At 45.7% G+C, this 55,762-nt stretch carries 46 protein-coding genes, 2 pseudogenes and 1 riboswitch (1 of these 49 running past the window's edge); of the genes and pseudogenes, 18 read left to right on the forward strand and 30 right to left on the reverse strand.

What is annotated here, in order from left to right; genetic code table 11:
• The 7 genes from QUA62_RS09290 to QUA62_RS09320 form a co-directional block, all read right to left on the reverse strand.
• On the reverse strand, positions 1–485 hold the 5' portion of the coding sequence (locus QUA62_RS09290) for a M48 family metalloprotease (RefSeq protein ID WP_333403534.1). 361 nt of this gene lie to the left of the window's left edge; only the first 485 of its 846 coding nucleotides appear in the window; its start codon is at positions 483–485; its stop codon lies beyond the left edge, outside the window.
• Between the two features lie 502 nt (positions 486–987).
• On the reverse strand, positions 988–3,201 hold the full coding sequence (locus tag QUA62_RS09295; RefSeq protein ID WP_333403535.1) for an SPFH domain-containing protein: 2,214 nt from the start codon (positions 3,199–3,201) through the stop codon (positions 988–990).
• 607 nt (positions 3,202–3,808) lie between these two features.
• The gene (locus QUA62_RS09300) at positions 3,809–5,203 is read right to left on the reverse strand and encodes an ABC transporter substrate-binding protein (protein ID WP_333403536.1); all 1,395 of its coding nucleotides are present in this window, start codon (positions 5,201–5,203) and stop codon (positions 3,809–3,811) included.
• A gap of 554 nt (positions 5,204–5,757) precedes the next feature.
• Positions 5,758–6,828: a DUF2207 domain-containing protein gene (locus QUA62_RS09305; protein ID WP_333403537.1), complete on the reverse strand. Its 1,071-nt coding sequence runs from the start codon at positions 6,826–6,828 to the stop codon at positions 5,758–5,760.
• 431 nt (positions 6,829–7,259) lie between these two features.
• A complete protein-coding gene (gene cbiQ, locus QUA62_RS09310) occupies positions 7,260–8,060 on the reverse strand; it encodes a cobalt ECF transporter T component CbiQ (protein WP_333403538.1) in 801 nt (266 codons plus the stop codon).
• On the reverse strand, positions 8,057–8,389 hold the full coding sequence (locus tag QUA62_RS09315) for an energy-coupling factor ABC transporter substrate-binding protein (protein ID WP_333403539.1): 333 nt from the start codon (positions 8,387–8,389) through the stop codon (positions 8,057–8,059). Before QUA62_RS09315 ends, cbiQ begins: the two co-directional genes overlap by 4 nt.
• A 3-nt stretch (positions 8,390–8,392) precedes the next feature.
• Complete coding sequence (locus QUA62_RS09320) at positions 8,393–9,112, reverse strand: energy-coupling factor ABC transporter permease (RefSeq protein WP_333403575.1); 720 nt, start codon at positions 9,110–9,112, stop codon at positions 8,393–8,395.
• 61 nt (positions 9,113–9,173) lie between these two features.
• Positions 9,174–9,320: riboswitch (cobalamin riboswitch) on the reverse strand.
• A gap of 174 nt (positions 9,321–9,494) precedes the next feature.
• Between QUA62_RS09320 and QUA62_RS09325 the strand changes: the two genes are divergently transcribed.
• The 3 genes from QUA62_RS09325 to QUA62_RS09335 are packed head-to-tail and all read left to right on the forward strand — an operon-like array spanning position 9,495 to position 12,082.
• Positions 9,495–10,256, forward strand: a complete 762-nt coding sequence (locus QUA62_RS09325; protein ID WP_333403540.1) for a Uma2 family endonuclease — start codon at positions 9,495–9,497, stop codon at positions 10,254–10,256.
• Entirely contained in the window at positions 10,256–10,465 is a 210-nt protein-coding gene (locus QUA62_RS09330) for a hypothetical protein (RefSeq protein ID WP_333403541.1), read from the forward strand. The genes QUA62_RS09325 and QUA62_RS09330 overlap by 1 nt, the downstream gene beginning before the upstream one ends.
• 42 nt (positions 10,466–10,507) lie before the next feature.
• Entirely contained in the window at positions 10,508–12,082 is a 1,575-nt protein-coding gene (locus QUA62_RS09335) for an FAD-dependent oxidoreductase (RefSeq protein WP_333403542.1), read from the forward strand.
• Between the two features lie 428 nt (positions 12,083–12,510).
• On the opposite strand, the gene QUA62_RS09340 is transcribed toward QUA62_RS09335, so the two are convergent.
• The 3 genes from QUA62_RS09340 to QUA62_RS09350 are packed head-to-tail and all read right to left on the reverse strand — an operon-like array spanning position 12,511 to position 15,374.
• A complete protein-coding gene (locus QUA62_RS09340) occupies positions 12,511–12,843 on the reverse strand; it encodes a DUF2834 domain-containing protein (protein WP_333403543.1) in 333 nt (110 codons plus the stop codon).
• Between the two features lie 56 nt (positions 12,844–12,899).
• The gene (locus tag QUA62_RS09345) at positions 12,900–15,032 is read right to left on the reverse strand and encodes a pentapeptide repeat-containing protein (protein WP_333403544.1); all 2,133 of its coding nucleotides are present in this window, start codon (positions 15,030–15,032) and stop codon (positions 12,900–12,902) included.
• Between the two features lie 15 nt (positions 15,033–15,047).
• Complete coding sequence (locus QUA62_RS09350) at positions 15,048–15,374, reverse strand: hypothetical protein (protein ID WP_333403545.1); 327 nt, start codon at positions 15,372–15,374, stop codon at positions 15,048–15,050.
• A gap of 97 nt (positions 15,375–15,471) precedes the next feature.
• Here QUA62_RS09350 and QUA62_RS09355 point away from each other — a divergent pair, with 97 nt between their 5' ends.
• Positions 15,472–15,921, forward strand: a complete 450-nt coding sequence (locus tag QUA62_RS09355) for a hypothetical protein (protein ID WP_333037845.1) — start codon at positions 15,472–15,474, stop codon at positions 15,919–15,921.
• Positions 15,922–16,325: 404 nt separating this feature from the next.
• Here the strand turns inward: QUA62_RS09355 and QUA62_RS09360 are convergent, their stop codons facing one another.
• From QUA62_RS09360 to folK, 3 genes are all read right to left on the reverse strand, one after another.
• Positions 16,326–17,840, reverse strand: a complete 1,515-nt coding sequence (locus QUA62_RS09360; protein ID WP_333403546.1) for an FAD-binding domain-containing protein — start codon at positions 17,838–17,840, stop codon at positions 16,326–16,328.
• A 134-nt stretch (positions 17,841–17,974) separates the two neighbouring features.
• Complete coding sequence (locus QUA62_RS09365; protein WP_006635393.1) at positions 17,975–18,523, reverse strand: NUDIX hydrolase; 549 nt, start codon at positions 18,521–18,523, stop codon at positions 17,975–17,977.
• 178 nt (positions 18,524–18,701) lie between these two features.
• Positions 18,702–19,190 (reverse strand): 2-amino-4-hydroxy-6-hydroxymethyldihydropteridine diphosphokinase, encoded by a 489-nt coding sequence (gene folK, locus QUA62_RS09370; RefSeq protein ID WP_333403547.1) that lies wholly within the window; start codon positions 19,188–19,190, stop codon positions 18,702–18,704.
• A 285-nt stretch (positions 19,191–19,475) separates the two neighbouring features.
• On the opposite strand from folK, the gene QUA62_RS09375 reads away from it, so the two are divergent.
• Together QUA62_RS09375 and QUA62_RS09380 are read left to right on the forward strand one after the other, a co-directional pair.
• Entirely contained in the window at positions 19,476–19,943 is a 468-nt protein-coding gene (locus QUA62_RS09375; protein ID WP_333403548.1) for a hypothetical protein, read from the forward strand.
• Between the two features lie 410 nt (positions 19,944–20,353).
• Positions 20,354–22,702, forward strand: coding sequence for a PhoX family phosphatase (locus QUA62_RS09380; RefSeq protein WP_333403549.1), 2,349 nt, complete (start codon positions 20,354–20,356; stop codon positions 22,700–22,702).
• 336 nt (positions 22,703–23,038) lie between these two features.
• On the opposite strand, the gene QUA62_RS09385 is transcribed toward QUA62_RS09380, so the two are convergent.
• Positions 23,039–23,602 carry a Uma2 family endonuclease gene (locus QUA62_RS09385; RefSeq protein WP_333403550.1) on the reverse strand — a complete coding sequence of 188 codons (564 nt, stop codon included), beginning with the start codon at positions 23,600–23,602 and terminating at the stop codon, positions 23,039–23,041.
• Between the two features lie 13 nt (positions 23,603–23,615).
• Between QUA62_RS09385 and QUA62_RS09390 the strand changes: the two genes are divergently transcribed.
• Entirely contained in the window at positions 23,616–23,762 is a 147-nt protein-coding gene (locus QUA62_RS09390; protein ID WP_333403551.1) for a hypothetical protein, read from the forward strand.
• A 21-nt stretch (positions 23,763–23,783) separates the two neighbouring features.
• Here the strand turns inward: QUA62_RS09390 and QUA62_RS09395 are convergent, their stop codons facing one another.
• From QUA62_RS09395 to larC, 3 genes are all read right to left on the reverse strand, one after another.
• The gene (locus tag QUA62_RS09395) at positions 23,784–25,205 is read right to left on the reverse strand and encodes a serine/threonine-protein kinase (RefSeq protein ID WP_333283346.1); all 1,422 of its coding nucleotides are present in this window, start codon (positions 25,203–25,205) and stop codon (positions 23,784–23,786) included.
• A 34-nt stretch (positions 25,206–25,239) separates the two neighbouring features.
• Positions 25,240–26,655 (reverse strand): serine/threonine-protein kinase, encoded by a 1,416-nt coding sequence (locus tag QUA62_RS09400; RefSeq protein WP_333283348.1) that lies wholly within the window; start codon positions 26,653–26,655, stop codon positions 25,240–25,242.
• Between the two features lie 925 nt (positions 26,656–27,580).
• Positions 27,581–29,017 (reverse strand): nickel pincer cofactor biosynthesis protein LarC, encoded by a 1,437-nt coding sequence (gene larC, locus QUA62_RS09405; protein WP_333403552.1) that lies wholly within the window; start codon positions 29,015–29,017, stop codon positions 27,581–27,583.
• A 75-nt stretch (positions 29,018–29,092) separates the two neighbouring features.
• Here larC and QUA62_RS09410 point away from each other — a divergent pair, with 75 nt between their 5' ends.
• On the forward strand, positions 29,093–29,758 hold the full coding sequence (locus QUA62_RS09410; protein WP_333403553.1) for an L-threonylcarbamoyladenylate synthase: 666 nt from the start codon (positions 29,093–29,095) through the stop codon (positions 29,756–29,758).
• Positions 29,759–29,827: 69 nt separating this feature from the next.
• Here the strand turns inward: QUA62_RS09410 and QUA62_RS09415 are convergent, their stop codons facing one another.
• A complete protein-coding gene (locus QUA62_RS09415; protein WP_190738299.1) occupies positions 29,828–30,112 on the reverse strand; it encodes a DUF427 domain-containing protein in 285 nt (94 codons plus the stop codon).
• Between the two features lie 97 nt (positions 30,113–30,209).
• Between QUA62_RS09415 and recQ the strand changes: the two genes are divergently transcribed.
• From recQ to QUA62_RS09435, 4 genes are read left to right on the forward strand one after another with little or no spacing between them, the layout of a single operon-like run.
• On the forward strand, positions 30,210–32,405 hold the full coding sequence (gene recQ, locus QUA62_RS09420) for a DNA helicase RecQ (protein ID WP_333403554.1): 2,196 nt from the start codon (positions 30,210–30,212) through the stop codon (positions 32,403–32,405).
• A 60-nt stretch (positions 32,406–32,465) separates the two neighbouring features.
• Complete coding sequence (locus QUA62_RS09425; RefSeq protein WP_333403555.1) at positions 32,466–33,611, forward strand: ATP-binding protein; 1,146 nt, start codon at positions 32,466–32,468, stop codon at positions 33,609–33,611.
• Positions 33,608–33,898: a hypothetical protein gene (locus QUA62_RS09430; protein ID WP_333403556.1), complete on the forward strand. Its 291-nt coding sequence runs from the start codon at positions 33,608–33,610 to the stop codon at positions 33,896–33,898. The genes QUA62_RS09425 and QUA62_RS09430 overlap by 4 nt, the downstream gene beginning before the upstream one ends.
• Before the next feature lie 30 nt (positions 33,899–33,928).
• The gene (locus QUA62_RS09435) at positions 33,929–34,312 is read left to right on the forward strand and encodes a hypothetical protein (RefSeq protein ID WP_333403557.1); all 384 of its coding nucleotides are present in this window, start codon (positions 33,929–33,931) and stop codon (positions 34,310–34,312) included.
• A gap of 119 nt (positions 34,313–34,431) precedes the next feature.
• Here the strand turns inward: QUA62_RS09435 and QUA62_RS09440 are convergent, their stop codons facing one another.
• The 9 genes and pseudogenes from QUA62_RS09440 to QUA62_RS09480 all read right to left on the reverse strand — a co-directional run.
• Complete coding sequence (locus tag QUA62_RS09440; protein WP_333403558.1) at positions 34,432–35,172, reverse strand: peptidylprolyl isomerase; 741 nt, start codon at positions 35,170–35,172, stop codon at positions 34,432–34,434.
• 85 nt (positions 35,173–35,257) lie between these two features.
• Positions 35,258–36,985 carry a hypothetical protein gene (locus QUA62_RS09445; protein ID WP_333403559.1) on the reverse strand — a complete coding sequence of 576 codons (1,728 nt, stop codon included), beginning with the start codon at positions 36,983–36,985 and terminating at the stop codon, positions 35,258–35,260.
• A gap of 140 nt (positions 36,986–37,125) precedes the next feature.
• Entirely contained in the window at positions 37,126–37,374 is a 249-nt protein-coding gene (locus QUA62_RS09450; RefSeq protein ID WP_333403560.1) for a hypothetical protein, read from the reverse strand.
• 129 nt (positions 37,375–37,503) lie between these two features.
• A complete protein-coding gene (locus tag QUA62_RS09455; RefSeq protein ID WP_333403561.1) occupies positions 37,504–37,764 on the reverse strand; it encodes a hypothetical protein in 261 nt (86 codons plus the stop codon).
• Positions 37,765–37,873: 109 nt separating this feature from the next.
• Entirely contained in the window at positions 37,874–38,134 is a 261-nt protein-coding gene (locus tag QUA62_RS09460) for a hypothetical protein (protein WP_333403562.1), read from the reverse strand.
• A gap of 545 nt (positions 38,135–38,679) precedes the next feature.
• Positions 38,680–39,144 (reverse strand): HetP family heterocyst commitment protein, encoded by a 465-nt coding sequence (locus QUA62_RS09465; protein WP_333403563.1) that lies wholly within the window; start codon positions 39,142–39,144, stop codon positions 38,680–38,682.
• Positions 39,145–39,203: 59 nt separating this feature from the next.
• Positions 39,204–41,006, reverse strand: a complete 1,803-nt coding sequence (locus tag QUA62_RS09470; protein ID WP_333403564.1) for an HlyD family efflux transporter periplasmic adaptor subunit — start codon at positions 41,004–41,006, stop codon at positions 39,204–39,206.
• A 229-nt stretch (positions 41,007–41,235) separates the two neighbouring features.
• Complete coding sequence (locus tag QUA62_RS09475; RefSeq protein WP_445301649.1) at positions 41,236–44,328, reverse strand: ABC transporter transmembrane domain-containing protein; 3,093 nt, start codon at positions 44,326–44,328, stop codon at positions 41,236–41,238.
• A 637-nt stretch (positions 44,329–44,965) separates the two neighbouring features.
• A pseudogene (locus QUA62_RS09480) lies at positions 44,966–46,195 on the reverse strand (ISAs1 family transposase); the annotation flags it as partial.
• A gap of 386 nt (positions 46,196–46,581) precedes the next feature.
• On the opposite strand from QUA62_RS09480, the pseudogene QUA62_RS09485 reads away from it, so the two are divergent.
• The 3 genes and pseudogenes from QUA62_RS09485 to QUA62_RS09490 all read left to right on the forward strand — a co-directional run.
• A pseudogene (locus tag QUA62_RS09485) lies at positions 46,582–46,842 on the forward strand (DEAD/DEAH box helicase); the annotation flags it as partial.
• Positions 46,843–47,138: 296 nt separating this feature from the next.
• Complete coding sequence (locus tag QUA62_RS29340; protein ID WP_445301650.1) at positions 47,139–47,225, forward strand: RQC domain-containing protein; 87 nt, start codon at positions 47,139–47,141, stop codon at positions 47,223–47,225.
• A 59-nt stretch (positions 47,226–47,284) separates the two neighbouring features.
• On the forward strand, positions 47,285–48,397 hold the full coding sequence (locus QUA62_RS09490) for a hypothetical protein (RefSeq protein ID WP_333403566.1): 1,113 nt from the start codon (positions 47,285–47,287) through the stop codon (positions 48,395–48,397).
• A 312-nt stretch (positions 48,398–48,709) separates the two neighbouring features.
• Here the strand turns inward: QUA62_RS09490 and QUA62_RS09495 are convergent, their stop codons facing one another.
• Positions 48,710–49,789 carry a leucine-rich repeat domain-containing protein gene (locus tag QUA62_RS09495; RefSeq protein ID WP_190656118.1) on the reverse strand — a complete coding sequence of 360 codons (1,080 nt, stop codon included), beginning with the start codon at positions 49,787–49,789 and terminating at the stop codon, positions 48,710–48,712.
• Between the two features lie 135 nt (positions 49,790–49,924).
• On the opposite strand from QUA62_RS09495, the gene QUA62_RS09500 reads away from it, so the two are divergent.
• The 3 genes from QUA62_RS09500 to QUA62_RS09510 all read left to right on the forward strand — a co-directional run bounded on the left by QUA62_RS09500 (position 49,925) and on the right by QUA62_RS09510 (position 53,937).
• Entirely contained in the window at positions 49,925–51,874 is a 1,950-nt protein-coding gene (locus QUA62_RS09500; protein ID WP_333403567.1) for a long-chain fatty acid--CoA ligase, read from the forward strand.
• Between the two features lie 144 nt (positions 51,875–52,018).
• Positions 52,019–52,459, forward strand: coding sequence for a YlqD family protein (locus QUA62_RS09505; protein ID WP_006631983.1), 441 nt, complete (start codon positions 52,019–52,021; stop codon positions 52,457–52,459).
• Between the two features lie 173 nt (positions 52,460–52,632).
• A complete protein-coding gene (locus tag QUA62_RS09510; protein ID WP_333403568.1) occupies positions 52,633–53,937 on the forward strand; it encodes a dihydrolipoamide acetyltransferase family protein in 1,305 nt (434 codons plus the stop codon).
• Between the two features lie 337 nt (positions 53,938–54,274).
• Here QUA62_RS09510 and QUA62_RS09515 read toward each other — a convergent pair whose 3' ends face one another.
• Both QUA62_RS09515 and QUA62_RS09520 read right to left on the reverse strand, forming a co-directional pair.
• The gene (locus QUA62_RS09515) at positions 54,275–54,901 is read right to left on the reverse strand and encodes a hypothetical protein (RefSeq protein WP_333403569.1); all 627 of its coding nucleotides are present in this window, start codon (positions 54,899–54,901) and stop codon (positions 54,275–54,277) included.
• The gene (locus QUA62_RS09520; protein ID WP_333403570.1) at positions 54,861–55,580 is read right to left on the reverse strand and encodes a transposase; all 720 of its coding nucleotides are present in this window, start codon (positions 55,578–55,580) and stop codon (positions 54,861–54,863) included. The genes QUA62_RS09515 and QUA62_RS09520 overlap by 41 nt, the downstream gene beginning before the upstream one ends.
• Between the last annotated feature and the right edge of the window lie 182 nt (positions 55,581–55,762).

Consider the following 55,762-nt stretch of genomic DNA (forward strand, 5'->3'; position numbering starts at 1 on the left):
GCCATCTGCGCTAACAGCGAAATCGCACCTGCAACCGTAGCTGCTACCGCTTGCGTCAGGGTGTCGCGGTTCTGGATGTGGCTGAGTTCGTGCGCGATCACCCCTTCGAGTTCGTCGTCTGACAGCAGATTCAGAAGGCCATCAGTAAAAGCGATCGCTGCGTGTTCCGGGTCGCGACCAGTCGCAAAAGCATTGGCAGCCGGAGTCGAGATCGCGTACACTGCTGGAACGGGCAAACCCGCGCGTTGGCAGAGTCTTTCCACCATGCTGTAAATTTTCGGCGATCGGCTAGCAGTTACAGGTCGAGCACCGTAAGCCGCTAGCGCAATTTTATCTGAGTAATACCAAGCACTGAAATTCATCGCAGCGGTCAAGACAATACCTATAATCGCACCACCTGTACCGCCGATTACTCCATAGCTAATGGTAGTTAACAGAGCGCTCAGCAGACCTAACAAAGCAACTGTTTTAATTTGATTCAGCATCTCCGATAGCTCCTATTTTTTCTACGTTTCTAACTCCCTAAATACCGGATTTATCGCAGGAAGAGGTTGTTTCATGTCTATTTCATGATTTGATATTTAATCCTTTTCAAGTGAATAGTGTTAACATAACCAAACCCTCGGTGGAAGTCAATTCATATAATTCATTAAGTTATTTCATAAAAGTCATTAGGTTCGAGTTCATAAAAGTCATATTTTGAAGAATTATTGAAATATCTAGAAAAGCAAATATAGGACTTGCTCCGTCAACTGTCATGCTGAGTCCCGATGCAACGCATAGCTCAGGAGAGCGTTGCGATCGTGAAGCATCTGGGCCCTCTTTGAGCTCCGGAGTTTACGTGGCACGACGCAGTGAAGGGCTGTCGCTCAGGATGACCTAATTGCGTTACAGTGCGTAAGTTCTATTAGTAAGGACAAAGAGTCCTTATTGAATAAAAGCTTTAAGAGAGGACTTAAGCCCTCTCTACAAACTGCACAACTTAACTCAAATCTCGTCAAATTGTAATTCACCAAATACCGAATCAATATCAATCTCAACAACATCCTCAAACTTACCCACTGGTGAATGATTAGGATATTCGGGCCGCAATTTATCAAATACCGAAGCAATATCAGTCTCAGCAACAGGCTCAGACTTAGCAACTGGTGAATGAGTAGGAGAATCCGGCGACTTCGGCGACTTCGGCGACTTCATCGGCTTCACGGAATTCACCTTTGCTACTGGTAACTGGGCTGCATCTTCCACAAGAGCAGGCTCTGATTTCTGTAAATTAAGTACAGGTAATATTCCTCCCTTTTCTCCATTTTTGCTAGTTTGATTCCACATCATCATGCCCATCAAACCGTCCAGCAAACCCCCACTAGCGCCATTACCATTCACTGCGACATCGGGAACAACACGAACGCTGCCATCTGAGATCGCCTGCATCAGTTGCAGCAGCGTGTAACTCTGCGTACCGAGGGCGTTGACACCAACTTGATAAGCATCCGCTTTTGCTTGTCCCATCAGCCGAATCCCTTCTGCTTCACCGCTTGCGTGTTCGATCGCAGCAGTTGCACTCAGTTGGGCAATTTTCACCCCTTGTTCTGCTGCCACCACCTGATTTTGAATGTCCGCGATCGCAGTTGCGCGCACCAATTCTTGACGCTGCGACTCGGAAATCCGCTGCACTTCGTAAGTTTTTTCTTGTTCCTGAGCAATTTTGCGATCGGTCAGCGTTTGCATTAACTCTGGTGGCGGCGAAATCAAACCGATCAGCGTGTCCACAGCCTGCACATCGTAGGCCCGCAGGGCTTGACGCACGTGTTCTGCCGCCTCTGCTTGGCGCTCGCTGCGCGCGATTAGAAAATCGAGTATCGTATATTCTTGAGCGGAATTGCGGAAATAATTGCCCACAATTGGACGCAGCACTTGGTCGATGAGATTCTGCATCGAACCTTGCCGCGAAATCACTCTCGGTGCATCCAAAGTACCGACATGAATGATCTGAAAAACTTCTAACTCAAAGGTAAATCCGTCAAAAGAAAGCAATTTTAAAGCACTTAACTTGGAGTCGTAGCCGTGTTCTCCGCTGAACCGCGATGTGAAGTTTAAAACTACATCCGTAGTGGGGACAAGTTCTACTTTCATCACTTTTGTATTGATGGGATGTTTGCCGGGATAAAGCGGTTCGACCCACACACCTTTATCGCCTTTGTTGACGAGATTGCCGTGGGTAAAAGCGGCGCCGCTTACATCTTGGTGCGATTTTCCCACATAGGAAATTACGACGCCTACATAGCCGATCGGCACTTCCGTCATTTTTACTTGTTCAACTTGCACAAACCAGGGATTGAGGTTCCAAGAACCCGATAGAATCACCTGTTCTTGCAGCCCTCTGCGCCCGCCACCCTTGATAAAAGATTGCGCTTTTTGGAAATTGTCGTGACCGGGAATTATTGGGCCAGCAATTTCACCTTCATCAATCGGAGTTCCGTCTAGCACGTTCGCAATTCCCACGCGATCGGGAGCAAGTTTGTATACTTTCAAGTCCGACGGCTGCATACCGTTTTTAGTGGCATTGGCAGAAGTAATGACCTCAAACAAAGCCGTATTGATCCGATAAGTACCTGTTGTGATGATGGCTAGCTGCCGCCCTTTTTCTCCACCGCTGGTAAGAAACTTGCGGGCATTTTGAAAATTATCGCAATCGACGACTTTACCTAAAATACGATCGGCAGGAATGCTGGCTCCGTCATTAGCAACAATTAAACCAATTTCATCTTGAGGAACGACAACAACAGGTTCTTTGCGAATGCTATATTGCCAGGGAAAATAACCAAAATGCCAGCCGGGAGGAAGGGTATCTGCTTGCAAACCTGCTTCGCCATCGAGAGCAATCAATCTACTGGATGGCAAATTTTTGCGAGAAAATTTCTTGGTAACAATTCCCACTTCTCGTTCGCCGATCGCGATCAGTCCCAAAATCCAGCCAATCTTAGGTAGGAAGATGAAAATTAGTACAATTCCTCCTACGGGATAGATCCACATCGGGATGCTAATTCCTTCTTCTTGGGCTGGTTGAACTTCTTGGGATTGGGGTGGCGGCGGATTGGTTTGAGCAGAAGTTGGTGGCGCGATCGCTCCTGCTGCTGCGATCGTAGTTGCTACAGATACTGCTAGGGGTAGAAGTTTGCGAAGCCAACGTAATTTACTCATAGTTTTCAACCTGTTTTAAGCTCAAATGTACTGAAAACTTGTTAACTACAATCAGTATTCAATAGATTTATTTGAAGGTCAATTCATTTAATTCATTAATTAAGTTCATAAAAGTCATATTTGGAATATAATTTTGTAGGAAGTGCGATCCACAGATTCAGTAAAAACCCGGTTTATGAAGGTTGGGATGCGTAACTCTCGTTGATATTTTCTGATTAGCCACATCGCATTCAGTAGTCCCTGCTTTTTCCAAAAGGGCTTCCACAGTATGTCTAGCTTCTGGATTCAAAGAAGCATACTCGCGACACCAATCACCAAATGTTTTGTTGGTGGGTTGGGTTTCTGCTGCTAAAACTGAAAGTCCATTTCCCGATAATGCTACAGCGATGAGTGCACTACAAGTAATTGCTCAACTTGGGTAAATTCATGTATTTTTCTCCCCCTATAAGTGTCATCATCTTGTACATCCCATTGTCTAGAATGTCAAATCTTAGCATTAACGAAAAGCTTTAAGAGAGAACGATCGTCCTCTCTATAAATTGCACAGATTAACTCAAACATTGTCAGATGGTAATTCACCAAATGTCGAATCAATATCAGTGAGAAACTAGGGAATCGGGGTGAAATCATAGCCGTAGGTGGAACGACTACCTTCGACCACTTTTACCAACTGCACAGGAGCATTACGATCGCCCGATGGCAGAAATGAGATCGTGCCAGAAGCTCCCGATGCAGTAAACAATGGACTGTGCAAGGTTGCCGAAACACCTTCACGAGTGGGATTTGGTTGCAAAGCTGTGCCGAGAGCTTGAGTCGCATCATAGGCAGTTGCGGTGCGCCAGTTAACATCGCCGCCCCAGAGTTTGCGCGATCGTTTTGCGAAGTTCTCCGACCCCGCAGCCAGAATGTGCCAAGGCACTGCTATGACCATGCCGCGTCCTTGCTCGCGGGTCACATCTAGGGTTTTGGGGCTGTAAACATCATCCCCACCGAGCACAGGTAAGCGATTATTATTGGCCTGGACAACCTGGAAAGCGCGATCGAGCGAATCCGTATTGCTGGCTAGCATAATCACTTCTGCTCCGAGCTGTTTAGCTTCTTCTAAACTTTTTTTGAGGCTGAGGCTCGAATCGGACAGATCGTATTCGCCCACAACTTGGCCGCCTTGGAGGGCGATCGCAGTGCTAAATTCCCCCTTAAGAGATTTACTGTATTCACTTTGGGAATTGAAATAAACAACCGCTTTTTTCAGCTTCAATGTTTGCAGCATATAGTCAGTCAGCGCCCTAGCTGAAACATAGTCGCTTGGTACTGTCCGCAACACATAGGGGCTTTTATTTGACAGTTGAACCGCTGTACTAATTGGAGAAATTGCGACCAGCTTGCCCTGGTTATAGATATCGGCAGTGGCTAGCGTCACACTACTGGCATAGTGTCCAACAACACCAAGAATACTTGACTCATTGACTAATGATTCAGCAATTTTTTGTGCGGTTTTATTATCGTTGTTGTCATTGGCAATTTCAACCATGAGTAACCGACCCTTGATACCGCCAGCCGCATTAATTTCCTGTTGAGCTTGAGCCACGCCTCTCAGAATTTCACGGGAGCCATTGATATCGGTACTCCCTGGAATAGAAACCGCAATTTTAAGTGGGTTGCGCGAGAATGCTTTGGCATTGTTGCTGTAAATCAAAGCTTCGGGATCGTTAGGCTTTTGTTGCAGCGATAGATCGAATAATGCTTGTGCACTTGCATAGTTGCCACTTGTAAACGCTTCTGCCGCTTGGAGTTTAGTAGGAGTGCCGTCTTTTGGAAAGAATAGAGTCTCCCCTTGGCTCATGGAATCTTTAACAGCATCAGTATTGATTTTGATCGAGTTGCTAGGCAATGAATTAAGGATTTTACCGCCCAAGCTAACTCCTCCAATTAAGAGTAGTGCTGCAATTATGTAGAAGATCGGGGGCGGGGAAAATTTTCCCTTGGTGGAATCAGATGTCATGAGTTGTTTCTCCTAGGGTTGAATAACAGCATATTTCATGTGTTTGGCACACACACAATCGCGTGATATATATAGTTGAATTAGCAATACTTCCTACGGTATTTAATAAACTTAGTATATGCTGTAGATTTCAATCTACTCTTGCAATATACAGAAAATTCGTTTACTACAACAAGTATTCAACAGATTTCTGTTAAAGTCAATTCATAAAAGTCATTCATTATGTTCATAAAAGTCATATTGATGATATGATTTTGCAGGAAGTGCGATCGGTTGTCCCCCAAAATGAGGGACTCAAAGTTTTACCAAATGTTGAAAAGAGGACACGGCAATGCCGTTTCCCTACCCTAAAATAATCATGAGCACTTCATGAAAAATGTAACCACCACCCGATTATTTGTAGGGAAACGGCACTGCCGTGTCCTGAATTTGGGTAAGATCAATATATCAACGCGTGCTCAGAAACCGGGTTTTTTGCGACAATACTTCTTTACAGCCCACAGATTCGGTAAAAACCCGGTTTCTTTGGTTGTGATGCGTAAGTCGCGTTGATATTAACCACCGCCACCGCCACCACCGCCACCACCGCCACCACCACCGCCACCACCGCCACCACCGCCACCGCCACCACCGCCACCACCGCCACCACCGCCACCACCGCCACCACCGCCACCACCGCCACCACGGCCACTACGGCCACCACGGCCACTGTTATTGCTAATGACTGGAATTACTTCTTCGTACTCGCGATGGTAAGAGCAGCTTCCGCAGTAATGGGTAACTTGCTGCTTTCCTGAACGGCTAGTAGTTGCAGGAATCAAAACTTTATAAGTTCGTTTGAGATTGAACTTTGTACACTCAGGGCAGCATCGATTTGCAATGGATGTGATAATTCCTAAAGCTGGAAAAACTCCGAACAACATTAGAAAAAAAATGGGTTTGGGGTCTATGGAAAAGCCTTCTTCTCCCGCAGAAGATTGAGATTGGTTGCCAGTTTGTTGCCAACCAGGTTGAGGTATATTCAGAATTGCCTGGGGAAATGCGATTTGCACTTCTAATTCTTGTTCGGGTGGAATAGGCTGACTTGCCACAAACTCAAATGTTTTAGGATCTACTTGACGCGGAACTGCGGCTGTACCAAAATTCGTAAACGAGAGAACTTTCCCTGACAAAGCTTCTGGTAATTGCACCGTAACTTTTCCCGTATTAATCGGAGCTTTGCGACCCGCTGCAATGGCTTTCCAATAAACTAGAGTATTCTCACCATCTACCTGCAATCCGCCTACCACACGATATTTGATGACAAAAGTATGTGATTCTGGCGCTTTTAATTGATGTTGCCAACGAATCCAAAGTTCATTGTTTTCAATCCCCGTGCTACTCGGAATTATTTGATTATTTTCTTGAACGGTGACATCTTTAATTTCATCTACCTTACCTAAAGGAATATAGCGATATCGTTCAGTGTTGTAGTCGGCTGTGAACACATATTTTTGCTTTTCCGTAACTAACATATCTCCGTTGGTCTGAACGTCGATTGTGACGTTGATGTTATCCCAGTAAAACGGTAGTTGTTGGGCCCCGGTCTGAGTGACTGTGACCAGAAAGACGGTTAAGGAGGTCATTAAGAAATAAAGTATTTTCGTGAGTAGTCGTTGATTTATCATATAATTTGTACGGGACAACTGTTGATTACAATTATTCAACAGGTTTCTTTTAAGGTCAATTCATTAAATTCATTAATTAAGTTCATAAAAGTCATAGGTTTAGTCCAGTATTCGGACAATCGAGTAGTTCCATAGTCCGACAGGGAATGAATTCCCTGTCTCAAAGCTAAAGTCCTCTGAAGAGGACTGAAGAAAGTAGGACTTACGCAAAAAAAACCGGTTTCTTCCAAAAATCGTCACTTTTTCGATAAGTATTGACGCAGAAACCTGGTTTTTCGCTCCCCGTAAGTTCTGGACAGAACTCATTAGTCCTCTTCAGAGGACTTTAGCTTTGAGCCAGGGGTTGAAACCCCTGGCGGACTAATAGGCAGAGCCGGGGAACGAGTAATTTAATGTTGAAATACCGCGCTTAACAAAGTTAAAACCGTGCAACCAAACACGGCCTCAAATGTATATCTTCGCGAAGGTTTGTAAGGATAAGAATTCCAAACGCGCAGTTCTCCATTAAAGCCGCGAGATGCTAAACTCAGCGAAACTTGACGGTAGTTTTCCAAAGTTCGCTGAAGCAATTGCCCGATTAAAATGCTTAAACTGTGCATTCCCCGCTTCCAAGTGCGGTAGCCACAGCGCGAGTTTTGGGCGATCCAAAGTTCATCGGCGATCGCCAATAAGCTAAAAATAAACCGATACATTAGTAATAGCAGTTCTGTGACTAACTCTGGACAGCGTAATTGTCTGAGAATTTGCAAGATTTCGGTAAATGGAACCGTTAAGAGGATGAAATACATACAGCTTGTCGATGCGAAGGCGCGGGCAAATAGCAAGCTCACTTGGCATATTCCGGTGCGGCTCACATACAGATAAAAAGTGCCGATGCTAATGCCCCAACCTTGCCAAATATCCCACTGAATTGCAGGGATACGATCGCCCGCAACCGCACCCAGCGCCAAAGCAGGCAAACTTGTCAGCAAAAACATCAACGGTAGCGACAGCAACCGCAAATACAGTTTCCCCGGAATACCCGCATAGACGACAATCCAGACTGCTAACCAAAAGGCGATCGACAATTGGACGATCGCCCCAGAAACTAGAGACAGAATTAAAAGGGCGATCGCAAAGGATAACTTGTGAGATGGCGGCAACCCCCGCAAGCGATTTGTATAAGCCAGACTATCAATCTGATGGTTCATTCCGACGATTTATTATCAGACTGCTGCCGAGATTGCGATCGGCCTTTATACAACCCAATGACGTATCCAACTACGCCAGCCCCCATCGCCGCTTGAGACGCAAACAATAGACTGGCAATTTCTCCGCTAGCCGGCTCAAACAAGTGATTGAACCAAGGTTTATAACCCGGTTGAATTTCGGTAATTGCTTTCTTAGCTTGGTCATCGGAACCGCCATATTCACCCCGCACAAAAACGAGAGGAAACGCTGCCATAACAATCACAGCACCAGCCAAAAGCAAATTTTGCCGCGAAGTAGATTGGTAATTTTTTGTAGGTTTTTGATTCACGGCTTATGACTCCTGTCTCAATAATTTCAAAGTTTCCAGCTCCGGCTTCCCGTAAGAATGCAGCCAATTCCAGACCAATAGAGTCAGTAATCCCTCACTGATAGCCAGGGGTACTTGAGTGATAGCAAAGATGCCCGCAAACTTGAGAAACGAAGCTATAAAACCGCCACTTGCTGCCGGAAAAGCTAAGGCTAATTGAATCGAAGTCGCCACATAAGTCAGTAAATCTGCCAAAGCTGCCGCACAAAAAATTGCCGCCCGCTGGCTACCAGTTCGCAACAGCAATTGATAGATAAAATAGGCAGCGAAAGGGCCGACAATCGCCATCGAAAACATATTCGCTCCCAGCGTTGTCAAGCCACCATGCGCTAACAGTAACGTTTGAAAAAGCAGAACTAAAGCCCCCAGTACCGCCATCACCGAAGGGCCGAACAAAATTGCACCCAAACCCGTACCCGTCGGGTGAGAACAACTGCCCGTTACCGAGGGAATTTTTAAAGCAGAAAGCACAAAAGTAAACGCACCCGCCAAAGCAAGCAATAGTTTAAGTTCCGGATGTTCTTTTGTAATGCGAGTAATTGAACGCAAACCTACTGCAAAAAAAGGCAACGCGACCATCCACCAAAATGCAGCCCATTGCACCGGCAAAAAACCTTCCGAAATGTGCATAGCTGCGGCGGGCGTTGCCGAACCCAGGACAATATAACAACTCAAGCCAGCCATCAATCCCAAGCTGACCAATTTCCGATTTCTGGCCTTCACGCTGAACCTCGCAGATGAGACTATGTAAACTAACACATCGGCGGGCATCCTGACTCAGAAAGCGACATGACCTTCATTACAGTTGCGGGACAGCGCCGGACTTGCACCGAACTTTCCCCGTTTCCTCTAACGGCTGCTCCCCATTAGAACCGACTCGTTAGACATAGTTTAGTCGATCGTGTAAGTCTCAGCAAATCTTTTACAAAAATTACTTCAGATTAACTAAGTCAAAGTTACCTATCATCTTCTCTTCTCTTCCTTCGCTTCTTCGCGGTTCGTTCAATAAATACTATCGCTCAACAAATCAACGGTATAATATTAGTGAGTTTTGAGGAAAGCCGCAATGTTACAGTACAACTTGCCGAGGAACTTGCCCTCCGCCGATGAACTACCCGACTCGGATGAAACGCCTGTGGATAACGAACTGCAAGAGCTAATACCAGGGTTGTTAAAAGCAATATTGCTCCTACTTTGGTCAGAACGCATGGACTGGTTTTTTGGCATAGATATGGGTATTTATCATCACCCTGACGAACCACCCATTGTCCCCGATGCTTTCTTAAGTTTAGGAGTAGAACGATTTTACGACGAAGAATTGCGCCCCAGTTACGTGCTGTGGGATGAAAATGTCATGCCACTTTTCGTGCTAGAAGTTGTTTCCCCAACTTATCGCAAGGAATACAGCACAAAATTGGAGACTTATCAAGCTTTAGGCGTACTTTATTACGTCATTTATTCTTCCCGCCGCCGTCGTAAACCTCATTTGGAAGTACACAAGTTAGTCAATGGGAAGTACGAGTTACAGTCAGGAAATCCAGTTTGGATGCCAGAGATTAGTTTGGGGATTGGTTGTGAAAGGGGAAGTTATTCTGGGGTGACCAGGGAGTGGTTGTATTGGTATGATGCCGATGGAAAACGTTATCTGACTCCTGAAGAACAGGTGAAAGAATCCACGCAGCGCGCCCAACAAGAAGCCCAGCGCGCCCAACAGGAATCGCAGCGCGCCCAACAAGAAGGCCAGCGCGCCGATCGACTGGCTGAACGTTCCGATCGACTAGCTCAGCGATTGCGGGAGTTGGGGATAGATCCTGATAATTTGAGCTGATGACAATCAAGAGTACCAGACTGACGGACTCTGGAGGCTCAGGAACCGGGTTTTTCTACCGAGATCGATCGTCCTCAACGAAAGATTTTCAGGAAAAAACCCGGTTTCTGCATCCAGGAATGTGTGAATATTATTTATCCCAAAAATCAGGAAAAATGGGGTTAGATTTGGGAAAAACAGAGAGTTTGACGGCAAACATTGAGATTTAGGTCGAAAACATGAAAATCAGGAGAGGTTATTAAATAATGGTCATGGATCTGCGTTCTTACGATGTCATCTGTTTTGGTGATGAAGTTCCAGGAGTTCTAGCTGTTGTCTCTGCCTCCAGAGAATATCTTCGCCGCACAAAGCGTTATCCGCGAATTCTGCTGATGTCTAAAGGAAGCTTGCAAGAAGGAATTGGCGGGCATTTGGTAAGAGGTGGCCTTGCTTATTTAGATAGAAGTCAGATTAGTGAACAACTTCAACAATCTTTAAAGTTAGATACCTTTGGTTCACCGACGACAATCTATAAAGAGTTCCTGCAAAAATCCGGTGTTAAGGCAATTGCACTTGACCCCCGCAAAGCCAGTGCAGCGCTTAAAGAAATGCTGGTACAAGCTGGGGCAGATCTCCTCAGCAAAGTAGAAATTAAATCAGTCAGTAAAGTAGGTCAAAAAATTGCCAGTATAACCACCTCTCAAGGCGTAGTTTATGCCGGCAAGCAATTTATTGATGCCACTGTCAATGCCGAATTAGCTCAAGCTGCCGGTGTGAGAAAGCTGAAGGGATTTGAAACATTTGGTCTGCCTAATTCAGAACTTCCAGTCACCCTCGTTTTTGAAACCCAAGGACTCAGTGCAAGAGCCCTGAAAGAATTCGATTATATTTATCTAAAACGCTTCACCAACCTGGCCGATTCAGAGAGTCAAAAATTTTTGCTGTACGCTGCCGACAAGGATGCCAAACTAGCAGAAGAACTCCGGCGGGAAATGAAAGACACTCAAGGCAATCTCAAAACTCTGTGGGCGGGTAACGATTACATCGATGTACGCTCGCCGGCTCTGTCTGTAGCTTACCACTCCTTTAGAGGAATAAAACTATCTTTTTCTGAAAGTGGCACAATTTTAGATGAGGGAAATATAGCCATACTTCCAAATGATAGACTTTCGTGGAATGCACTTTTATTTGCCGTCACCGCCAGCGAAGCGGAAGCCTTAGCTAGAAGCGGGAGCAAACCCACGGCTAATATGCAAAGAGAGATGTTATTTGTTACAACTTGGCTGAGGAGTTTGGGCGCTACTTCTGTTACTTATGCCTCAGAACTTTATATCAGACACGCCGGCAATGTGACGGGAGTTGTAGAACCTTTAACTGGCGCACAAATGCTGTTAGGTGGCGTACCTGCTAATGAAGCCCTGGCAACATTTAGCTATCATTTTGATGTACGTGGAGGCATCCCGGGTATTGGCGAGAAAGCAAACAGTCTAGGATGGTTTAAAAGTCTGAGTTTTAAACACCCTATCTTTAATGTTGGCATCCGCCACGCATTGATTAAAAACGTTCCTAACCTGGCAGTGGTCAGTCCCTGTTCTGGATTTGAAGGGTTTGCTTGTTCTGTCGGCAGAATTGTGGAATTCAACGCTGCAGTTGGTCAAGGTGTGGGTATCGCTGCGGTTAATGCCATTCTAAATAACAAAAATCTAGCCGATGTATCTAACCGAGAAGTGAGACAAGTTCTCGCCCAAACAGGTCAGTTACCTAAAATTTTTGGAACTCCAAATAATGGTGAGGCAATGCTATTGGCGCAATTCGAGACTCTTGCCAGTTCGGATGCTATTGCGTAATATCCATTTCAATAAACAATGCAATAGTAGGTTTGGCCAGTGGAACGAAACCCTACACAAAAGTTTTTAGCCAGAAATGAATGGAATTGGTATTAGTATCAAATCCGGTAGCATCGGAATTAATATTACCCACAGCTTTCGAGACGGCGCCGTGCCGTTTCCCTACAATTAATCCGGGTAGGGAAACGGCACGGCGCCGTGTCCTCTATATTATCTCGCTCCTGCAACCGGAAACGATATAACATTATGTCCCCTCGAACGGCAACAACCACGTTGGTTTGTAGTGAGGAATTTAATCCTCATATAATTCTGAGCACTTCCGTCGTCACTACAAACCTATAACGGTGATTTTACCGGAAATTATATAATACCTCGATCGCCTGCACCGAATTATTGTGCTGCGTGGCACTAACCGGGGAAACAATTTTTCAACTTGAGACTTCGCTTGATTTTTCCAGGTTGGTTTCCCGCACAAACAAGAAAAGCGGGAAAGCACATGAAAACGAAACAAGCACACCCAGAATTATGTACAGCCCTACAAAACTTATATCCAATCGTTTCGACTCAGCGTACATCCAAGTGCTTCCTGCTACAGTTGCGATAAACAAATCTAAACTTACCGATTTCGCAGCAAGATTAGCCGAACTCTCGTTTACAAAGTCGAGCAAGCCAGCATTGCTAAAAAACTGCAAGTTATAGTACCAAGGCAGCACAAGCCCCAGAATGGCTAGGATGAGATAAATGATTCGTTTAACGCTCATAATTACCCTACCTGTTCGTCATCAACTGTATTAGCCTACTCGTTAACAACCAATCCTTACTTCTTCTTGGGGCAGTTCGGATGAATGCCCCCCTGCAAACAAATGTAAGCAATTTGACTTTTATCTAAATTCTTAGCCTCCGCAAAATCAACTCCTAGGAATCGACCGGATTTACTACCAGTCGGATTTTGAATAAATTGATCCGACGCTGTTTTCCCCAGAAACACAGCGCCTTTAAAATTCGCTCCAGCTAAATTCGCGCCCCTAAAATCAACCGAACTCACCTCCGCATTCCGGAAATTCGCATCTTGCAACCGAGCATCTTTTAAATTCACGTTGGCGAGTTTAGTCGAAGTCAAATCGGCATTTTGTAAGTTTGCGCCGCCCAAATCAGCACCGGACAAATCAGCACCTTGCCATTCCGATTTAGACAAATTTGTCAAGGACAACTGAGCGCCTTGAGCCTTCACTTTGGCCAAACGCGAACCAGACAAATCTGCTCCCGACAAATTCGCGCTTCCTATATCTGCCCCGGTAAAACTGGCATTTTTTAACTGCGCTTCCTGTAAATTTGCTCCAATTAAAATAGCACTGCTGAAATTAGCTGAGTTCAAATTGCCGTTTGCCAAATTAGCTTTGTTCATGACAGCGCGCACAAAAGTAGTGCGGTTCATTACAGCACTGTTCAAAGACGCCCCGGTCAAATTTACTCCTTCCAAATTAGCGCCGCTCAAGTCAGAAATCCAATCGTCAAATGTACCCGGACGCCTGTCTTCGCCGGTGCCGTAAAAGCGAGCTCCCTGCAAGCTGGCATTGGTTAAATTGGCATTTCTCAACTTAATTCCCGACAAGTCAACTTTGTTTAAAACTAAAGTAAACTGAGATGGGCCGGCAGGACTTTGAGCTAAATCCGTGCGGCTCAGATCCGCGCCGTTGAGTTGGCTGCTATACACTGTGAGAATTTTGCCGATCGCCCTTTGTACTGTTCGCTGGCGGGCGGCCGCTAACTCGCGTTCCGGGGCCTTGCCGCCAAAGCGCAGGGAATCGAGGTCGTTGCTGAGGGCTTGATTCAACCGCTGCAACTCAGGCAAAGCTTTCGGCCCGCTACTGACTAAAGCTTGCTGGATCGCGTCCAACATGGCGCGGTTGTCTTCTTGAGCTAGCAAATCCGCTAGCAGGGGTACGGCGCGGGAGTCTTCCACCGCCCCCAAAGCCAAAATAGCCGATCGCCTGCCCGATGCCCCGCTAGCCGATGTGGGAGACAATTTGCTAACTAAAGCTACAAATAATTCGTCGTTCCGCTGCCGGGAATCCCGCATATTTGCTTGACTTTGAGTGTAGATGAGAGTGCCGACAAACAAAGTTAAAATCAATCCCGCGCTGCCGACGGTAACTATCACTAAAGTTGTGCCTGGGTGTTGGCGCATCCAATTCCACAAACTGGCATTTGCTTTCAGGCCGCTTTGTGGAGTCACAACCAAAGCCGCAATCTGCGCGTCTTCCTCAGTCCAATCTTGAGTCTTGACAGGATCGGCAGACACTTGATTCGATCGAGCATTGACCACCAAAGTATTCGCGAGGCGATCGTGTCCCGCTTGCCGTTTGTAACGCCATGCAAAAGCCCCGTCTGCCAGCACTGCCAAGCCGCTGAGCCCCCCTAAAATCAGCAAATCTGGAAACGCACCGCTCAAGCGCCAAATGCCGTAAGCGACGCCCAGAGGCACTCCCCAGCGCCCCAAACTTTCGCGAATTAGCACTGGCCCAAAACCCGGAGGAGTACCCGACGCTGTGACAACTTTGACTCCGAACCAGCGTTTGGGGATAGTTTGACCGGTTCTGGCGAGCAAAAACAGTTGCCACCCCGCTAAAACTGCAGGTGCCAGCAGCGCCCCTGACCAGAATAGATTAGTTAGGGGTGCGACTCTGGGGCTGCGATCGCGCACGGGTATGCCCAAAGTACGGGCGACGGTTTCGGATGCTGCTGCTATGGAGGAATTGAGCGGCACGGTTTGAGATTCCTTGTTGACCAATGCCCCGATACTGAAGGGAACGAGGGCGCTGGCCGCAATTAACGAAATTTCCACTGCCCAAGCGCCGCACCTGCGAACCAGCAGTGGCATTTGCTTGGATTGTGTTTGCCAAGACGGATCGGGTTGATTGATGCCGGTGGGCGCGGTGGGGTTAGCCATATTTAGAAATTCCTATTATTTGTCGTTAGTATTTGAGGACTCGGGGGAAATTGCCAATTTATACGCTATGTAGATTAGCACTCCCAGAACGGCAAGAGTCATCAGCGATGAAATTAGCTGTACGACGCTATTGAAGACTGTCAGGACAATTATCGCTCCGACGGCAAAGGCTGCCACCTGCCCGGGTTTGGGGAGTCTTTGAAACTTGTCCAATAATTGATTGTAGAAGGTTCCGAGGGCTTGATAGCTGTCTGAATTTTGTGTGATGAGCGGCGATCGTTCTACTTTAGCTTTTAGTTCTCCGAACGCTTGCTGCCAATTGAAATTATTTTGAGGATTCATAAAAAAATTCGGAAGTTATTTTAGATTAATGTGTTTGGAACCGCCATTATCCCCTACCGTCAAAGAACTAGAACCAAATGTCATTGTGTGAGGAAACATGAAGATCCATTATCCGGGCGATCGCGGCAAACTGTGGTTTAGCCCGATCGTGACCGTAGCCTTGGCAATGATTTTAGCGGATGCCGGTGCCCTTCGGAGCCAACCGCTACAAATTGCTCCGGGATTTCCCGAACCGCTGGGAGTTTCTGGAGTTTCCGGCGGCCCGAACAATAGCGGCGACTGCGGTTTTGTCTCCCAAGGACCGAACCACGTCATCGAAGTAACGCAGGATTTGCCTTACTGGCGGATTGCAGTACAAACCGCTGGAGCTCCAAGTTTGATGATTCAGGGGCCGAGGGGGCGTTTCTGCGTGCTGCCGGCGAATGCTGCTGCGGGGAATGTAGAATTTTCCGGTTATGGGGACAAGGGGACTTATGTTATTTTTGTGGGCGATCGATCTCAAGGTCAACACCCTTACTCTCTCTCTATTTCCCAAAAGCGAAATTAACAATACAACGGGATTAGGACGCTTGCTGTGAGAAAAGGGCTTTTTGGCGATCGTAAATAAGCCGGAGTTCTGACAGCAAGTGCGGGGAAGCGGTCTATTTCTACGTTAATTTTGCGGAGAATAAAAACCGTAACTTCCTCATAAGCGCCATTTGGGTTCCTCTCAACTATTACTCCATTGCGTAGCTCGGAAGGTCTTTTTTCATCTCCTGGATACCCTTCTACAAACTCTTCAAATGTTATCTATTTGACTAGGGTTTGACTCTTGAAAAATTCTCCATTCATATAACCCTCAATTGTTCGGAGCGAAGACTTTAGTCCTCGAATAGAGTCAATAAAAACTCAATTTATTACTACAAACAAAGTTTTTAATAGGAATTAACAGAACATGATATCACATATTAATTAGGTAGGTGTAATAATGTCAGCTATAACCCCGAGTTCTTGAACAAGGGGGGGTTCTGAGTCTGATGTTTTAATTTTTTGCTGCGTGTAAAGTTCCCTAAACTTGCGCTGCTGCTCGTTGTGATCTACGATCGGAGAGGGATAATGAAGAAGTCGGCGTTCTAAAGACGAAAGATTTCCTGTTAGCAAAACTTTAGTATCAACGCGGCGCAATTCTGGAACCCAGTGCCGAATATATTCCCCTTCCGGGTCGAATTTTTGAGCTTGAGTCGCCGGATTGAATATTCGCAAAGGTTTCGGGTCCATACCGCTCGATGCGCTCCACTGCCAGCCGCCGTTATTAGCACAAAGATCGCCGTCTATCAATTTTTGCATGAAGTATTTTTCACCCCACTGCCAGTTAATAATTAAATCTTTGGTGAGGAAGCTGGCGACTATCATGCGGCAGCGATTGTGCATCCAACCTGTCTGATTTAACTGCCGCATTGCCGCATCTATAATCGGATAGCCAGTTTTGCCTCGACACCAAGCTTGAAAAAGCTTTTCATCGTTGTCCCAAGGAAAGTCTTTGAAGGCTGGACGGTAAGGGCCGTCTGCTAATTCTGGGAAGTTATACATGGCGTGTTGGTAAAATTCCCGCCACGCTATTTCCTGTTGCCAAGTCCGGATGCTTGTGTACGCTTCTTCGCTGTGGCAAGCGTCCATTACTATCTGGGTAGCTTGCCAAACCGTGCGGATGCCAATTGCACCAAATTTGAGGGCTGCGCTGAGTTGGGATGTACCGTTAATTGCGGGGGAATTGCGCTGTCCTTGATATTGGTAAATTGCCCGATCGCAAAATTCTTCTAATTTTTGTTGCGCTGCATCTTCTCCGGGTTCTATTACTAATGGATTTTCCCAAATAAATCCCAAACTAGAGGCAGTTGGCACTGTTTCCATTGCACCTGCTTCGTTTGCGAGCTCTTGTTCTTCTGCGGTTAATCCGGTCATTAATTCCAGATAAGTTATCGGCAGTGTCTCTACTGGTTGGGCTTTGGGTTTACTGTTCCATTTTTTCCAAAATGGTGTATAAATTGTGTAGGGAGTCTTTGTACCGCTGCGAATTTCATCTGGGGCGTGCAGGACTTGATCCCAGAAATTTTGAACTTTAATTCCTGCTTGTTGGAGGGCGTTTGATACAGACCGATCGCGCTGTTTCGCGTAGGGTTCTACATCCCAGTTCCAAAATACTGCTTTGGCATTTATCGCTATTGCTAGTTTCGGTATTCCTAGACTCGGGTCATCTTGAATTATCAGCAATTGGCTGCCTAGTTCCCTGTAACGCGAGGAGAGTTTTTGCAAGCAGCCGATCATGTATGTGACTCTTGCTGGGGCTACGTCATCCCGATTTAGGATATTGCGATCGAGACAAAAAATCCCGACTACTTTCGGGCTTTGCTGGCGCGCTGCTGCCAGTCCGATATTGTCAGAAATACGCAAGTCGCGGCGGTGCCAAAATAAAATTAGATCGGACATTCGATTTTAGATTTTAGATTTTAGATTTTCCAGTCCTGGACACACGCGGGGTCAAAAACCCGGTTTCTAAGTTAAGATTTATCGCTTTGATGCACGATTTTTATAAGAAACCGGGTTTTTTTCGTCAGTCCTATTTAAGTCAAAAATGGACGTGCCAAGAAAAAGCTAGAAATTGATTTCGCGTCAATTGGTTCCCCAGCTAAAATAGCCTTTTCTAATTCTTCAGGGGTGAATAAAACTGTTTCAAGGTCTTCATCATCGTCTTGTGCGGGCGGCTTTTCCAGTTTTTCCAAATCTTGGGCTAAAAAAGCATAAATGATTTCGTCGGAATAACCGGGGGCGAGAAAAAATTGCCCTAATTTCTGCCATTTTCCGGCCCGATATCCGGTTTCTTCTTCAATTTCGCGTTTGATAGTTTCGGCGGGGCTTTCATTGATTTCGACTGTACCTGCGGGAAATTCTAAAATTCGCCCTTTTGTGGCAAAGCGGTATTGGCGTACCAAGACGAGTTTACCTTCGGGTGTGACGGGAACTGCAAGTGCTCCGCCCGGGTGGCGAATACATTCCCACTCGCCTTCGGAACCGTTGGGAAGACGGAGGGTGGCTACGTCAAAGTTAAATTTGCGCCCTTGGTAAAATAGGCGTTGTTTGAGGAGTTGGGGTAGTTCTTGACCGATCGACATAAGGGAGAAGCGAATAATGTTTGAGTGCACCGATTTAAGACATCATAGGCGATCTCATACGATTTTAGATTTTAGATTTGAGATTTTAGGTTGGGAATGACTGATAACTATCACAGTTTGGGCTTACCTACGGTTGCATTTTTTTTTACTGGTACGATGCGTGAATTTTGCTCCATTTTTACAAGGGCAATTTTTGCACTCCGGAACATTCTGCGGTTTGCAGGAGTTGGACGATCGCACTTTTCGTCACCGGATGCACCCAATCCGGGGCAATTTCTGCTAAAGGTACTAATACAAAAGCTCTTTCGGTCATCCGGGGATGAGGTAGAGTCAGTGTCGGAGTTTCTAAGATTAAATCGTCATACAGCAGCAAATCTAGGTCGAGGGTTCTTGGCCCCCATTTTTCTCGGCGAATTCGATTAAATTTAATCTCGATTTCTAATAATTTTGCTAGCAATTGTTCTGGTTGTAGTGCAACTTCTAGGATGGCGCAGGCGTTGATGTAATCGGGTTGCGGCGGCCCTACGGGGGCGGTTTGATACCAGCTTGAATGAGATTTTACGGCTATTCCTGGGGTGTTGTTGAGGGTTGCGATCGCGCTAGAGAGTGTGGCGAGGGAGTCGCCTAAGTTGCTACCGAGGGCGACCGCGCATTTTGTTAATTTCATAAAGAAGAAGAAGAAGGAAGAAGGAAGAGGGAAGAGGGAAGAAGGAAGAGGGAAGAGGCAAAAGGGAAGACTAAGGCGGGGCGCGTTTATCGATATCCTTGGATAGCTAAAAAGATTTCGGGTTAAGCCCGCCCATACAAGTTGTATTTTTGCAAAAATTCCCCCCTAAAGCCTGCATTTTTGGCGCATTCTAATAACACAAAATATTATTTTAATTTAAGCTTAATGTTCTGTTAATTTTTATTAATTATTATTGACAAGTGTTAGTATTGAGTTTCAAACCTAATGAATTTGTACCTACGCTTATTGTCGGCCGTCATTCTAGCAATTATCAGTTTAACAGCAAGTATATCGATAGCTTTGGCTGAAACCAAAGAGCGCTACCTTACCTTAGATTCGGACGGCAGTCAATCTTTTGCGAATTTAGTGCAGCAGGCGGAAGATTTAGCGAAAGAGTCGATCGCCCGCGAGTTTCAAGAAAATCCGGCATTAACAGAAGTTACAATCATCATTACAGCCGATCGCAGCCGACAAAGGGTTCCAGTTTTGCGATCGAGAGTATCGCGCCGCGACTGGCAGAAAGATGCGAGAATCCAACAGTGGACTAGATATTTTGCGGATGCTAAATTGCTCTTGGGATTCAGAGATGGCAATATCTCGCCCGCAAATTCTGGGTTCTCGCAAGTGATTAATGTACCTGCGCCCAGTCGATCGACATCCCGAGAAAATGATCCGGGTTTTCGAGATGATTAAAATATTGGTAATGGGGAACTTGTGCTGAGCCTACTTGTACGCTCGCAAAGCCGAAGTAGCCAAAGCATTTGGCATTGGGAATTAGTAACAAACAACCAATAACCAACCGCACGACACGGAAATCACGGATACACGGATGGCTATTTTTTCCTAAATATCTCTCTCATACTATAGCAATCCTTGTAGGACTCGTAAATTTTTTACCCCACCCCAACCCTCCCCTTATCAAGGGGAGGGAGTAAGAAATTCACAAAGGATTTAGGATTACTATAATTAGCAAGTTTTAACTTTTTGTTAACCTAAATATCTGGCAATTTTAATTAACCTTCAGGTTAACTTTCCTTAATTTAAAAGTGATAAACTTTCATACGGAATCATCAGATTAGGGATGTTGGTTTGAAAAGGAATTTATGTCTAAAATAACTCGCCGACAACTGCTAATTTTCTTCGGTAGCAGTGCAGCTACCACTGTGCTTGCGCCTCAATTAACTCAAACACTGTTCCGCAGCAATTCCAGCGCTGCTGAAGCTGTAGTTCCGACATCTTTCACTCCTGTAAGACTTCCCCACCCGCTGCCGATTTATCGAGAACTGCCCAGCTTCATGGCGATGGCGCCGGGGGGACAGGGAACGGTTATGGCTGCCTCGCAGGATACTAGATTAACGAGTTACAGCGTTGTTGACGATGTGGTTGTGCCGCCGGAATACGAACGTTACGTGATTCTCCGCTGGGGCGATCGAGTTTTCCCGAATCCTGCCGACTATTTCGGCTACAACAACGACTACACAGGCTTTGTAGCCCTTCGTGGCAGCAATGACGACGGTTATCTCTGGGTTAACCACGAGTACGTATCCTTCCCGATGTCGAAACAGGCACCCGATACCCCGTCAGATTTGGCATCATTCCCAGCAACGGATCGCGCCGTCCTCGGTCTAGACTTATCTGTAAAAAATCGCGCGACCCTCGGCGAATTTTTGTACAATATGGGTGGTTCCATCGTCCGCATCACCAAACAAGCCAACGGCAGATTTGGGGCGATCGCCGGCGACTCCCTCAACCGCCGTATCCACGGACTGTCCGGCCTCGGAATCAACAGCCAGCGTTCCGACACATACAAAGATGTCACCTCCTGGGGAAGCAGACAAGGCGACGACAACTACCTCATCGGCACGGGTCCTGCAGCTACCCAAGTCTTCGCGCAAGTCAACACCGACGGACTCGGCAACCGGATAATCGGTACAGCCTACAACTGTTCCGGTGGCACAAGCCCTTGGGGCACAATCCTCTCAGCCGAAGAAAATTTCCAAGGTAGCGAAGATTTTTTTGTGGGAGTTCAGGAAAACATCAAACCCAACGGCGGCCAAACCAGCTACCCCAAGGGTACTATCGGCGAGGAATTCGGCTTAGTCGGCGAAAAATACGGCTGGATGGTAGAAGTCGATCCCCTAGATCCGAGTTTCCGCCCGCGCAAACACACTTGGTTGGGCCGCTTCCGCCACGAAAACGTCGCGATTCGTGCCGAAGCCGGTCGCAGATTAGTAGTGTACATGGGGGACGATCGGCGCGGCGGACACACCTGGAAATTTGTCAGCAACGGTAGTGTCACAAATCCCGCAGATAAAACCAACAGCCGCTTGTTTGAAGACGGCATTTTGTACGTCGCCCAATACAACCGCAACGGTACTGGAAGATGGCTGCCACTAACTATAAATAGCCAGACAAATCCAGTGCGTCCTTCTCAAGTTGGCGAGGCGGAATTAGCAAGTTTTGGCAAAGCTCAAAGAGATGCCGCTACTCGCTTCCCCAAACGCGCAGGAATTGCTGGTCAAACCGAAGACGGCGGTTCTTTTGTAGTAGATACAACCAATGAAGCAACAGCACTTCCGGGCTACCAAAATAAAACTCTGGCTAATTTCTACAGCAGCCAAGGCGCGGTTTTAGTTGATGCTTTTTTAGCTGCTAATTTGATTGGTGGCACTCCGACGGCGCGGCCGGAAGATTTGGAAGTTAATCCTACTACTAAGGAAGTTTTTATTGCCTATACTGACGGCGCACCGGGAAGCGACGGCTATCCAGATTCTCGCATTTTTAATGTTGCTAAATACGGTAGCGCAGTCAACAGCAATCAGCAGTCGGGAGCAATTTACAAAATAATTGAAGACAGTCCTGATGGTGCGGGTTTGACGTTCCGCTGGCAGCGTTTGGCTCAAGGTGGAGAAGCCGGTGCGGCAGATGGGGCGGGATTTGCTAATGTAGACAATTTGGCTTTTGACCCTCAAGGCAATGTTTGGGGCGTGACTGATATGTCTACGAGTACGCACAACGGTTTTGATGTCGGTGCGAGTGGAGAGCCAACGACGATCGACCATAAAAAGACTGGAAATGTGTCAGATATTACTGGTGTTTTCGGCAACAATTTTCTGTTTTACATTCCGACTTCCGGCCCGAATGCAGGAACAGTAATTCCGTTTGCTTACGGCCCGAACCGATGCGAATTGACAGGGCCGACTTTTTTGGGAGATACGCTGTTGCTTTCGGTGCAGCATCCGGGGGAAGATTGCCCCATCGATGACGGTACTGTACTCAGTCGGCCAATTGAAATGTTGGATTTGAACGGTGCTGTTTTTAATCAGACTCGTAGTGTTTCTCGCGGCAGTTTGTGGCCGAGTAATATCTCGAATGATTCGCGCCGATCGCCGATGCCGTCGGTGGTTGGGATTCGCCGCGTGCGATCGACTCCAACGGGTCAGTTTGTTTAAATTTTACATTTTGCACCATTCTCAAGAACAGGCAAGATGCCTGTTCCACAAAGAGTGAATTTTCTTGTGGAACAGGCATCTTGCCTGTTCTTAAAAAGCTTATTGAGAATAGTGCAACATCTAAGTTTAAATTTGACTGACCCATCGGGGCCCAGAAACTGGGTTTTTTACGAATCTGGAGTAAGATTAAATGAACCGCGAAGGCGCTAAGGACGCGAAGAAAGAGAAAGAAGAAGATACTGTTCTTTATTCGCGCTCTAGCGCCTTCGCGGTTCGTTCAAATAATTAAAAAAATCCCTAAGATAATTAATATCAAATCCCTTAATAGCGGAATTTTTAAGAAAATTGTACTTGGCGATACAAATCGGCGATCGCAATTTCTAGATTCACCGATTCAAGTTGCAAGGAATCGCCCAAACCATACTCGGAGAGAACCCATTGCCCCTGTTGATTGCGCCTAAATATCTCTACTCCTGGCTGTTCAACTTGCACCAAGACATACTCTTGCAGTGTTGAAAATTGGCGGTATTTAGCAAATTTAATGCCGCGATCTGCTGCTTCTGTGGAAGGCGATAAAACTTCGATAATTAAGGAAGGAAATTGCACTAATTGCGGATCGTTATCATGCTCATCACAAGTTACTACAACATCAGGATAAAAATACTTTTGTCCTGGTTCCACTTGGACTTTTACATCCGCGATGTACACCTCGCAAGGGCGATCTACAAGGGCATCATCTAGGATTCTGAAGAAATTTCCTGAAATTCGATTGTGATTGCGGGTGCTGCCACTCATGGCGACGACTTCGCCATCCCAATACTCGTAGCGTTCTTCTTGGGTGGGTTCCCAAGCCAGGTATTCTTCTGCACTCATCGATAGGCGATCGGGTAAGGCAACCATAATGCGATCGAGAATGAAGTATGTTTCTAGAATAGCTCGAATCTACTCGTTTAAACAACAACAAACAGTAAATGTACTTTTGAGTAATTATCTAAAACAAGCTGATGGTTTGTCGATCGCAATTACAGAAAATGGCAAGCAGATCGCAGTATGCGATTAGCAAAAATGCAGGGCGAGCGACCTATTTTGGTTGAGTAATTTTGCTGTTTACCGACCTATTCGCCACTTTTTTGCAGGCAAAAGTAAATTTCCCGTTAGATATAGCACTTATTTCATGGGTCAACCATTCTATTTCTGGAGGGGTTGCGTGAGAAATACTCATAATCTCATAATATTTTTCATTATACACGTAAGTTAACCTTGAATCCCGAATATACATACTCCCTTCCATCATAGATTTTTTCTGGGTAGGAGCAACCTGATAGTGATACCAAGGCAACAGGTGAGTTACAGAAATCTGTCGGCCATCGATCTTGATTCTAGTCCCTCTGCAAAAAGTTGCGAAACCTTCCCAAAATAAAAACCAACCAATGATTAAGCCAATAATCCAAGAAGTTGGTAAACACAGCAGAAATACAAAAATGAATAAAAAAGCATCATGACTAACGGCTGTTAGCAAGGTAAAAGGATATAAAAAAACCCCCAAGACAAACAACGTTCCTATTAATATCCAGTATAAGTTCCAAAAAGTCAACTTTTTGGGCGGAATTACAACCTCTAGATTCTCCCCATTTTTTTTCAGTTCAATCCTACTCCCAAAAGGTTTTTGTCTAACCATCGAGATATCAGTTGGCTGGCGGGGATTTGCCAAAGCTTCCAGTGCCTCTTTTGCAGATGCGAGGCGGCGGTTCAAACTCGGTTGTGTCATCCACTTCAGCCAAGCAACTAAATCTGGATTGAGATTGACTGTTGACTCAAATTGAATTTGCAAATTACCTTGGGATAACTCGGCTGGATGCCTGCCCGTTACTAAATAAATTAACGTCGCACCCAAACTGTAAATATCGGAAGCGGGAACATTTCGCCCTCCAAATTGTTCGGGCGGCATATATCCGTAAGTGCCGACAACAGTAATCGTACCGCCTTTTCTAGCTGCTAGTGTCTGTACGGAACCAAAATCAACTAAATAAACATCACCGACACTATTGCCAGATCTGTTTGCCAGTAAAATATTACTCGGCTTGATATCTCGGTGAATGACTGGCGGCTGTTGCCCGTGGAGGTAACGCAAAATTTTCAGTAATGCTTTAGCCAGTTGCTTGATTTCTGCTTCGCTAAAAGTTCGCCCGCTTTTTAACCATTCCTCTAACGATTTGGCTGGGATATAGTTTTGTACCAAGGCAAATCCTTTACCCGTTGGCACATCCACATCAAAGTAATCCAAATAGCGGGGAATTGCCGGATGAGAAAGCAGTTGTAAAGTTTGCGCTTCTCTTTCAAATAGTTTCAAGTCATCCCAGCAAACATCTTCCCCAAAAATCAGTAACTTAATCGCTACTAACTCTTGGGTTTGCAAGTCACGCGCCAGCAAAGTGCGCCTTCCCGCATTTTTACTTAGCTGTTTCTGGATGACATAACGCTCTTTTAAAATTTTACTTGCCATTTGTAATCCTAAGAGAGAAAAGTGCTTGTTAATTTTAGCGAACGTCCATATTCGATTGACTAATAGGCAAATCTAACCATTCGCTGAGTTCTCCTGCTATCCAATCAATCTCGGCATCGCTGAGATGCCTGGTAATCAGTTTGTATTCCTGCGTTCCCGCCCAAATCTGAATGTCGCGAGGTCTGCGCGAGTATGTATTGAAACTATCTATAAGTTGTAATTTACAGATAGCCTCCCTCGGACTTGGGGGCAGTAGATTGTAACGCACCAATCCCAAGTGCTTGGAAGTGAAAGAAATTTGTTCGTGATCGATCCGCAGCCGGATGAATTTAGCCGTGTTTTTGAGAGTTAATTCAAGTAAAAATATAACAAAAATCACGCCTAAAATAGCCACGATTTTCCAGAATACAGAGCCATGAAAAATGCTATTCCACCCCAAGAAAGTAAAGAATATCCATAGCGGAAACAAAACTGCCCATGAAAGAAAAAATAACAAACACCTAACAAATAATTGTTGAGAAGGAGGTATCACAATTTCCAAACTATTCCGGGTTTTCTTCAGTTTTACCCTGCTTTTAGCAGGTATTCCCAAGACCGAACGCCCCCCTTTTTCTGGTTTTTTCAGTGCTTTTAATGCCCGATCGGCTGCGGTTAAGCGGCTGTTTAAATCTGGTTCGGTCATCCACTGCAGCCAGTCCACAAAATCCGAACTAATAGCGATTTTTGGCTCAAAATTAATACGCAAATCTTTCTGCGGCAAGTCGGCTGGATGGACTCCCGTTACTAAGTAAATTAACGTTGCACCCAAGCCATAAAGATCGGAAGCCGGAACCGCGCGCCCGCCAAATTGTTCGGGCGGCATATATCCGTAAGTTCCGACTACAGTAACCGTGCTACCTTCTCTCGCTGCTAAGGTTTGAACTGAACCAAAATCTACTAAGTAAACTTCACCCAACCAACCACCTTTATTAAGGGCGGAGTGTTTTTGTTTGAGGGGCGATAGATCTGCTAACAGAATATTACTCGGTTTAATATCTCGATGAATTACTGGCGGGTTTTGGTGTTGCAAATATATCAAAATCTCCAGCAGCTTATTAGCGATTTGCTTTATTTCTTTTTCGTTAAAATTCCGTCCCGATTCAACCCATTCTGCCAAAGATTTCGCTTCAATATAGGTTTGTACCAGTGCCAGCCCTTTAGTCTTTGGTGTCTGGAATTCAAAATAATCTAAGTAACGAGGAATTGCCGGATGGGAAAGTGACTGTAAGGTTGTGGCTTCTCGTTCAAATAGTTTTAAATCGTCCCATTGGAAATCTGCACTAAAAGTAAGGATTTTGATGACGACTAACTCCTGAGTTTGTAAGTCGCGCGCCAGCAAAGTTTGTCGTCCCGCATTTTTACCCAGGCAGTGCTGAATGGCATAACGTTCTTTTAACAATCGCTCTACCATATTGTTTACTATAATTATTGGCAGCTTTTACTATACTTCAGCCTTAGGGAGGTGTGCTGGATTTGTTACAAACATTAATTATGATTATTATGATAGGACTATTATGAATTCAAGCAATGGCACAAGCGTTGCTAAAGTAAGCCAAGCTGTTGAGAAAGTGCTGGCCCAAGAGTCTTACAAAAAAAGGCTGATCGAGATGGAAGGGGCGATCGCACGGAATTAAGCGCGCTGCTGATATTCGATCGTTATGATGCGATCGACATAGCTTGTCGAAGAATAAACTTTAACAGTCCTGGACGCACGGGGGGCCTTTCAACCCGGTTTCTGCGCCAATATCTCAAGGGATATATCCACGATTTTGAGGGGAACCGGGTTTTTTGCGTCCAGGACTATTTAAATTCGATCGAGGTTTGTTGAACCCAGGCTGTACTCGATACGCCGGGGACACGGCCAGCTTGTAGTTGCGGGCGATACCTAGCCAAAAGTTCGGGTCATTCCCCCGTCGGAAGATTGGCTGCAAGCTGGTCTTTTTGTTAGCTGAAAAATCTACTGCTGGTTAGAACCTTGCGGGGGTTAATTATCGTACACAGGACTTACGCAGGTACGCTATATATAGCGTGACCCAAGTTACGATCGCCCGTTCAAGAAAAGTGAGCGATCGTCGTAAGATTCAAATTGAACTGCCCAAAGAATCACCGACTTTCCTGTTAAACAAGTACGCAACGTATAGTTGGGTCTTTCAGTTCGTGTTTGAGGTAGTCTGACAGTAATTCCTGCTTTAAGTGGTCTACGGTTTTTTCAACCATTCGCGCTGTTTTTTTGAGGAAGTTATACGCTAAAATTGCACAAGCAATATGATTCCTTTGAATCAATGCTTTGCGGCATTGACAGGCTTCTATACCCTCTTGTAAGTCACTGTAATTGATTAAGTGCGATCGTACCAACTTTGCAGCGCCAAGCGGTGAACTTCCCGCCAGCTAATATTTTTAATTCTGGCAATTTCCGCGCAATCTTCGTATTCCGGCTGTACATTAACAATCGTTTCTCCCGACTTCGCAACTTTTATCTTGACTTCGCCGTATTCTGTTTTAACTGTCTGGATTTCTCGGGGTAAAATCGTTCTTTGTTGAGTCGATCGCCTAATTCCCAGAGTAGTAGTTTCGCGAAAGATAACTGCTTCGCAATCATCCTGAAATTCGGGATAACAAATCGCAGTTAACAAAACCCCCAGCCGCGACTTTTTCATCACAATTGGGGCAGTGAAAACATCCAGAGCTCCGGCGGCAAACAAAGCATCAAAAACATAGCCGATCGCCTGCGGACTCAAATCATCAATTTGCGTTTCCAATACCGTAATAATTTCTATGGAATTGGGCATTGGGAATTGGGCATTGGGCATCGGGAATGGGGAATTGTTTAAAAACTTCCCTCTTCCTTCTTCCCTCTTTCTGACATCCGTTACATCCTGTACAGTGCTCGTTGCCGAACTTGCTTGTGACTTCTCCCCAATCCAGAGGCGCAAAATATTAGGAATTGCCAGCATTCGAGAACCTGCACCCAAACCGATCGCCTGAATTTGCATCGGCGGTGGCGGGCCGAAAGCAGAGGCTAGAGTACAGGCGATCGCAGTTCCCGTAGGAGTGCACAATTCGCGATCGATCCCATTGCTATAAACCGGCACTCGGTGCGTTTCCCACAACCGCATCACCGCCGGCGTCGGCACCGCTAACTTACCGTGGGCTGCCTTCACCGTACCTGCACCAGTCGGCATCGCCGAAAAGTAAAACTCCTGAATATCCAACCAATCCAAACCCAAACAAGTACCGACAATATCAATAATTGCATCCGCCGCCCCCACCTCGTGAAAGTGAACCTCGCTTGGGGGGATACCGTGTACGGCAGCTTCTGCCTCTGCTAATTTGCGAAATACGGCCAAACTCCAAGCTTCCACGCGCGGAGGCAATTTTGCAGAGACGATGATTTGCTCAATTTGTGGCAAGTGGCGGTGATGAGTGTGGCTAATTTCGGCATCTGGTTCGCCGTGACTCTGAGAATGTTCTTCCCCGTGATGATGGTGGTGGCGGGCGTCAAAAGTCGAAGATTCCGTTTCCGAGGGATCGAGTTCGGTAGCGGAATTTTTGGGTTTTAACGACAAATCCGCAGCTAAATCTACATAAAATTTAGTTGCTTGTTGAGTATTCCGGTGGACTAATTCCGTCCGCAACTGGTACTCTGTCGAAATGCCGAGCAAATTGAGTTTTTCGATTAGGTAGTCTAAAGGAACGCCAGCGTGGATGAGAGCTCCGATGCACATATCGCCAGCAATGCCAGTTGGACAGTCAAAATAAGCTATTTTATTCATTGTTAACAATTAATTTTCAACATTGATTGTTTCACTGGATATTTCGATCGCCCACTTAGCCTGCAATATCTTAACATGGCAACTATTTATGAAGTGCATCCAGTTGCACCCCAAAGAGACCGGATCGAGAAGATTACAAAAGCTCTAAAAGATGGGGCCGTGATGCTTTATCCGACTGATACAGTTTACGCGATCGGCTGCGATATCAACTCCAAGTCTGCAGTAGAACGAGTCAGGCAGATCAAGCAACTATCCAATGATAAGCCTTTAACGTTCTTGTGTTCCTCTCTGTCAAATATCACCGACTATGCGGCAGTCAGCGATGAAGCATACAGAATTATCAAGCGGTTAATACCGGGGCCTTATACATTTCTGCTGCCAGCTACCAAGTTAGTGCCACGGTTGGTAATGAACCCAAAACGGAAAACCACTGGAATTCGCGTTCCCGACCAGCGGCTTTGTTTTACACTGTTGGAAGCTTTGGGAAATCCAATTATTTCAACATCCGCTCACATTACCACGGATGATGAAGGTGCAGCACCAGTCGCTGCATCTAAAGCAGAAAGCTTTGGCAAAGCTGAGCTGTTTGACTGTTTTTCAAAGCTAGTGGATGTCATTGTCGATGACGACTCCGATCCCGGATATCAAGTTTCTACCATTCTTGATTTGACACAAAGCGAACCGATTGTTGTTCGCCGTGGTTTGGGTTCGGAAGCTGTCGCCGTTTGGGAAAAAGATTAAAATTTTAAGGGGCTGGTTAAGCGCTTAATTCGCCCACAACCCGCCCCATTTTTTTAGTTCTAAACTGCTTTAAGCCTCTACCTTAACTCCTTTCCAAAAAGCAATATATCCGGCAATATTTTTAGCAGCATCTTTCGGAGTAGGATAGTACCAAGCAGCATCTTTATTAACTTGTCCGCCGACTTCGACACTGTAGTAACTAGCAACACCTTTCCAACCGCAAGTAGTGTGAGTGCTGCTGTCCTTGAAATACTCGCGGTTGATGGCATCGGCGGGGAAATAATAGTTGTTGTCTACAATTTCGCACTTGTCGCTCTCGGCCAAAACGGCACCATTCCAAATTGCTTTCGGCATCAGTTTTTCTGCTTAAATTGAGATTCTCAATTATTGTAACTGTATTTGTGCTCAAAAGGCATAGAATAGTTTAGAAGCCAACAACCAACTACTGCAAATGTCAGCGTCTAATCCGCCAATATCTTCTGTGCCGCTGCCCCTGGAACAAGCACTCAAACATTTTTTTGGCTATGACTCTTTCCGCCCGGGGCAGCAGGAAATTGTCGAAGCTGCTTTACAAAAACGGGATATGATGATTGTCATGCCGACGGGCGGTGGCAAGTCTTTGTGTTTTCAATTACCGGCACTGTTGAAACCGGGATTGACTGTGGTTGTTTCGCCGTTAATTGCTCTGATGCAAGACCAGGTGGAAGCTTTGCAGGATAATGGAATTGGGGCGACTTTTCTCAACAGCACTTTGAGCAGTCAGGAAACCCGATCGCGCGAAACTGCGATTCTCGAAGGTAAGATTAAATTGCTTTATGTTGCACCCGAACGCTTGCTGGGTGAGAGATTTTTACCATTTTTAGATATAGTAGCAAATAAGTTAGGAATTTCGGCATTTGCGATCGACGAAGCCCACTGCGTTTCGGAATGGGGGCACGACTTTCGACCCGAATACAGGCAAATGCAACGAGTGCGCGATCGATATCCCGACATTCCCATTATGGCACTAACAGCCACCGCCACCGAGCGCGTCCGCCAAGACATTATCCAGCAGCTAACTCTGCGAAATCCCTACATCCACGTCGCCAGCTTCAACCGCCCCAATTTATACTACGAAGTTCGCCCCAAAACCAAACACAGTTTTGCCGAAGTTTTGCAAATCATCCAAAAAAAAGGCGGTTCGGGAATTATCTATTGCCTCAGCCGCAAAAAAGTTGACGACGTTGCCTCTAAATTGCAACAAAGCGGCATCCAAGCTTTACCATACCACGCCGGCATGAACGATGTCGATCGCGCAACCAATCAAACCCGCTTCATTCGCGACGACGTGCAAGTAATGGTAGCCACAGTAGCCTTTGGCATGGGAATTAACAAACCCGACGTGCGGTTTGTAATTCACTACGACTTGCCCAAGAATCTAGAAGGATACTATCAAGAATCAGGCCGCGCAGGCCGAGACAACGAACCCGCCCATTGCAGCTTATTTTACGGCTACGGCGATGTCAAAACCATCGAATACATCATCGAGCAAAAACCCGATCCGCAAGAACAACGAATTGCCCGCCAACAGTTGCGCCGAGTAATCAACTATGCAGAATCCAGCGATTGCCGCCGCACAATCCAGTTAAGTTATTTTGGCGATTCATTCCCCGGAAACTGCGGTACTTGCGATAACTGTTGCAACCAAAAACCAGTAGAAGACTGGACAATTGAAGCACAGAAATTTCTTTCTTGCGTCGCGAGATGCCAAGAAAAATTCGGCATGAATCATATTATTGACGTGCTGCGCGGCTCAAAAAGTCAAAAAGTATTGCAATACCAGCACCACCAACTTTCTACTTACGGAATTGGCAAAGATAGAAGTGCTGATCAATGGAAAAAGTTGAGTCGCTCGCTGTTACATCAAGGTTTTTTAGACGAAACAACAGACGGGTTTCCCATTTTGAAACTGAATGAAAAAAGTTGGGAAATCATGAAACGTCAGCGCACAGTTGAAATCGCCATTGAACCGCAGCAGGAAGTACAGGGGAAAGTTCGTTCTTTGGCAGTAGAAGTAGAAGCTTTATTTACCATACTGCGGACACTACGCAAACAAATTGCCGACGAACAATTTGTGCCACCTTACGTAGTTTTTGCTGATAAAAGCTTGCGAGATATGGCAGAAAAACGCCCGCAAAATCTCAGAGAATTCGAGGAAGTTTACGGCGTTGGCAGCAACAAGCGAGATAAGTACGGCAAAGTTTTCTTGGAGGCCATACGCACTTTTTGCCAAGAACAAGGATTGCCAAGTGGTGCTGCATCTTCTGAGGTCGCTAATCTTCCCAATCTTGCTAACGTTGCGTCTTATTCGCAGATGCAAACCTGGGAATTATACCGACAAGGTTTGACAGTTCAAGGAATAGCCAATGCGCGGGGTATGAGTCCTAATACTATTTCTGGGCATCTGATAGAATTGATGGAAATGGGTAGGGAAGTTGATATAAATTTGTTGGTAGAATCGGAACGCCAGCAGGCGATAGTGTACGCAATTGAAGTTATGGGGGATGAGAAACTGAGAGCGATTTATGATTTTTTGGAAGAACGTTATACGTTTGAAGAGATTAAGTTTGTGCGCGCTTGGTGGCGCCAAAATTATGTCAGTTTTTAACCGCAGATGTAGGCAGATGAACGCTGATTGACGCAGATAATTAATGGATAGGAGGGGAAAATGAGAATTAAGAAAGTAGCTTTTTGCGATAATGTATTAGAGTGGCGTTTTGAACCAATCTATTTTTCTAATCTTGCCTTGTTAGTTGGGGTATCTGGCGTTGGCAAAACTCAAATACTTAAAGGAATTTTACGTTTAAAAGAGATAGCGAATGGTGCTTCGTTAAATGGCTTAGCCTGGGATATCACATTTTTTACAATCAACGATGTGGAGTACCAATGGCAAGGCGAGTTTGAAACAAAAAAAGTTCCTGTCCTAATTCCAGATGAGGAAGACGAAGCCAGTAACTTTAGGATTGTTCGCGAGCATTTATCTAGAAATGGGGATACAATTATCGAAAGAAACTCTACCGAAATCAAGTTTAAAGGAAACACAACGCCAAAACTATCACCGTTTCAAAGCGCTGTGCAAATCTTAAATCAAGAAGAAGATATCTTCCCAGTTCAGCAGGGTTTTAATAAAGTTATTTACAGTGATAACTATAGCTCTTTTAATGGAGGACTAGCTATACATCACAGGTTAATGTCAATATTTGCCTCAAGTAAAGTTTCATTAAAAATCAACATTTCATTGGATAGTATTAAAGCAAGTAATTTGCCAATCCTTCTAAAAATGGCTTTAATAGCCACCGATTATTTAGATGTGTTTGATAACATTAAGCGCACATTCAGAGATGTATTTGCTCAAGTTGAAGATGTTAAAATAGAAGCAGTAAAAGAGAATGATAGTCTATCATTTTCAGCTTATCCCGTGCAAATCAAAGAAAAAGGTGTCAATAATTGGATTTCTCAAAATAACATTTCGTCTGGAATGCTGAAAACGCTAATTCTTATTAGCGAAATCTACTTATCGCCAGAAGGGACTGTTATTCTGATCGATGAATTTGAAAATGCTTTAGGGATTAACTGTATCGATTTTGTTACTGATTTGCTCACGGAAAACCGAAATATTCAATTTATCCTCACCAGTCATCACCCTTACATAATCAACAATATCAGCATGGAATACTGGAAAATAGTAACTCGCAAGGGAGGTGTAGTAACGGTAACTGATGCTAAAGATTTGAACCTGGGAAAATCTAGACATCAGGCTTTTACGCAATTGATTAATCTCGAAGAATATAGCGAAGGAATCAAAGTTGGATGAATCTCTATTTTTTAGTCGAAGGGATGCAATCGGAGAGAAAAGTTTATCCAGCTTGGCTAAGTCATCTGTTGCCCGAATTAACACGAGTTCAAAGTTACGATGAGGTGAATGAAAAAAATTATTACCTGATTAGTGGCGAAGGATATCCATCATTATATGATTTTATTCCTCCTTCGATTGAGGAAATTAACTTAAGCGGCAAATACAACTATTTTGTCGTGTGTCTTGATGCCGAGGAAAATACTGTTTCTGAAAGGCACGCAGAAATTTATGATTTTTTAAATTAGGAAAAGCTAGTATTAAAAAATACAGAACTTGTGCTAATTGTTCAAAATCGCTGCTTGGAAAGTTGGCTGCTGGGCAATCGCAATATTTATGCAACACATTCTCAAAAGTTAATACATCCTAAGAATCAATTTTTATTAGATTATACTAAGTATTATAATGTTTCAGTTGACTGTCCTGAAAAAATGGGAAGATATCCAGATTTTAATACCCATGCTCAGTTTCATGGAGCTTATTTGAAAGTGTTATTTGAAGCTAAGAATACCACATATTCTAAAACAAGACCCGGAGATGTACTCAAGCCATTTTATTTGGAACAGCTATTGACAAGAATTCAAGTTCAGCCTGAACAACTGACTACTTTTCGTCAGTTTATCGATTTTTGTAATATAGTTAAATCCAAATTGCCAAGTTAAACGCAACAATTGTAGGAATTACGTACAACCTCTATCTGTAGGGTTCCATGCACACCACACCGAGAGCGCTATAAGTAGCGCGTCACAACACTTGGGCTTCTCTGTGTTCCGCCTGCAACCTACACTTTAGAATTGTACAATAAATAGTTGACTTCGTTAGCCAACCATTCGTTAAACAGATTGTGCAATATTTCTTGATACCGTTCAGGGGTTAATTCCGCCGGGAGAAACTTTTCAACCAGGAACAAGTGATATCCTAGCTCTGTTTCAATTGGACGAATCACTTCTCCGGGTTTAGCGCTAAATACAGCGATGGCTATGTCGGGTTTTAAACCCCACCGATAAACCTTGCCTTCGCAACCGCATATATGCCGACGATTTTCGTCAATATCGTAAAGGTGAGCGGCATCAAAAAAGCTGATTTCTCCTTCTTGAATTTGATAAAAGAGTTCCTGAGCAAGCTGGGGGTTAGCCACAATTATTTGATAAAGAATTATTTGATCGAATTGCAATTTGTTTTGAACAAAAATCTTTTCTACTTCTTTGCTGAACAAGTGTTCTGCTAGTTTTTTGCTGAGGAGCCGATCGCCAATTCCGGCTTCTAAATCTTCTACAGAAATCATCTGATCGACCAGCCAAGCAATCGTGTCCGCCGCTTTCTCCAAACGCTTCTCGCGGCGGAGTTGGTCGCCCACAGCTTGAATTTCGTCGGGAGTCACAATTAACCCCCGTTCCCGGGCTGCTTTCTCAATAACTTTTTTCTGCAAAACCTTTTGACTAAATGTTTTTAATTGCATCTCTTGTCTGAGTAGTTCGATGATTTCACTTGCTTCAATCAAGGGACCGTAAAAATCCTTCATCTTTCTCTCTCAACCTATATAACTTTATTAACTTCATCCTCCGACGCTACCCGCCGGTAATTAGCGTTAATAATTTAACGCTTGGCTACAAGATGTCATTTGGCAAACTAATAAAATCAGCATTGCTCAAAGTTGTTGCACCCGCTGCGTTAACTGTTCCCAAAACAACAGCTAAAATGCGATCGCCATTATTTGAACTAAACTTGACCAGAGTCGAGTCTGTCGTACCGTCACCATCCGTATCAAACGCGACGAGTGTCAAGTCTGTTACCGAAAGTCCCCCTATCAGCCCAATTCGATCGCCTTCAGCGGGATTGAAATCCACGACTCGATCTGCTAACAATGGATTAGCTGCTGCACTAGCTGTTTCGGGTCTAAAGGCAAAGGTATCAGCGCCGCTACCTCCAATCAATGTATCGCTTCCGAAGTCGCCGCAAAGAAAATCGTCGCCGTTGCCGCCAATCAGTAAATCCTGACCTTTTCCTCCCCGCAAAGTGTCGTTTCCATCGCCTCCATCGATCGCATCGTCACCTCTGTTACTTGTGACAATATCGTCGCCGCTTCCTGCAAAAATTTGATCGATCTCGCTACCGCAAATAATCACATCGCTGTCGCTGGTGCCCAGCCAATATCCGTCGCCGTTGCTGTCGTAGCTGATAGTTAATGCGCCAGGATAGTTTTCTGGGGCGATCATTTCTGGAGGGGGGGTTGTCTCAGCATTGCTGTTGTTCGTATTGTGAGCGGGAAGTGCGATCGAATTATTGCTGTTACCGTTATCTGTGGGATTAGAAGTTATCGCGCTGCTGTCACCACCACCCGTACCGATCGCATCCTCATTATTTGAGGGTGTTGGCGGTGTTGGCGGTGTTGGCGGTGTGGGTGTTGGCGCTGTGATATTAATTACCGGTGCAGAGCCTGTAGTAGCCGGAGCAGGCGCAGGTGCAGGTGCAGGTGCAGGCGCAGGGGCCGAAGCTGTGGCGCTAGTAGTTGGCGGAGTATCTAAACCGCTGCTAGCTGAGGCGCTCGCACTGCTAGAAGTGTCGCCGGGAGCCGATGCTGTCTGAGGGCTGCTGCTGTTCCCTGTCGGAGAAGTCGCTGTCGCGCTGCTGCTGGCACCGCTGCTGTCTCCTAACGGTGCAGGTGCTGGTGCAGGCGCAGGTGCAGGTGCTGGCGCAGGTGCAGATGCTGGTGCTGGGGCCGAAGCTGTGGCGCTAGTAGTTGGCGGAGTATCTAAACCGCTGCTAGCTGAGGCGTTGGCACTGCTAGAAGTGCCACCGGGAGCCGATGCTGTCTGAGGGCTGCTGCTGTTCCCTGTCGGAGAAGTCGCTGTCGCGCTGCTGCTGGCACCGCTGCTGTCTCCTAACGGTGCAGGTGCTGGTGCAGGCGCAGGTGCTGGTGCAGGCGCTGGTGTTGATGCCGGGGCCGAAGCTGTGGTACTTGTCGTCGGAGAAGCCCCCGACGAGGCTGTAGCTGTAGCGCTGCCGCTGCTCGAGGTGGCTCCCGGAGTATAGACTGTTTGGCTGCTGTTGCTAGATGCTCCCGTTGGAGAAGTACCTGTCGCACTACTTGTACTCCCTGCACCGCTGTCGGAAGTGGATGAAGTGGATTGGGCAGAACTGCTGCTGCCTCCTGAAGCCTCGCTGGGAGTATAAATATTAGAATTGTTAGCTGTTGGGGCTGATTCTGAAGATGCTGAATAGTTAATAGGTTCACTACTACTTGCACCAGTTCCACCCTCTAACAAGCTAGAGCCACTTGGACTGCTGCTACCGACCGTTAGGGTAGGAGGAGCAGATGCGTCTAATAGAGGCATCGCTGTTAATCTCCTTAAAATTTGTTTTAAGCTGGATAAATCAACTGAAGATTGCTCTGGGTCAAAGCAATGGAGCTATACATTTTTATTGTGATTTCATTACCCTATCGAGATAAGAAAAATTATTTAATTTCTCTTATTCACGGAATATAGTTTGGGAAATTGGGAAATGACCCCGGAGTGTAGGCGATCGCAAATACCTGACCGTAAGCAACCGCTAGAGAACCACCGTAAGGCGAAGATACTGCCCAAGACTCAGAATTAGCAGCAGTTGAGGTGAATGCACCGCTCGCTGAGCCGAAAACACTGATATCGACTGAAGCAAAACCGCCAACAATATTGCCTTTGTGAGAAACTTTCTCCAAATATGTCAAATCCTCAATTGTCATTGATTTTTACCTTTATCTGATTACTCTTCTTGGATACGGCTGTAATCTGGACGAAAAAACTGTGTAATTCTATCGTTCCGCTGCCAGCAGTCGGACTTGTTTAACTAGCAGCGGGCGACTGATTCCTAATTAACTGGAAACCGATACGGAAAATGCACCGGATGAACTCGAAAAAGGAGTCGTAAATGTGTCGCTAGCTGCCTTGGTAAATGAGTCAAAACCGATCGCGCCGGCATTAGCGTCGGCTACCGCTACGTTACCAATTGCTAGACCAGCAGTAAATGAACCGAAGTAAACTTGGCCGAGAATCAAATCAAATTCAGTGAAACCGCCTTCGATTCGGGTTGCTTCGGACACAACTTCTACATGATTCAGATCAGAAATAATCATGGTTTTTTCCCTTTACTATTGCAGGTGTGTTCGACTCAAAAACTGTGTAATTCTATCGCTCCGCTGCCAGCATTTGGGGCTTATTTAACTAGCAACGGGCGACAGATTTCTAACTGGAAACCGATACGGAAAATGCACCGGATGAACTCGAAAAAGGAGTCGTAAATGTATCGCTAGCTGCCTTGGTAAATGAGTCAAAACCGATCGCGCCGGCATTAGCATCTGCTGCAGCTACGTTACCAATTGCTAGACCAGCAGTCAGCGAAATGAAAGAAACTTGGCCGAGAATCAAATCAAATTCAGTGAAACCGCCTTCGATTCTGGTTGCTTCGGAAACAACTTCTACATGGTTCAGGTCTGAGATAATCATGGTTTTTTTCCTTGTTTGTTAACTGCTTGCTCGAAGCAATCTTGTTTGCTTTCGATGTACCTAATATATCTGGACTAATTAGAGCTGTGTTGCCAATTTGGCAGATTTGTGGAAAATTTAAATGTAAAGTTAACTTCATAAATATTTGTAACTTTTTTTTTTCAAAAGCTACAGAAAATCGATGTATTTTGACAGAGAAAAACCAGCCTCGTTTTATTGTCTATTGACGAGACTGCAAGATTGTAGTATTGGGCTCAATTGATAACTTGTATTGACAAAGACTGCCCCGGCCAAACCGCAGAAATTACAGGTCAGTTTGTCTTTTTTTACCACCTAACAAATTATCAGGTCCGATGGCCACAGCGTGTTGCCATTTTGGCATATTTATCGGAAATCAGAATGTAAAGATAACTTGAGGAAATTTTGTTAAGAGCGAGAGCGAAAACTGTGGTGTGCCTACTTAAAAACCCGATCGCCCGCGGTGAGTCAACCAAAAAATTGGTACACCCAACGCCCGCAATCGGGTTGTCGGTCTCTCGACTAAATTACTTACCCGCCCAATTAAACCAGCGCGTCTTACATCCAGCCCAAAATCCTTGATTGTGAACATCAACCCCCGGCGCCGAGATATTTAAACCTGCGCCGGCTACTTCAGCTACAAAACCTGCGGTATCTGAGTGCAACTCGCTACCCATCGGAATTGCATCACCCCCTCGAACTCCGGCTCGTTTTTCCCTCACCACTTCCACATAATCTAAATCCGCAATTTTGCCCAATGCAGGCTTAGTTTCGGATTTACTCGACTTGCTGATTTGACTGTTTTCCTTAAGCAAGCGGTTGGAAGTACGGTAAGGGATGTAGTCGAGAGGGTTGTAACCCGTGCACCGCAAAAGTAAAAAACAAGCCCAAGAATACTTTCCTGCCAGGATGGCTGAAATTATCTCATCCAATTGTTCTGGTTTGATTCCAATTTGAGAATGATTGGCAGAATTGTGGAATTGGGAAGTCATTATTTTATCCTGTTTTGTGTATAGAGAGTGACAAAGGACAACAACCACTTAACTAAGTTCTACAAACTCATGCCGCCTTTTTGTAGCTGCTTGAGAGGGTCAAGCAAAATGTCGGCTATGCTGCGCTGGCGAATGACAATTTCTGCTGTAGCTGTTTGGCCAGCTTTGAGTTTCCAGGTTTGATTTTTGGCTTTCACTGAGTCTCGATCGATACTCACTTCCACCCGGTAAAAAACACCCAATCGCTCGTCTGTTTTGGCATCCGGCGAAATAGATAAAACTTTTCCCGGAATCACGCCGTAATTTTGATAAGGAAAAGCATCGAATTTGACTTGCACCGGCATTCCGGTTTTGACAAATCCCGCTTCTCGGTTCGGTAAACTGACTTCCAGCACCAGAGGAGCCTGATTCGGAGTCATTTCTGCAATAGTTTGACCCGGTTGAACTACTTCGCCAGTGTTGTGAATGTTGAGTGCGGAAATGACTCCGCTGACGGGTGCGTAGAGAAATCTTTGTTTGAGCTGATTTTTTGCTTGAGCGAGCAGGGTTTGGGTTTCGGCAATTTTGGATTTGACTTGATTTAATTGCATTTCCAACTGCTGAATTTTTTGCTCTTTTTCTAACTGCGTTTGGCGCGCTGCGGCTTGTTTGCTGGCGGCTTCGGCTTGCAGTCGATCGACTTCTGCCAGTTGTTGGGTTAATTCACCTTGGGCTTTAGAAATGGCGCTTGTTCGATCGCGCAAATTTTGCTCGACTTCAAACAGCCTTTCCTTAACCCCAGTTGCATCAGACAGTTGACTCCTGATCGCAGCACTTTGCCTGTCGCGAACGGTTTGCTCGACTTCAAAGGCGCGATCGTCAGCCTGAGTTGTCTCCCCCAACTGGCTTCTAATAACGGCATTTTCACTTTCTCGCAGAGCTTCCTCAGCTTGAAACAATACGTCTTTTGACAGTGCTCCTTCATCTACCAAAGGTTTGAGACGCGCGATCCGCTCTTTGTGAGCAGTCACTTTTGCTTGCAACCCGGCCAGCAATTCTTGAGTCTTGCGTTGCAACGGTTTCACCTGATCGCGCCGCCCTTGCTGCGAGTTAATATCTGTTTTCAGTTGCGAGAGCAAGTCTTGCACATTCTTTTCCAGAGGTTTGATCTGTTGCTTGCGCGCTTGCTGAGACACTAAATCTGCTTGCAATTGCTCGATTTGAGACTGCGTGGTGGCGGCTGAAGCGCGAGCACGGGCGATCGCAGCTTCAGCCCCCCGCTGGTCGGCAGCAGCAATAGCTTGGCTCGCTTCAACTTCCAGTCGAGTTCTCTCGATCGAACTCATCTCTTGCATCAATTGAATCCGATAAGCGTCCAGAATTTTCTCAAGACGCTCCACCTCGCTCTGGGCATTCGACGGGTCTAACTCGGCCAATAATTGTCCAGCTTTGATTTTTTGACCTTCTTTGATAGCGAGGTTAATAATTTTTCCCGTCTCCGTCGGGTGAATTTTGTAAACAGCGCCTTTGGGAACTAATTTGCCCTGAGCATGACCAACCTCGTCAATTTTTCCCAAAGTTGCCCACGCTCCAAAAGCTACGGAAAAAACCATTCCTCCTAATATCAAACGCTGCGGAAAAGATACTGGTGGCTGGTCGAGTACCGAGTGCAAAGAAGTAGACCAATTATTCGCCTCAGGCTGCCGTAACTTGGTAATATTGATACCGTCATTAGTTTGAGAAGAGCGATTTTGAGGTTCGACAACTTCTAAAGATCGGTCTTTTTTTCTGGGTTCGTTTTCTTGCCTAGAAGCTACGCCTCCATAGACTTCACCTATTTCGTTAGGAGCGTGGCCTAATTCTTTGACATCTTCTGAAAACATTGTATTTCCTCCAAATTAGTCTGTTGACTGTTGGCAGTTGGCAGTTGTTAGGAGCGATCAGTCAGGAGTCAGAAGTTAGGAGTCAGGAGTCAGGAGTCAGGAGGAATTGAAAACTATCTTTAGTCTTGTGTTGGGTGCTAATGACTAATGACCAATGACTAATGACTAATGACTAATGACCAATGACTAATGACTAATGACTAATAACTAATGACTAATGACTAATGACTTAAATATCGAGTTGTTGCTGAGCGAGGTGATAGTAAAGTCCGCGTTCAGCCATCAATTCGTCGTGGTTGCCTTGTTCGGCTAAAATGCCTTTGTCTAGAACCAAAATTCGATCGGCATTACGCACCGTAGACAACCGATGAGCGATAATAAACGCAGTGCGATCGCGACTAATGCGGGCGAGATTTTGCTGAAACCTGCGCTCAGATTCGGTATCCAGCGAAGAAGTTGCTTCATCCAAAACCAAAATCCGGGGATCGCCCAAAAGAGCGCGGGCGATCGCAATTCGCTGTCGCTGGCCCCCAGACAAACTCGTACCCCTTTCCCCCACAGGAGTTTGATAACCCAGCGGCATATCTTGAATAAAAGCATGAGCTTCTGCTAGCTTCGCCACTTCTATCGCCTCTTCCAAGCTTGCAGAAGCAGCATCGTTTCCGTTTTTATACAGCGTAATATTTTCCAAAATCGTTCCCGAAAACAAGAAACAATCTTGAGGAACAACACCCAACTGAACTCGCAGCGACTGCAAAGAAATGTGCCGAATATCGTGGCCGTCAATTGTCAGCCGCCCCTTTTCTGGATAATAGAAACCTTGCAGCAGCTTCACCAAAGTGCTCTTACCCGAACCGCTGCGGCCGACAATTGCCACCGTTTCTCCAGCTTGCACCTCAAAGCAAAGATTTTGCAGCGTATTGCGTTCCTCATCCTGAGCATAACGGAAAGAAACATTGTCAAACTTGACGTTTCCCTGAATGCGAGGCAGCACCAACATTGGCTTGTAAGGGCTTTCTTCAGGTTGGGCAGAGAATACATCATCCAAACGCTCGATCGAAACCAGCACTTCTTGAAACTCATCCCAAAGTCCCACCACTGAAAGCACAGGAGAAATCACGCTCCCAATCATCATATTAAAAGCCACAAATTGACCGATCGTCAACTCGTCTTGAATCACCAACATTGCCCCGTACCACAGCAAAGCCGTGCTGCCCAAAGTATTAATCCCACCCCCGATCACCTGCAAAGAATTAGCCAACTTCTGCCCGCGAAATTTAGCATTAATCATGGAGGTTAATTGGTCTTCCCAGCGCCAGCGCATTTCTCGCTCAGCAGCAGTTGCCTTAACCGTCGCCACCCCAGTAATCATTTCCACCAAAGATGAATTTTGCTTGGCACTTTCGGTAAAAACCTCCCGGGACACTTTTCGCAGAAAGGGAGTTGCGACTAAAGTCAAAATCACGATCGGCGGAATCAACGCCAGCACCAACAAAGCCAGACGCCAGTTATAGTAAACCATCAGTCCGATGTAAACTACAGCCATCAAAGCATCCAACCAAGCCGTAATAGCTTGGCGAGTCAAAAATGCCTGAATTTTTTGATTTTCCTGAACCCGCGTCAAGATATCGCCCACCTGACGAGATTCAAAAAACTTGATCGGCAAACTGAGAGTGTGACTGATAAAGCCGCTAATTAAAGTCAGGTCAATGCGGTTTGACAAATAATCCAGCAAATACTGTCTCGTTGCACCCAACAGCGTTCGCCAAACACTAAACAGCAGCAGTCCGATCGCAAAAACGTGCAGAGTTACTATGCTTTTGCTGACAACTACTTGGTCGAGAATTACTTGGGTAAATAGGGGAGTAACTAGACCAAATATTTGGAGCAACAAGGAGAGGATCAGAATTTGGGCGATCGCAGCGCGGTAGGGCCAGACTATGCCAACAAAATTTTTAAGTTTGATTCCTTGATGTTCGGCACTATGGTTGCGGTAGAGTTCCGCTGTCGGGTCTAAAATTAGGGCGTACCCAGTCCAATTTTCGGTAAAAGTTTTAATGCTCATCCACCGCTTGCCAGCCGCCGGATCAGCCACTAAAACCTCTTGATTTTTAAAGCGGTAAACTGCCACGTAGTGATTGCCTTGCCAGTGAGCAATCCAGGGATTTTGATTTCGCAGCGGAGTTAAAGAAGCTCGCACGGGACGGGTTTGAAATCCCATCCTTTCCCCTGCTTTTGCCAGACTCTTGAGCGACGCGCCGCTGCGGCCGATTTCGGCCAATTCGCGCAAGTAATTTAGGCTGAATTTTTTACCCCAATATTCGCTAATCATCGCTAAGCAAGTAGCTCCACAATCTGCTGCGCTCTGTTGTTGAATGAAGGGGTGTCTGCTGCTCAACCAGCGCCGCTGCTTGGGTTTGGGGAAGCTGATGATTCCGGTTGCGGGTTTTTGCTGAGGAACTGCGGTTAATTTTGAGGGCTCGGTTTGTGAGGTAGATCGGGCATCTTGGGGCGGCGTTACTAAGCTTAAAATTGGAGGTTTGCGGATGATTTTAGGGCGGGAATTGCTTTCGGAACTAATTGTGGCTTTGGCGATTTCCCACTGTTCGCTGCTAAGCTGGTAAATTAGCAGATCTGTTACCGCTATCCAGTCGCTCTTTACGTCTGAATGTTCCCAGTTACTGCCGATCATTGGCGGTGCTTGACCTTGAATTTGACCGCTGCGGAGCCAAAAATGATTGTTGGAGTTTTGGCAATGCTCAGCAATGGAAACTCCGGCAGGAATTCGGCTTTCTTCTATGTAAGGAAGTAAGTGCGGCCACAGAAGCTGTTGTTGGTGGGGAGGGAGCGATCGCAAATCTGTTTGTGTCTTGAAAAATATTAACCGCTGTCGCTCTTGAAATTCTTGCTGCAAGTGCTGTTGCAGTTGCGGGAACTCTTCTAAAACAAGCTGCATTGTTGTGGCCGCAATTCGAGCGATTTGGCAAGTGCCGGCCGCAATTGCCCTGTAAGGCAGTCCGCTTTCAATAAATCGGTTATCTGTCCCAAATATTGCTCCGACTTCCAGTACCACCGCCGAAATCTCCTGCTGTTGAGACGGTTCTACCGCTAGCAGCCTGACTCTTCCCTCGCAAACTAAATAAAAATTGCGATCGCTCTGTTCTTTTTCAACGAAATTGTTGCTATCTGATGTTTGATATTGAGTGATTTCATCTCCGAGCTGAAACTCGCAAATTTCACAGGCTGTATTTAATTTCGCCACTAATGTCGGCCCTGCACCGACTTCCTCGAAAATTTTCTGAATAGCCGGGAAATTTTCCATGGCTTCTCGGGTTTTAACTATGTGATTTTTAACCCCTAAATTTTTTTGCATACCTCACCCTGTCAAAAAATTGTTTCAATTTTTTTGAATTACAACTAACCCGGCTATGAGCAATTTTTATTGGTTTAGTTGCAATTTAGTTGGCTTAAAAACTGTTTGTCGATATTTCCGACTAACCCCCCTTAGTTACGCCATCCCTTCAACGCCTTTAGGATATATAAAATTGCGTTTTTTCAGGATTTTGTGGTGATTACGTAAGTTTGGTTTTGGCTGGCTCCCAGTTTAACTTACAAAATCGTGATTTTGGCTACCTGTAAGGGCAATCTTTACCTAATCTTTATAAATCTACCGTATTATTACGGGATAATTATGAAGATTTTGTGAAGGTGGGGAGGCCAATGTTCTGCCCGGTATACGTATATCTACGTAAAAACTTCCATTCAGGATGCAAAAAACTATCAATTTTCGGCGCTTGTTTGTGAAGTCCAGGGCCCGATCGTGGTAAAGAAATATTGATTGCTGTTAGTTTGTAGCAGCAATTAAAGCAATTAATTCACCATCTAATCTGCGTATGTAACCCAGGGTAAAAGCATCTCAATCCGGCTTGACATAAGAACTCAGAGGAATCTAATGTAGAGTCAATGAAACAAAAACGGAAAACTCGAATCATATAATTGTTGTCCATACTCGTCCGCTTCATTTTTTGTCGGAGACTACGTTTGTAAGTCGGTTCGCGATTGAGGGCATTGAGAGCAATGCGGCGGAGGAGAGAAAAATTATGGGGACTTTGGAAAGAGCGAATCCCGCAAGAATCTTCTGCAAAAGTACAATAAGCGTGCCCAGTGAGCCTGGTTTTCCATCCCCCAATGTTTTGGGATCTCGACCTAAAGGTTGAGCATCACTGTCTAAACAAGTCAGATAAAACTGAACTTCACGGGTGGTTTGATTCCAAAGATGACGCACCCGGACAACCATAACAACACTCTGAAGTCCTGCCGATAGTCGAGGCTGGTAAATAACACCAATCGCAGCAACTGGGACAGACCAGACTTGACGAATTTCCGTGCGATAATGTCCTTTTTCAATGCGTTGTTCATAACTGACATCAACAGAATGAAAATTCTGTGCAGAAACTTGTTTAAACCATTGTTCCACCTGATTGATGGTAGAGAGTGGGGTGATTTGCCTTGAGTGCCCGAACATAATCAGCTTTCTTGTCGATAATCTTTTTGGCCATCTCGCTCTGTCTCCCCATGCCATCAATGGTGATAATAGAGCCTGTAATATCTAGTAATTCTAATAATGCTGGAAGAGCAGTAATTTCATTAGATTTATCTTCTACCTTCCTCTGTGCCACAGCTAAATTTTGTTGGCTGGCAAGGGCACTAATCACGTGTAGTGCTGATGAACCGCGATTGCGGTCGTAAGAACCCCTAATCGTCTTTCCGTCTATGGGAATTATCTCTCCTTTCATCTTTGTAACCAGAGTTTCTACCCATTTCAAGAAACAACCATTCAATTCTTCTGGGTTGATGAACTCAAATACCCGTCGGAAGGTGTCATCTGGGGGGATTCCATTGGATAACGCCAAAAACTCTTGTAACCACTGTTGCTTGCTGAACCCGTAATTTTCTATGTCTTCCCATCCTTGTTGCGCTCCGGCTATGACTGCGAGAATCGCAATTATCAAAATGTCTGGGAGTTGATGTTTCTTAGTCCGCTCTACTCTTGGGTCTTTGATGTCTCCAAAATGCTCCACTAAGCTCTGTTGCATAGCTCCAATGGATGCTACTTCTGGAGGCTTTCTCTGAGGAAAAAAACTTTGCTTAGCCTCGGCTGATTTAGTAGTATTAAATCCTTCCGACATAAAACTTAATTTATTGAGTTTTTCAACGGCAGTATTGTTGTTATCACACTTATCTTGCTCTGATGTCAAGTACGTTTTTTACCAGGTCACTTATGCTGATATTCTTTGATTTGTCAAGTTCATATTATACCAAATCAGATGAGCTTACCCTCGGTATGTAACGGATTAAAGTAAAGTGGAAAATTCTGCTGTTGATAACGGCCTTTCATTGGGGAGTGACTTCTGTGAAGACCCAAACCCATCACTATCGCTACCCATCACTATCCGTCTAAACCGCGATTAAAAGTATCGGTTTCTGTGCTTAACGAATTTTGTGCGATCGCAGTCAGTGTATTTGCTCTCCAAAAGCATGGGATAGTTTAGAATCCAACAACCAACTACTGCAAATGTCCGGGTCTAATCCGCCAACATCTTCTGTGCCGCTCTCCCTGGAACAAGTTCTCAAACATTTTTTTGGCTATGACTCTTTGAACCCGGGGCAGCAGTAAATTGTCGAAGCTGCTTTACAAAAACGGGATATGATGATTGTAATGCCGACGAGCAGTGGCAAGTCTTTGTATTTTCAATTACGGGCACTGTTGAAACCAGGATTGACGGTGGTGATTTCGCCGTTAATTGCTCTGATGCAAGACCAGACTGTTGCGGTGAGTCATTAACGCAGAATCCAGCGATTGTCGCTGCACAATCCAATTAAATTATTTTTGGGATTTATTTACAGGAAATTGTGGCAATTGCGACAACTGTTGCCATCAAATACCAGTAGAAGACTTGACAATTGAGGCTATAAAATTTCTTTCTGGCGTGGCGCGGTGCAAAGAAAAATTCGGCATGAATCGCATTATATAGCAATCCTTGCAAGAGTCGTAAATTTTTTACCCCACCCCAACCCTCCCCGAATCCGCTCTCAAGGAGTAAGAAATTCACAAATGATGCGAGGATTGCTATAGACGTGCTGCGCGGTTCTAAAAATCCAAAAGTTTTGCAAGGCCAGCACCACCAACTTTCTACTTATGGAATTGGTCAAGACTGAAGTCTACACGATTTATGGGAGGAAGGCTACTCTTCGGCACATCTTAGCCGTATCATCTGTTGTTTAGTTCACCCTACTTCATGCCGTTTCACCGGAGTTCGGCTCAATCAAGGCAACTGCTAGTAATTGAGCAGCCTGCACGTTACTCATTGCGACTTCCCAAATGCCTTTTGCACAATAGCTGTAAAAGTCACGAACAGGCAGAAACAATGAAAGCTACTGGTAAGGTGTATACAATTGATTTGGCTGGAAATCAGTATCAAAGCCCTCGCTACTTGCAAAGTCGGGCCAGGATTAACTCCCTCATCGACCATTATATGTCATTGGAAGTTTTGAGCGATCGACTTTCCGATCTACCCCAGCAATTTTCCGCCCCGCATCCCCGCCCTTGGGAGCCCATAGATTGGCAAGGAATCAATCGCGACCAAATTATTGGTGTCAAGCCAGAAATATTTTTACAAATTTTGGCAAGTGCGGCAGAAATTGAAGCTCCCATCCGCAGCTACGGTAGAGAAAGTTGGTGCTATTTACAGCATATTTATCCGCAAATGGCGCGGTTTATGGGAGGAATTTTTGATGACAATGGCAACATTTTAGAGATAGGTGTCTGGGAAAAAGAAGAACGCCAACATTGCCCGACATTTAGGAAAATTTACCAGCAACTTACAGCAGAAAAACTGCAAGTTAAACCTAACTCTGTGAATGGCTGTCAATCCACAGGTGACGCTTGGCAAGATACTTACAAACACGTGATTAGTCGCCTGAGTACCGAGTGGGGAGCTACTTCGGTTTATTTATGGTTGATGGTACACTCAACTGGAGCGTTGCAACAGGCAATTTCCCAGCCTTTACAGGATGAAATCAATCATTTGGCTAAGTTTTGGGGTTTCAGCCGTTGGGCATTCTCCCAGAGTTATTTCAATCAACTGAAAGGCTCTACCAAAAACCTGATTGCTTTGCTGAAACACCATCAGATTGAACGCACGCACGGCAATGATGTGTTTAATACTTCACTCAGTCTCAAACAGATTTCTTTGGTGTTGGAATTGACTTTTACATTCACGCGAGTGATGGTGCGGCTGCGGCGCTGGAACCGCGAACTCAGTCGCAGTTATCTCAGACATTTGTTTGGCACAGCACCGATGGTGGATGCACCGCGCAAGGTCGCTTAAATAGGACTTATGCAAGGGAGCAATTTTTACACTATTTGTGGGGATAAGGTGCGGTGTGCTTCGCCCTACAGATAGTGTCTGTGGGTAAGTCCTGTTAACAAAATTAAACCCGAATTGCAAAATTAAACGCTCGCACTTCAGAGACAATCCAAATTAAAAGGTAGTATAAATCATGCAAATTACGATCGCCCTTCCCGACAATCTCCCCCTGACTGAAGCCGATGTGCGAATAGAATTGGCGATCGAACTTTATCAGCAGCACAGCGATCGTGACTGAAATATTGAAGTGCGATCGGGCGTCATTTTCAAGTTTTATGGTTTAGCTTGTGGTTCCCACTTACAGATAGACTCTGGCTTGAGAGGACAAGTCTTGGGTGCGATCGGATTTCCGCTGAGATGGAGTTCTCTCAGGTTAGTCAAGGATTCCAACGGTTTGATGTCGCTGATTTGACTGTTGGCAAGGATGAGCCAGCTAAGGTTACTTAAGGATTCTAGCGGTTTGATGTCGCTGATAGGATTCTCGCTAAGGGAGAGCAATCTCAGGTTAGTCAAGGATTCTAGCGGTTTGATGTCGTTGATTTGATTGTTGTCGAGGGTGAGCCAACCAAGGTTAGTCAAGGATTCTAGTGCTTTGATGTTGTTGATTTGATTGTTGTCGAGGGTGAGCCGAGTCAGGTTAGTCAAGGATTCTAGCGGTTTGATGTCGATGATTTGATTGTTGGCGAGGCTGAGCAACTCAAGGTTTGTCAAGGATTCTAGCGGTTTGATGTCGTTGATTTGATTGTTGTCGAGGCTGAGCAACTCAAGGTTTGTCAAGGATTCTAGCGGTTTGATGTCGTTGATTTGATTATTGGCGAGGCCGATCACAGTCAGGTTAGTCAAGGATTCTAGCGGTTTGATGTCACTGATTTGATTGTTGGCAATGCCGATCCGAGTCAGGTTTGTCAAGGATGCTAGTGGTTTGATGTCGCTGATTTGATTGTTGTCGAGCCAGACCCAAGTCAGTTTAGTCAAGGATTCTAGCGGTTTGATGTCGCTGATTTGATTGCTCAGGAGGATGAGCCGAGTCAGGTTAGTCAAGGATGCTAGCGGTTTGATGTTGCTGATTTTATTGTCAATGAGTCTGAGTCCCCTGAGACTCGAAAGTTTCCGATCTGCCGCCTCGCACTCATTAGTCTCTGCTTTCTTCAACAGCACATCAACAGTATGTTTAAGTTCAGGACTCAAATCAGCTTTTTGGCGACACCAATCCGCAAATGTTCTGTTTCCCGATCGCACTTCTGCGGCTTTCACAGAAAGTACATTTCCAGATAATGCTACGATCGCACTTAAAGCAATTACTATTAACCTTGATAAATTCATGTATTTCTGTGCAACTATAACTGTCATCATTTTGTATCTCTAATTATCTAAATAGACAACGGCAGGTTGACAAACTGTCACGACAATGCAACAAAGTTGTAAAATACCTGTGATATTAAACTTATACTGAATAATTTTATCTCCGAAAACTCAGGAAAATACCCTATGAACGGCCCAGCATCTTACGCATCATCTCAAATGACCGATCGCGATCGCGCTAACCTCAGCCGCCTGATCGATTACACTTCCATTCAATCGATACCCGAATTTTGGGCGATCGTCAAACAACAATTCGGTCAAACCGTCGCCCTCCACGACCCCCACAGCCAGCCCGAAATCAAACTCACCTACACCGACCTCTACCAGCAAATCCAGCAATTCGCCGCCGGCCTCCAAGCCCTCGGCATCGAACCAAATCCAGGAGAACCCATCCCTCCCCGCGTCGCCCTCTTCGCCGACAACAGCCCCCGCTGGCTGATAGCCGACCAAGGTATCATGATGGCCGGGGCAGCCAACGCCGTTCGAGGCGCCACCGCCGACCCCGAAGAACTTTTGTACATCATCCAAGACAGCGGCAGCACCGCCTTGGTAGTCGAAAACCGGGCATTACTCAAAAAACTGCAACACCGCCTCCCGGATTTGCCCATCCAACTCATCGTCCTCCTCTCCGACGAAGAACCGGAAACCAGCCAAACCCTAAGCACAGTCAAATTTTCCCAAGTCATGACCACAGGGGCAAACCGCCCCCTCAAACCCACCAACCACAAGCCTCAAACCCTCGCCACCCTCCTCTACACCAGCGGCACCACCGGCAAACCCAAAGGCGTCATGCTGACTCACGGCAACCTGCTGCACCAACTCACCACCTTGGGCACAGTTCTCCAGCCCGAAGCCGGCGAATCTGCCCTCAGCATTCTGCCCAGTTGGCACGCCTACGAACGCAGCGTCGAATACTTCCTGCTTTCCCAAGGATGCACGCAAATTTACACCAATATTCGCTATTTCAAGCAAGACTTTAAAACTTACAAACCCCAGTACATGGTCAGCGTTCCGCGCATCTGGGAATCGATTTACGAAGCCGTCCAAAAGCAATTTCGGGAACAGCCACCTAACAAACAAAAATTGGTGGATTTCCTGTTATCTGCCAGCCAGCAATACATAGAAGCCCGCCGCATTTGCCAAGGATTAACTCTCAGTTTGAAACCGGCTTCTGCTTCCGAAAAACTAATCGCCCGCACCAAAAGCATTCTGTTGTCGCCCGTACACGCCCTCGCCGAAAAATTGGTTTACCAAAAAGTCAGGGAAGCTACAGGGGGACGCTTAAAATGGGCGATTAGCGGCGGCGGTTCTTTGGCCGCCCATATAGACAATTTCTTTGAAATAGCGAATATCGGTTTATTAGTGGGATATGGTTTAACCGAAACGTCCCCGGTTTTAACCGTCCGCCGCCCTTGGCACAATCTTAAAGGTTCCGCAGGACAGCCTCTAGCCCATACGGAAATTAAAATAGTAGACCCAGAAACCAGACAGCAACTGCCAAAAGGCCAGCGCGGTTTAGTATTGGCGCGGGGGCCACAAATCATGCAGGGCTACTATCTCAATCCCCAAGCGACTGCCAAGGCGATCGACCCCGAAGGCTGGTTCGACACCGGCGATTTGGGCTGGCTGACACCGGGAAACGACTTAATCTTGACCGGGCGGGCCAAAGATACGATCGTCCTCAGCAACGGCGAAAACATCGAACCCCAACCCATAGAAGACGCCTGCCTCCGCAGCCCCTACATCGACCAAATTATGCTAGTAGGTCAAGACCAGAGATCTGTCGGCGCCTTAATTGTCCCCAATGCAGAAGCTGTGCAGAAATGGGCAGAAACTCAAAATCCCCCTTTACACGAAATTGACTGGAATAGCAAGACAATTCAAGACTTATTCCGCAAAGAATTGAACCGAGAGGTGCAAAATCGCCCCGGATACCGCGCGGACGATCGCATCGGCCCGTTTCGGTTGATTCAGGAGCCATTTTCGATGGAAAATGGAATGTTGACCCAGACCCTTAAAATTAAGCGCCCGGTTGTGACGGAACACTACCGCGATATGATTGACGGGATGTTTTGAAATATTCGCAGGACTTGGGGAATGGAAAAGAAAAAATTATCCCAATACCCAAGTCCCGAGTCCGAGTCCTCAGTCCTGGGCCATTAGTTCATGTTTACCAACTAATGACTAATGCCTAATTCCTAATTGACAAGCAACAACTTTATGGAACCACAATTACTCTTGAAACGGTCGATTAACGTTAAAGTCGTCGTTACTCCCCGCTGGAAAGAAGAAGCTCAACAGCAACTCCAAGCCCAAATCAACCAAATAGACTCTCAGCTACAACAGCTCGAAATGCAAGGGCAGCGGATGGTTTCAGAAATCCAAAAGCAAAATCTGCAGCCCCCAGGCCCGCAAGTAATGCAGCAAATAGAAAACATTCAAGTGCAGGTGAATCAAAGAAAAAGCGAACTGCTAGAACAGAAAAACCAAAACCTGCAACAGCTTCAGCAAGTGCAGGTGCTAGACCTGGAACAAGAAGTGAGTCAAGGTCAAATTGACGGCACATTCACTGTCGGGCTGGGAGAAAACTTGATTCAAAAAATGCAAGTAGAAATTCTCCTCCGAGACGGCATAGTCGAAGAAATTCGAGGTGATATTTAGAAATTGGTAAGTGGTAATTGGCGATCGGTAATTGGCAATTGATTTAGAGTCAACAGTCACACATCAAGAATGCGAGAGACTGGCATAATAATAAGTATTGCCCGTGGCCGATCGCCAATGATCAATTGCCAAATACCGATTACCTATTACCAACACACAAGGACTTTTTACAGATGATTCGCGAAGTTTTCATGCCAGCCCTGAGTTCGACAATGACAGAGGGCAAAATTGTTTCCTGGGTCAAATCTGCCGGAGACAAAGTAGAAAAAGGCGAAACGGTGGTAGTCGTTGAATCCGACAAAGCCGACATGGACGTGGAGTCTTTCTACGAAGGCTATTTAGCAATAATTATCGTACCTGCGGGCGAAGTTGCTCCGGTGGGAGCAGCAATCGCCCTAGTAGCAGAAACGGAAGCCGAAATCGCCACAGCTCAGCAGCAAGGAGCCGGCGCCCCAAGCGCAGCAGCAGCCCCCGCTCCCAGCCCCGCTCCTGCCAGCGCACCTACAACATCAGTAGGTTTGCAGCAAAATGTCAGCCGCCAAAACGGCCGCAGCGTCGTTTCTCCCCGCGCTCGCAAGTTAGCCAAAGAGTTTAAAGTAGATTTGAATTCTATCAAAGGCAGCGGGCCCAACGGTCGCATTGTCGCAGAGGATGTGGAAGCAGCAGCCGGCAAAGCCCAACCCGCTCCGGTTCAGCAACCGGTAACAGTCCCCGCAGCACCCGCACCGGCACCCGCAGCACCCGCAGCGCCCGCCCCCGCAGCAGCCAAACCCGCACCCACACCAGTCCCGGCGGTGGCACTTTCTGGTCAAACAGTACCAATGAACGCGCTGCAAAATGCAGTGGTGCGGAATATGGAAGCAAGTTTGAGCGTGCCGTCTTTCCGCGTCGGTTACACAATTACTACTGATAATCTGGACAAACTCTACAAACAAATTAAGTCGAAGGGCGTCACGATGACGGCTATGCTGGCTAAGGCTGTAGCAGTAACTTTACAAAAACATCCTCTGCTGAATGCTTCTTATGTGGAGTCGGCGATTCAATACCGTGCTGATATTAATGTGGCGGTAGCTGTGGCGATGGACGGCGGCGGTTTGATTACGCCCGTACTGCAAAATGCCGATCGCCTCGATATTTATTCGCTCTCGCGCACTTGGAAGGATTTAGTCGATCGCGCCCGCACCAAGCAATTGAAGCCTGATGAATACAGCAGGGGAACTTTTACTCTTTCCAATTTGGGAATGTTTGGAGTAGACAAGTTTGACGCGATTTTGCCGCCGAATCAAGGATCGATTTTGGCGATCGGTTCTTCGCGGCCGCAAGTAGTGGCTAATGAAGATGGTTTGATGGGAGTGAAGCGCCAAATGCAGGTGAATATTACTTGCGATCACCGGATTATTTACGGTGCTGATGCGGCGTCTTTCTTGCAAGATTTAGCGAAATTGATTGAGACAAATCCTCAGTCTTTGACGCTTTAATTAGTTAACTGTTGACAGTTGACTGTTGACAGTTGACTGTTGACAGTTGACTGTCAATGTTTGGCAATCAACTATTCAAATTATCTCATCTGGAAAGCTTCCAACAGCTAAGATTTTATCACTTAGCTGAAAAAATATCAAACGAAATATGGTTTATTCTTAAAAAGTGGGACGACTTTGCCAAGGATACGATGGGCAAACAAAACAAATAGTGCGATCGGCTGATACTGGAGTTTAGACTAAAAACTGTAGTTTAGACTAAAAAATGATTGCAGCCAAAAGTAGCTGCCTTTGAATATTCGGCAAGCTGTTACTCAAAAACTCAAGAAGAAGAAGATTAAATAACTAATCTTGAAGACTTTTTGCGTCGAGAAACCCGTTTTTTCACAGTGGGATAGGACGGTGCCTTGGTTCGTACCCTTCCTTTTTCCCAACCAGGGGATTTTCCCCTCTGTTTAGGCATTTTCGCGGGAGTACCAATGTCAACTAAAACCGACAACATTGATTGGGCAACACGTCCTGGGGTTAAATTGGTTGTAGCAGATTGCCAAGGTAATACATTCTCAACCACTAAATCCCTAGCTAGCCAGAGTTGCCAACTCATCAACGGCATTAAATCACTCCAACGCTCGGATTGTTCCGGAGTTCTTAGGTTAGGCAATGTCCAGTGTAGTCGTTGCTTGACAAATTTATACCAATGATCCACTCCAAAGCGTGGTAAATACTTAAACCAGACTGTTTCTAGAGGGAGAGTTCGTTCTCCCACCCAAGCCAACCATAAGGGTGGAAACGGCTGACCGTTTGACATGGGCTTCATTCTTTGGACGAGGATTAAATTGACTCTGTGTTCAGCGGCACGATAAAAATGCAAGTCAAGCCATTGACTGACTCGAATTTGTCCCAACTGTGAATGTTCGTCAATTTCAATTCCCTGTATCCGCTTGGAGCCATGTGCTTGGGTCATTGAGTCTCATTTTCTGCCCGTGCTTACGTGGTCTACCGCGACCACTATAGGCTGGTGGTGCTGACCACAAACAGGCATTCTTTCGGACTCTCATTAAACAATCAGCTTGAATATCTGCTTGCGCCAGTACCCAATTTGCATTGCCATATTCTCGTCGATCTAAAACTGCTAAGACTGGATTAACGCTCTGTTCACAGACAAGTTTGAGTTGGGAAGCTGCTTGAAGTATAGGTGAAGACGCACTACTAATTCTTTCATGGAGTAGGGGTAATGCCCAGCTTCCTTGTGCGAATGGTATCCACGCAATGGTACTGTACCCTTGTCCAATAATTACGCCCCCCTGATATTCATGGGTTCTATCTTTTAATGTTTTAGCATCTGGTCTCCCCCATGCAGTGTGGTCAATTGCCACTAACAGATGTTCTGCTACGGGTACTTGCTGTTCTAATTGCTGGAGATACAGCAGCATCAGTTTTTTCCGGTCTGGCCTACAGTCTTGCAATGCCTCGTAAACGCTTGACCATTGACGATTGAATAATGGATTGAGCGAAAATTCGGCCAAACAGGCTGCATTCCTGGTGGTCATCACTGCATCCATGAGCTCGAATGTTGCATCCTTGCCTCGTACCAATAACTCGTATGCTTCTTGACGAAAGTCCTTTAATCGTTCACTGTTCATTTAAGGAGTGAATAGGTTTTTATTTTTCACCCTCATTCTCTCCTTAACGGTGGCTCTAGTTTTTCTTGGGCCACCGTTCTCATCTTTAGTTAGTCTAAACTACAGTAAAAAACGAGCGCATCTAAAAGTAGCTGCCTTTAAATATCCGGCAAGCTGTTACTCAAAAACTCAAGAGGGAGAAA

Source organism: Microcoleus sp. MON1_C1, from assembly GCF_036701945.1.
In the GTDB taxonomy this organism is placed as follows: Bacteria; Cyanobacteriota; Cyanobacteriia; order Cyanobacteriales; family Microcoleaceae; genus Microcoleus.

Coding starts and splice junctions, on each gene's coding strand:
- QUA62_RS09295 (WP_333403535.1), bottom strand. CDS start 3,201: ATGAGTAAATTACGTTGGCTTCGCAAACTTCTACCCCTAGCAGTATCT.
- QUA62_RS09300 (WP_333403536.1), bottom strand. CDS start 5,203: ATGACATCTGATTCCACCAAGGGAAAATTTTCCCCGCCCCCGATCTTC.
- QUA62_RS09305 (WP_333403537.1), bottom strand. CDS start 6,828: ATGACCTCCTTAACCGTCTTTCTGGTCACAGTCACTCAGACCGGGGCC.
- cbiQ (WP_333403538.1), bottom strand. CDS start 8,060: ATGAACCATCAGATTGATAGTCTGGCTTATACAAATCGCTTGCGGGGG.
- QUA62_RS09320 (WP_333403575.1), bottom strand. CDS start 9,112: ATGGCTGGCTTGAGTTGTTATATTGTCCTGGGTTCGGCAACGCCCGCC.
- QUA62_RS09325 (WP_333403540.1), top strand. CDS start 9,495: ATGTTACAGTACAACTTGCCGAGGAACTTGCCCTCCGCCGATGAACTA.
- QUA62_RS09330 (WP_333403541.1), top strand. CDS start 10,256: ATGACAATCAAGAGTACCAGACTGACGGACTCTGGAGGCTCAGGAACC.
- QUA62_RS09335 (WP_333403542.1), top strand. CDS start 10,508: ATGGATCTGCGTTCTTACGATGTCATCTGTTTTGGTGATGAAGTTCCA.
- QUA62_RS09340 (WP_333403543.1), bottom strand. CDS start 12,843: ATGAGCGTTAAACGAATCATTTATCTCATCCTAGCCATTCTGGGGCTT.
- QUA62_RS09345 (WP_333403544.1), bottom strand. CDS start 15,032: ATGGCTAACCCCACCGCGCCCACCGGCATCAATCAACCCGATCCGTCT.
- QUA62_RS09350 (WP_333403545.1), bottom strand. CDS start 15,374: ATGAATCCTCAAAATAATTTCAATTGGCAGCAAGCGTTCGGAGAACTA.
- QUA62_RS09355 (WP_333037845.1), top strand. CDS start 15,472: ATGAAGATCCATTATCCGGGCGATCGCGGCAAACTGTGGTTTAGCCCG.
- QUA62_RS09360 (WP_333403546.1), bottom strand. CDS start 17,840: ATGTCCGATCTAATTTTATTTTGGCACCGCCGCGACTTGCGTATTTCT.
- QUA62_RS09365 (WP_006635393.1), bottom strand. CDS start 18,523: ATGTCGATCGGTCAAGAACTACCCCAACTCCTCAAACAACGCCTATTT.
- folK (WP_333403547.1), bottom strand. CDS start 19,190: ATGAAATTAACAAAATGCGCGGTCGCCCTCGGTAGCAACTTAGGCGAC.
- QUA62_RS09375 (WP_333403548.1), top strand. CDS start 19,476: ATGAATTTGTACCTACGCTTATTGTCGGCCGTCATTCTAGCAATTATC.
- QUA62_RS09380 (WP_333403549.1), top strand. CDS start 20,354: ATGTCTAAAATAACTCGCCGACAACTGCTAATTTTCTTCGGTAGCAGT.
- QUA62_RS09385 (WP_333403550.1), bottom strand. CDS start 23,602: ATGGTTGCCTTACCCGATCGCCTATCGATGAGTGCAGAAGAATACCTG.
- QUA62_RS09390 (WP_333403551.1), top strand. CDS start 23,616: ATGAAGTATGTTTCTAGAATAGCTCGAATCTACTCGTTTAAACAACAA.
- QUA62_RS09395 (WP_333283346.1), bottom strand. CDS start 25,205: ATGGCAAGTAAAATTTTAAAAGAGCGTTATGTCATCCAGAAACAGCTA.
- QUA62_RS09400 (WP_333283348.1), bottom strand. CDS start 26,655: ATGGTAGAGCGATTGTTAAAAGAACGTTATGCCATTCAGCACTGCCTG.
- larC (WP_333403552.1), bottom strand. CDS start 29,017: ATGAATAAAATAGCTTATTTTGACTGTCCAACTGGCATTGCTGGCGAT.
- QUA62_RS09410 (WP_333403553.1), top strand. CDS start 29,093: ATGGCAACTATTTATGAAGTGCATCCAGTTGCACCCCAAAGAGACCGG.
- QUA62_RS09415 (WP_190738299.1), bottom strand. CDS start 30,112: ATGCCGAAAGCAATTTGGAATGGTGCCGTTTTGGCCGAGAGCGACAAG.
- recQ (WP_333403554.1), top strand. CDS start 30,210: ATGTCAGCGTCTAATCCGCCAATATCTTCTGTGCCGCTGCCCCTGGAA.
- QUA62_RS09425 (WP_333403555.1), top strand. CDS start 32,466: ATGAGAATTAAGAAAGTAGCTTTTTGCGATAATGTATTAGAGTGGCGT.
- QUA62_RS09430 (WP_333403556.1), top strand. CDS start 33,608: ATGAATCTCTATTTTTTAGTCGAAGGGATGCAATCGGAGAGAAAAGTT.
- QUA62_RS09440 (WP_333403558.1), bottom strand. CDS start 35,172: ATGAAGGATTTTTACGGTCCCTTGATTGAAGCAAGTGAAATCATCGAA.
- QUA62_RS09445 (WP_333403559.1), bottom strand. CDS start 36,985: ATGCCTCTATTAGACGCATCTGCTCCTCCTACCCTAACGGTCGGTAGC.
- QUA62_RS09450 (WP_333403560.1), bottom strand. CDS start 37,374: ATGACAATTGAGGATTTGACATATTTGGAGAAAGTTTCTCACAAAGGC.
- QUA62_RS09455 (WP_333403561.1), bottom strand. CDS start 37,764: ATGATTATTTCTGATCTGAATCATGTAGAAGTTGTGTCCGAAGCAACC.
- QUA62_RS09460 (WP_333403562.1), bottom strand. CDS start 38,134: ATGATTATCTCAGACCTGAACCATGTAGAAGTTGTTTCCGAAGCAACC.
- QUA62_RS09465 (WP_333403563.1), bottom strand. CDS start 39,144: ATGACTTCCCAATTCCACAATTCTGCCAATCATTCTCAAATTGGAATC.
- QUA62_RS09470 (WP_333403564.1), bottom strand. CDS start 41,006: ATGTTTTCAGAAGATGTCAAAGAATTAGGCCACGCTCCTAACGAAATA.
- QUA62_RS09475 (WP_445301649.1), bottom strand. CDS start 44,328: ATGGAAAATTTCCCGGCTATTCAGAAAATTTTCGAGGAAGTCGGTGCA.
- QUA62_RS09495 (WP_190656118.1), bottom strand. CDS start 49,789: ATGATGACAGTTATAGTTGCACAGAAATACATGAATTTATCAAGGTTA.
- QUA62_RS09500 (WP_333403567.1), top strand. CDS start 49,925: ATGAACGGCCCAGCATCTTACGCATCATCTCAAATGACCGATCGCGAT.
- QUA62_RS09505 (WP_006631983.1), top strand. CDS start 52,019: ATGGAACCACAATTACTCTTGAAACGGTCGATTAACGTTAAAGTCGTC.
- QUA62_RS09510 (WP_333403568.1), top strand. CDS start 52,633: ATGATTCGCGAAGTTTTCATGCCAGCCCTGAGTTCGACAATGACAGAG.
- QUA62_RS09515 (WP_333403569.1), bottom strand. CDS start 54,901: ATGACCCAAGCACATGGCTCCAAGCGGATACAGGGAATTGAAATTGAC.
- QUA62_RS09520 (WP_333403570.1), bottom strand. CDS start 55,580: ATGAACAGTGAACGATTAAAGGACTTTCGTCAAGAAGCATACGAGTTA.